This is a genomic window from Leptolyngbya sp. NK1-12, from assembly GCF_032598965.1.
GTDB lineage: Bacteria > Cyanobacteriota > Cyanobacteriia > Elainellales > Elainellaceae > Elainella.
Map to the genome: position 1 here is coordinate 288,358 of NZ_CP053586.1, position 57,671 is coordinate 346,028.

Below are 57,671 nucleotides of genomic sequence, written 5' to 3' on the forward strand. Positions count from 1 at the left end.
ATTGGCTAACCGCAAACTGGATCAGCGCCCCACAGCTTTGTTTTGAAGTGACATCTACAAAGGTTGCGGCTGCCGTTCCACCAGTTGATTGAATGCTTTGGGCAACCTGGTGTGCTGCTTCCAGATCGCGATCGCAAACCACGACCTGTGCCTGATGGGCTGCTAATCCCTGAGCCATTGCCGCTCCCAGCCCACGCCCAGAGCCGGTGACGATCGCAACCTTACCTGATAAATCGAATAGGTTGTATTCCATCTCACTCTGTCTTTGAAGCAACTTGTTCCGAACGAGAAAAGGGCATGGAAGTTAAACCAGTCTGCAAGCCATTGGTAATGGGGGGCTTTAACAGCGGCTCAGCCCGACCTTTAGCCGATCCGCCCTGCAAATACTCGACCAACTGCTCAGCGGCCTGCCCGATATGCTGCTGCAATATCTGAATCGCGGTTGGAATATCTCGCTGACGACAGGCCGCCAAGAGCTGGTGGTGTTCGGCTTGGCTGCGGTCGCGGTACTGCAATTCCTGCATTTGCAGCCGAATATAGCGATCGACATTGATATGCAAGGTTTTGATCATGCTGAGCAGACGCGGTCGATTTGCTGGCTGATATAAGGCGCTATGAAACTGCCAGTTCAGCTCAGCCCAGCGCATTGGCTCAGTGGTTTGCTCGGTCTCTTGCAAAAGTTGGGCTGCTCGGTCGAGGTCGGCATCGCTGAGGTGGGGAATGGCTAGCTGGAGGGCCATCGTTTCTAGCGCCATGCGGATCTCGCAGATTTCTTGGGCTTCGGAGGGAGACAGACTCGAAACCATCGCACCCCGATTGGGATGAAAGGTGACTAACCCTTCTGCCTCTAGCTGCCGCAGGGCTTCTCGCACCGGAATCCGGCTGACGCCAAACTGGGTGGCAATTTCGTCTTGCCGCAGGGACTGGCCTTCTTGAAATAACCCATGCTGGATCGCCTGCCGCAGGGCTTCTGCAATCAAATCTGGGGTACTGCGTTGATGTTGCAGCACATTGGCTGCCAGGTCGTTCAAGTTCATATCTGATCAAATTCATACTTTATATTGTATGCAAAAAGAGGGATCGTATACAATATCCAATAATCACGCTTTCTCTCGTTCCTTTCTAGGAGTCTGTTATGAGCATTCCACAGCCCGATCGGGTCATCATCTTCGATACCACCCTCCGCGATGGCGAGCAGTCCCCCGGAGCTACCCTCAACGCCGAAGAAAAGCTGGCGATTGCTCATCAACTGGCTCTCCTGGGCGTAGATGTGATTGAAGCAGGCTTTGCCGCCTCTAGCCCTGGTGATTTTGCTGCCGTGCGGACGATTGCTGAGCAGGTAGGCACACTCGATGGCCCGATTATCTGCAGTTTGGCGCGAGCCGTGCGTCAGGATATCCAAACCGCTGCCGAAGCACTGCAACCCGCTGCCCATTCCCGCATTCATGTGTTTATCTCGGCCTCGGATATTCACTTGCAGTATCAGTTGCGCAAATCCCGCGCTGAGGTGCTGGCCATTGTGGAGGAAATGGTGGCCTATGCCAAATCCTTTGTGGAAGATGTGGAGTTTTCGCCAATGGATGCCACCCGTGCCGAACCCGCTTACCTCTACCAAATGCTAGAAACAGCGATTCGGGCGGGCGCAACCACAATCAACATCCCCGATACCGTCGGCTATCGCACGCCCAAGGAAATGGAGCGGTTGATTCAAGGGATTCGCACCCGGGTGGCTGGGATCGATCAGGTGGTGCTGTCGGTTCACACCCAGAACGATTTGGGGTTGGCAACGGCCAATGCGTTAGCGGCCATCGAGCATGGGGTACGGCAGATTGAATGCACGATTAACGGCATTGGCGAACGGGCGGGCAATACGGCGTTAGAAGAAATCGTCATGGCGCTGGAGGTGCGCAAGTCCTACTTCAATCCGTTTTTGGGACGACCCAGCGAATCGGATGCACCCCTCACCCGCATCAAAACCACCGAAATCTACAAAACATCGCGCTTGGTATCACACCTAACCGGCATGTTAGTCCAGCCGAATAAGGCAATTGTGGGTGCCAATGCCTTTGCCCATGAGTCCGGAATTCACCAAGACGGCGTGCTCAAGCACCGCGAAACCTACGAAATTATGGAAGCGGCCTCGATTGGTCTAGCCGAAAATCAGATCGTTTTGGGTAAACATTCTGGCCGCAATGCCTTCCGGACGCGGCTCCAGGAATTGGGCTTTGAACTGAACGAAGCGGACCTCAACAAAGCCTTTCACCGGTTTAAGGAAATTGCCGACAAAAAGAAAGAAGTCTCGGATTGGGATCTAGAAGCGATTGTGCGCGACGAACTGCAAGTCCAGATCGAGTCAGGCTTTCAGCTGGAGCATGTGCAAGTCACCTGCGGTGACTGTACCTGCCCCACGGCCACCGTGACGATTCTCAAACCCGACGGTACGATTCTCACCGATGCCGCTGTGGGAACTGGGCCGGTCGATGCGGTCTATCGTGCTATTCACCGCCTGGTGCAAATTCCGAATCAGCTCGTGGAATTTTCGGTGCAGGCAGTTACCGAAGGCATTGACGCTCTGGGTACGGTGACGGTACGCCTGCGGCAAGACAGCCGGCTTTTCTCCGGTCAAGCCTCCGACACGGATATTGTGGTTGCAGCCGCCCATGCCTACATGACTGCCCTGAATCGAGTGCATCGCCATATCCAGAACCAGCCTGAGCGGCCAGCTCCGACCGGCATCCTGTTCTAGAGCAAATTCAGAAAATTAGGGGAGCAGAAACCAGATCAGTAACTACTCCCCTAATCAACCGAACGTTGGTGGTTTGGGCAAGGTGGCTCTTAGAGTAAACCACGCTTACACAGACCGCGTTGATCTACTCACTGGGTTGACTGCTGTTGCCCCTGACCGACGCTGAGTTGTAGCAACGAGGGAGATGGAGTTGGGTTGCGCCGATTCAAGGCGATGGTTGGCTTGAGGGCATTCACAGCCTGTAGGTATTGGGGATCATTGTCGGTCCCGATCAGCGCCTGATTGGTAAGCAATGTCCGCCGCTCGCCTTCTGATAGGCTAATTTCGACATTGGGCGTAATGCCGCGATGGCTAATGTCCAAACCGCCTGGCGTGTAGTAATGGGCAATGGTTACGGCTAAACCCGACCCATCCGAGAGGGCATGCACCGATTGCACCAACGCTTTACCAAAGGTTTGGCTACCTACCACCACGGCTCGGTTGTTGTCCATCAAAGCGCCCGTTAAAATTTCACTCGAACTAGCCGATCCGCCGTCAACCAAGACCGCTAGCGGTAGCTTTGTCATAGCAGTTTGATTGGCTTTGATCTCTTCGCTAGCGCCCCTCCGATCGACCGTGCGCACAATTGAACCAGAATCTAACCAGAGTCGGGCAATTTCAACGCTAGCTTGCAGTAGCCCGCCCGGATTGCCTCGCAAATCAAGCACAAAGCCTTCGACGTTTTGTTTGAGCAAGTTCTCCATCGCCTCGCGCATCTGTTCTGGCGCATGGCCACTAAATTCGGTCAGCCGAATGTAGCCAATCCGAGCACCGTTCTCTTGACGGAGAGCATGACTGACGTTAGATAACTCAATTCTGGCGCGAGTTAGGGGTAGCTCAAACGGTCTCTGTCCCTCTCGTTCGATCTTGAGGGTAATTTGCGTTCCAATTTCCCCTTGAATCAAACGGGAGGCCGCTTCTACCGTCATCCCGCGAGTTGACTTACCATCGATTGCCACAATCCGGTCGCCTGCTCGAATCCCGGCCTCACTGGCAGGTGAGTTGGCAATCGGTTCAACCACCGTCAGCATTTTTGAATTTGCATCCACCCGTAGCCGCACTCCTACGCCGGACAGTTCCCCAGAGGTTTGGTTAGTCAAGGCGCGATACTGCTCGGGATCAAGAAAGCGGGTGTAGGGATCTCCTAGGCGTTCCAGCTCCTGCCGTAATGCATTGTACGCTTCTTGAGTACTGGAGTAATTGCGGCTCAAGAGCTGCTGCCGAACAGCCATCCAGTCTACTTGATTGAATGCGGTATCAACATACTCCCGGTTTACGATCTGCCATGCTTCATCTAAGACAGCTTTGGGACTGTCTTGAAACAAGGCCTGAGCGGGATGGGAAACACTAAGAATCGAGGTTGCAGCAAAGGCTCCAGTAAACAGAGCACCAGGCAGGGTACGGGGAAAATCACGAAGTTGCTTCATGTGGGCTAACGGTAGGCAATAAGGAACGGAAAGAGCAGAAGGGTTAGTTGTCAAATGTGTGGCTCTAGTTCAAGTGAAGCGTGTGGCTCAGTAGCCAATTGAGTTGGAATAATCGCTGAGTCACCACGTCAACTAGAGCCAAATTTTAGCGGAGTTCCTGTTGAAACCTAGGTGACACCTAGCCTAAGCAAAATGTGCTTTAAATCAACAGCAGCGACTAATGGCTATGAGACAAGCCGATTGAGAGGGGCAAGATTTAGATAGAGCGTGATCGAACTGGGGCTGAATGTGCCATGAGTTACGCCATGAGTCTTTCACTGATTCGGTACTCCGTAGTTCTAATTCAGGGTGACGGGGATCGGTAGGGAATTTAAATAAAATAAACGTATGGATTGTGGCCGTTGCCACAAACTTGGCCTTATTAGCCCAGCACCTTTGAAAGGAGCTGAGCCTACCAGAAAGCCACCCCTAGGCCAATTGCTTGGTTCACCAATTAGCTTGGTTCACCACTTTAGGTTGACCAGTCTGAGCTGACTAGCTTTTAGTTCACCAGTTTTGGTTAACTGTTTCCGACCTAACAGATTTAAACAGATTTAAGTAGACAGAACCCATTTTCTAGCTTGCCACTCTGGAGCTGTGGACCATTAATCTAAACAATTAACTGCCGCCCTCAGAGTGCAATTTAGAACAAGCTGATGCGTATATGCTCAAATCTACACAATCGATCAAATTACAGAAGAAAGCCAATGCAATAAGAATATCAAGAGATGCTATTCAGTAAAAGTAGTGTCCGCTAGTGTAGCAAAAGATCGCAGCGTGTCATCACTTCGCAGCCAAACTTTAAAGTCTGTTTAGATCTATTTAGATTTAGTAAGTAGAACAACATAATTCATGAAACCCAAAGGGGGGTTGCGCTGCCCACTGGGCAGCCCAACACCCTGATCTTGGTTTTAATTAAGTTGAATGACTTAAAAACTTTTGTAGACTGCAGCGGCTGTTCTTAAAGGAACTACAAGCAGAACTTTTTCAGACGGCTAACTTTCTTTAGGCCCCACTACCATCTGAAGCGCAACTGTTTTGCCGCCCTTTTGATGGTGTCGATCGGCCCAAGCTCGGATGATCTCATCTAGTTCTTCCAAGGCGTCTTCCATCTGATCAGCCGGAATGTCAAGTTCCTCCAGGATGCGAATGGTTCCTGGTCGCCGTTCCGACCAATCCTTCATCATCCGGAAGAAACGAGCTGTGTCCTCAATCATCGTGTAAGCCCGCTCTTCCTCATCCGCTGGAGCATAGGAGGCTCGCATCAATGCATATAACGGGATACTCCAGGGAGAATCGATGCGGGTAATCGTCCCTGAGTAGATTAAACGGCGTTTAATGTGTTCGGCTAAAGCTTCACTGAGCGGTGCGCGACGGTCGGGCGGTAGGGTGGTCTGGGATTGCTCGTGCAAATACTCGATCAAATCCATCAGCTGAAAAGCATTGATCAGTTGAGCGTTGGGTAAATTGGGCGGCAGTTTTTCTTCGATTTGCCGCTTTTCTTCCAACGTCAAGCTGGTTCCCGGCACTCGTGAGCGGCCCGGCTGCCAGGGATACTGCTCCAACCAGATATAGGGAAACTCGATCAAATAGCTTGGCTCCTGCGAGCCAAGCATTTTCAGCAACTTACCCTCGGTTAGCGCCTGCCGCACCTCCTCTACAATCACCTTCACCCGCTTTGGTTCGATGTGGTGCAAATGACCCGTCATGCGCAGGTTTTGATCCTGCTCTAGATAAGTCATGTAAATCGCACATTTGGCAGCTGTAGCCGCTGCATCTAAAAAAGCACCATGCCGATGCCCACCCATTCGCATCGCGCTAAAGGCAAGATAAATCATGATCTGATCGATCGCACTGGGGCTTAGGCGTTTAATCAGATCGACATCATTCGTCATTGCGGCACTCAAGAAAAGGTTACGGGGGAACTTTACCGAGGACTATTGTAGGGAAGGGGAATTCACTGTCAAACAATGAATTCAGATATCCTCACTATATATTTGCAGCCACATAAAGGAATCGTGTAGATAACTGAATTAACAGGCCATTCACAGCATGTCGATGGATTGATCGCGGCTCATGCAGCATTGTTTCGCTTCCTAGTCTCGCTTCTTATTTTACTTCAGAGACCAAAAATCTAAGGGCAAAATCAAGCTCTAAATGAAAATAACTAGCGAAACCTGAAAGACGGGTGAAAGGAATGTGGGCAATTGAATCTTAGCAGTTTAATTTGGAGCAAAGCAGCGGATCATAGAAAACAGCGCAGACTGGCGAGACGTTTGATTTGACTTAGCTTGACCAATTCAGCTCCTGATTCAGGTTTTTGGGTGGGGTACACTGAAATGTACCCCGTCTTGCTGCTAGGTTGAAATAGGTTAAAAACTCAACTGTCACCTTGCTGCTAGAGAAGAACTCGCTTAAGAGAACAGGTTTGAAGCAATGGAGCGCAGGAAAGGGAGAAACTGCACTCTGCGTGCTTCTGAATTCAGCTGATCAGAAAAACAGCCGGGTCACTGAACAGATATGCTTTGAAAAGCTGTAGACTGGTGAGACATTCGGCTTTGGAGGTGGCAGAACAGGGAATTGGAACCATTGGAAAGCTAGTATTTGACTGTATCAACGCCCACTACCCCGGTTTAAGGCAGGACGTGTAGGCACGGCAAAAGCATCAATCGAGAGAGCGACGATTCGTGTAAGCATGATTGGTTTCCGTATCAACGTCATCTAAATTGGTGATACAGAAACTTTGCTGTTCAATCAGGAAAAAATTGGACCAAGTGCAAAATTGCGCAGAAAGGTGATACGGGTAAGCAGTAGCAACTGACTCACCAACCTTCCCCTTTCCGGCTAACCTGGACTATGGATTGTTGATTTACTGATTGTCGATATAATGTTGGACCAATTGTTGGCCCCCGTTTCAAGTTATGACTTCAACCTGGCAGAACTTAACCCTGATCAATCTATCGGCGCAGCAATGGATTCGCTCCAGTTACCTGCACTATTTGGTAGGCTCCCTAAGATCCTGGCGGCAAGGTAGTTGGTTGATGCAGTGGGCAGAACCAATTGGCGGACTATTGGTGATGCTCGTGTTTTCACTAGCACCGTTTGTATCCAATGCCCTGATCGGGGTGCTGCTCATGGCCTGTGCCGGCTATTGGTTATTGCTAACCCTTTCAGATGACGCTGAGCCAGGATCGGTAATTACACCGATTCATCTAATAGTGATACTTTACTGGGGAATTGCTGTTGTTGCAACTGCCGTCTCGCCGGTTCGCTCCGCCGCGTTGGAAGGACTTTTCAAACTAGCGCTGTACATCCTGCTGTTTTTTCTGATGGCACGAGTCATGCGTTCGCCGCGAATTCGTTCAGCCATAATTACGGTCTATCTGTTGGTGGCGCTTGTGGTAAGCGTGGTGGGCTTACGCCAGTGGTTTTTTGGGGCAAGTGCGCTGGCTACCTGGGTTGATCCAGAGTCTTCGTTGGCAGGTACCACACGGGTCTATAGCTTCCTGGGCAACCCGAATTTGCTAGCGGGCTATTTGCTGCCAGCCGTGGTGTTGAGTGCGGCGGCCTTTTTTGCCTGGAAGCGTTGGGTTCCGAAAGCCCTAGCAGTTGTAATGTGGCTGTGCAATTCGCTCTGTTTGGTGCTCACCTTTAGCCGAGGCGGTTGGATTGGCTTTGTAGTGGCCTGCTTTGGGCTACTGCTGCTGCTAGTGCATTGGTTCAGTATTTATTTACCGCGCTTTTGGCGTCGGTGGGCATTGCCGATTGTGTTGGGAGTTTCGGCGACGCTGGTGATCCTGGCAGTAGTTGCAGTGGATCCGCTGCGGGACCGGGTGATGAGTATGTTTAGCGGACGGGAAGATAGCAGCAATAACTTCCGCATCAATGTTTGGATGGCGGTGATCGAGATGATCAAAGACCGTCCAATTCTGGGGATTGGGCCAGGCAATGATGCATTTAACCGAGTCTATCCCCAATATCAGGCCACTGGCTACACAGCCCTCAGCGCCTATTCGATTTTTCTAGAAGTTGTGGTGGAAACAGGCTTAATTGGGTTAGCTTGCTTTCTGTGGCTTTTGCTGGTCGTGTTTAATCAAGGCTGGGTTCAGCTACAGCGGCTGCGCCAGATCGGCAATCGGGAAGGCTTTTGGCTAATGGCAGCCCTGGCTACTATGCTGGGGATGCTGGCGCACGGAGCAGTAGACACGGTCTGGTATCGGCCTCAGGTGAGCACTCTGTGGTGGCTGATGATGGCGCTGGTGACCAGTTTTTATCAGCCGTTGGGCCAAGCTTACTCAAGACCAGACGCCCTTTTGGCCGATGGTCAGGGTGTGGAGCCGCAGGCTTGAATGTTCTCTGACTTGGGATAGCTTTAGCGACTAAAGTCACGACTCCACAGACAAAACCTGCCTGCGTAGGTTGGAACTGTGCGTTATCTTCACCTTGTCCTCAGCTTTGGGCATTTGGGAGCCTCGGGCATTTGGGAAGGCGCTTTGGTTTTGGAGTGGTGGTTACTTTTGAAGCAGCCGCTTTCCGGCTGGGCCGTCTAGACCGGCTTCAACTATCTTCTGGCGGAACCATCTAGCCATGACAAAACCCCTGCCCGCTTCACTGGACGAGAGGTTTTGTGAAAGACCTAGCCTAGGCTGTAACTACTATCGACTAAAGCAATCTAGTAGAGATAAGCTGCCGCTTGAGCTGCTGCCGTGACAAATAGTCTAGAGGCGATGTTCAGCACAAAGATAGCTAGAATCGGCGAGAAGTCTATGCCGCCGAGCGGTGGAATAATCGAGCGGAAGAGGTTCAGATATGGGTCAGTAATCTGACTCAAAAACGACAAGGGCGGATTGTACAAATCGATATTGGGGAACCAGCTCAGAAGAATCCGCACAATCAGCAAAACCGAGTAAATCTGAAGAAACTGGCCTAGGGCGATTGCAATTAATGCGATAGAACTGCTCATGGGTATGCCGTCGTTTTTCTGTAGAGCGCTTGTCTGAGTAACAAGCTTAGTCTAACGAATACTCTACCATTCCTGACAAATTCTCAGCTTTTCTCAGGTTAATTTCGGTTTTTGCTCGGTAGCCGTATTGATGCTGTTTGGAGGTTAGGAGTCGGGAGTCGGGAGTTGGGAGTCGGGAACCAGATTACTCCATTCGATTGATCTAGTCTCAGCAAAAGCGGTTGGGTAGCAGTTGGGGTGGAATGGCTTTGCTGAGTCCGGTGGCGGCTTGGGCAAATCGACGCGCTAAGGGAGGCAATATCGAGAAGGGATTGCTGAATCCGGTGAACACATGTAGTCCGTCTCGGTTGGGAACAGCTCCTACCAGCGGTAAGCGATCGCCGCTAAAGGCAACCCGACAGGACCGCCATTCACCGGGCACTGACTCTAAGGCGGGAAGCAATTGGCCAATCGTTCGACGCAGGGCGGCTTCGCTAGCAGCGGCATCAATGGTTGCCTCTAAATCGGTGAGGGTGCGGCTTACCTGCCCAATCAACAGCCGCCCATCCCGAAACTGCACAACTCCGGCATCCAAAATAGCAGGTACCACTTCCTGACCGGGTTGGTCCCAGAGGACATCGGTTTCAGGTGCGCTGGCTTTGGCCTCCATTTCAAACCGCTGAAGTTTGGCGGGCATCACCAGAGCTTGGAGGCTGATGTCAACCGCAGTCGCCTCGATCAGTTCGGCATGGGTGAAATAAATCCGCGTCGAGAAACCGGCTGAGCGCAACAGTGGACGTGTGTAGGCCCCGGCACAGATAACGACATTGGCGGCGGCATGGGCAGCAGTTGGAGTTTTCACGCCTTGAATCCGCTGATTCTGCTCGATCCAACCTATTACGGGTGCAATCTCGATCAATCCACCCAGGCGCAAAAATGCCTGATTATAGGCTGCAACAGTTGCCGAGGGAGAGACATGGCCGTGGGGAAACCGCAGTGCTCCCGCAATTGCCGATTGGTTCAGCAGGGGTTCTCGTTCTGCAGCCGTTTGGGCATCCAGAATCACGGGAGGAATCGCCACCTTGGTGTAGGTGGTTGCAACCGCTGTTGGATCGTCCTCAGGCGCAACGGTCATCAGCAAATCTAGCTCTCGAAATTGGGTATCGCTCTCCAGTTCTGCCGAGAGCTGACGGTGCAGCGTGATTCCCTCCTGGCAGAGTTGCTGCATCAGCGCTGTGGTGCCCGACCAGTAGGCAATGCCGCCGTAGCTGTAGCGTGTGCCGTTCTCTGGATGGTTTGACTGGTCTAGCAGCAGAACCGAAAAACCGCTTTTCTGTAATTCGTAGCTGAGGGCCGCTCCCGCCAGCCCATTGCCTACCACAATCCAGTCTGTGGTCATCTTTACCCAATCCCTCCCAATTCCTGATTGCCCGCTCACCTTAGGATATAACTGGAAAGATTACCCGATTGGAACAAAGACTGCATGTCCTATCAACTCGAAACGCAAGTTGCGATCAAAGCTGTGACGCTGGCCGCCAAACTATGTCAGCAGGTCCGCCAAACCATTCAGGCCGAAGCAATTGAAAAGCGAGACCGCAGCCCAGTTACGATTGCCGATTTCGGCTCTCAGGCCATTATTTGCAAACTGATTGCAGATGCCTTTCCTAACGATCCGATTGTGGCTGAGGAAGATGCCGCCGCCCTGAGCCAGCCCGATATGGCTCCCTACTTAACCCAAGTGACCGAGCAGGTGCGGTCGATTTTGACCGAAGCGACGCCCGATGCAGTAATTGACTGGATTAACCGAGGCAACGGGCAGGTTGGCTCCCGCTACTGGACGCTCGATCCAATCGATGGTACCAAAGGCTTTTTGCGCGGCGACCAATACGCTGTAGCCCTAGCCCTCGTGGAAGACGGGGAAGTCAAAGTTGGGGTTCTGGGTTGTCCGGCGCTGACGCTGGCAGGTGATGCGGGTAGTCTGTTGGTAGCAGTGCGCCATCAGGGCGCAACAATAACTTCCCTTGCCGGAGGCGATCCGCAGCCGATTCAGGTTGTCCGTTCCGCAAATGCCGCAAATTTCCGCTTTGTTGAAAGTGTGGAATCGGGACATGGCGATCAGACCCAACAAAACGCCGTCGCTCAAGCGGTTGGGATCACGGCTGCCCCCCTGCGAATGGATAGTCAGGCCAAGTATGCAGTCGTAGCTTGCGGTGAGGCGGCTCTGTATTTGCGCTTGCCTTCACCCAAAACGCCGGATTACCGCGAAAAAATCTGGGACCATGCGGCTGGCGTGATTGTGGTGGAAGAAGCAGGCGGCAAAGTCACCGATATGCATGGCAAACCGCTCAACTTCGCGCTGGATTACAAGCTCACCGAAAATCAGGGCGTTGTGGTGAGCAACGGCAGTTGTCATGAGGCCGTGTTGGCTGCCTTAAAAGATGCCTAGACCCGCTAGCAGTGCAGCAGCGATTGCTCTGGCTCAAGATTTTTCGGCTTTGGCTTGCTGGATGAAAAGTTGAATACTTAAGGCTATTAAACCCAGCGTCGCGATTGTAAAAATGCCGGTTGCCAGCGTAGAGACCCCAATCACCAAAGTACGGACCGCAACGGCAATGTTGGCCGCAAAGGTGCTCTTGGTTGGCAGCGGCACACCGGCCAAAACCTGAATAATCGAGTGAGTCAGGGAGTACATTGCAAACGCCAGCCCGCCAGAAATAGCTGCACCCCGCAGGCAGCGCCCAGGTGTGGTGGGAACCCTGCTAGAGCTAGCGGTTGAACTGCCCAGGGAACGTTCAGCCGGAGTGACTGGGGTAGGATTTTGGTCCGTCATGATGGATTTCCTCAATGAACAAGCTGAATGCCATTGGCGCTCAGTCGAGTGGTCCAGACACCCAAATCCGGATCGGGTAGGGCGGTTTTAAGCTGCTGGCGGATTTGTTCTGCCTGTGCCTTTGATTCTACCAAGGCAAACACCGTCGAGCCGGACCCCGACATCATCACCCCAAGTGGGTTAAATTCGGCCAAGATGCGGCGCAACCCTTCTACCTGGGGATAAGCCGGCAGCACCACTTTTTCCAAATCATTGTGCAGCAATTGCCCGATTCGCTTGCCGTCCCGCTGCTGAATCGCCGCCACTATTTCGCCCGAATGGACTCGCTGGCGTCGTTGCAGCAAATTGTCTCCCGAAACATAGGACTGACTGAACTGCTGCCGATAGGTTTTGTAGGCCCAGGGCGTAGAGATACCCAAGCTGCGATATTTGGCCAGCACCGCATAGAGAAAATCCACACTCGGTAGGGGAGCTAACTGTTCGCCGCGTCCGGTGGCAATCGCAGTCCCACCACTGACACAAAAAGGAATATCCGAACCGAGCTGAGCTGCCATCTCTTGAATTTCGATTTGGGTCAACCCTAGTTTCCACATCAGGTCCATTCCGATCAAAACTGCGGCGGCATCTGTTGAGCCACCCGCCAACCCTGCGCCCATCGGAATCCGTTTGTGAATGGTGATATCTACCCCGCCAAATTTACTATATGTCTGCGGAAACTGCTTCGCCATCAGAGCGGCAGCCTTATAGGTCAAATTGCTGCTATCGGTGGGAATTTGCGGATCATCGCAGTGTACCCGAATCTGCTCGGTACCGTTGGCTCGCAGGTCAATTTGATCCGCCAGATCGATACTTTGCAGAATCATCGCCAGCTCATGGTAGCCGTCCGGGCGGTCGCCAATGATTTCCAGGTAAAGGTTGATTTTAGCGGGAGCGATGAGGGAGTAGGCTTGCATGGGAGGTGAGGGGAGATGGAGAAGGTGGAGAAGGTGGGGAAGGTGGAGAAGATGGGGAAGGTGGAGAAGATGGGGAAGGTGGAGAAGATGGGGAAGGTGGAGAAGATGGGGAAGGTGGGGGAGTGGGTTGGGGCAGGGGGCTATTATACTTCGCAAGCAGGACAAGGGGAATGAGGGGGAGGATTTTCAAGGAGCTAGAAGCCAGGAGTCAGGAGTCAGGCTTCCCAGAGCGTCAGCCGACGAGAGTCAGGAGTCAGGAGTCAAGAGTTGGAGTGAGAGCCAGTTTGGTCAGAGTCAAAAAGAGATGCTGGCTGCTTTAAACTTCCCTATCTTCCCTATCTTCCCTATCTTCCCTATCTTCCCTATCTTCCCTATCTTCCTTACCTTCCCTATCGCCTCCATCTCCCTCATCTCCCAGCCGATTACTCAACGCCACCCAATCCGCAACGCCCAGATCTTCTGCGCGGGCTTGGGGGTTGAGGCCAAGACTTTCTAGAAGGTGCGATAGCGTCTCCCGATCAATCAGGCTTTGCAGATTATTGCGCAGCATTTTGCGGCGAGTGGCGAAACCCAATTTAACGAGCGTATCTAACTGACGTGGATCGAGGGCGGGTGGATCAAATGGGCGAGGCTGTAGGTGCACCACCGCAGAGTCTACTTTGGGCGGCGGCTGAAAGGCTTTGGCGGGTACGTCGCAGATCCACTGGCAAGCGGCTAAATATTGCACTCGTACCGATAGGGCACCAAAGGCTTTGGAACTAGGCTGGGCGCACAACCGCTCGGCCACTTCTTTTTGCAGTAATAGCACTATCGCGTCGAATGGTTGAGGGTTGGGTTGAGCAATAGTACCGAGCAGCTTTTCTAGAATTGGTCCGGTGATATTATAGGGAATGTTAGCGACGACTTTATTAGGATAAATGAAGTTGGGAAAATCAGCCAATGCTTCAGCCAAATCTAATGACAGAAAGTCCCCTTCCAGTAACAGAAAATTGGATGTCGTCGCGAATGCTTTGCGCAGCAGCTCGCACAAATCGCGATCGATCTCTACAGCAACTACCGACTGCACCGAGGGCAACAGCTTCTGTGTCAATAGGCCCGTTCCTGGACCAATTTCCAACAGCCGATCGTCTGAGGAGAGCGTGGCTGCTGCCACAATTTGCGCCAGTGCGGTTTCACTGCGTAACCAATGTTGTCCAAATCGTTTGCGGGCTTGGGGCATGGAGGCTGGAGAGACGGTTGCTAAAACGGTAACTAAAGAATAGATGCCAAGACCAGGTGTCAGAGTAGATTTATAACACTTTTGTGAGGAGATGATTCAAGATGAAATTGGCTCGATCGCTACGCTCCCTAATGCTGGTAAGCTGTTTGGCATTTCCAGTAATGATCACAACTAGTCTGGCGGCTAGTCCCGTTTTGGCTCAGCAGGAGCAGATTATGCGCACATTAACCGTAACTGGACAGGGCAAGGAGTCAGTGGCAACCACCCTGACACAGGTGCAGCTTGGGGTCGAAGTCCAGGCCAAGACTGCAGAAGAGGCACAGCAGGAGGCAGCCCGCCGCTCCACTGCCGTAGTCGAGTTTCTGCGCTCCCGCAACGTTGATAAGCTGCAAACCACCGGCATTTCCCTAAATCCGCGATATGACTACGCCAATAACCGCCAGCAGATCATTGGCTACAGCGCCACCAACACTGTCAGCTTTCGGGTGCCAACCGACCGAGCTGGCAATCTCCTCGATGACGCTGTGGCAGCCGGTGCGACGCGAATTGATAGCGTTAGTTTTGTGGCCGATGATGCCGCTGTAGAAACCGCACGTCAGCAGGCAATTCAGGAAGCGATCCAAAATGCCCAGGTTCAGGCCAATACAGTGCTCAGCAGCCTGGGCTTAACGCAGCAGGAAATTGTCGGGATTCAGGTAAATGGAGCTGCCCCACCTCCCCCCATTCTGTACCGAGCCAATATGGACGCAATGGCCCAAGCAGAGAGTGCACCCGAAACGCCAATCGTTGGCGGTGAGCAGGAGGTGGAAGCCTCGGTGACGCTGCAAATTCGGTACTAGGGTGCAGGGATTCAGAGGTGATCGACGGAGAAAGCTCAGATCCTCTCGCCCTGCATGAATCCAGCGCCTTTCGCTATCGCCTCGCAGTGGGTGATGGGAACGAGTTAACATTTAACCTCTCTCAACTGAAGTTCAGACTAAGCAGAAATAAGCTCAGCCTGGATTTCAATGCTGAGCAAGGAATGAAGAATGACGTGTTGAACGCTCAAGCAAATGGTAAAACTCACCTAACAGGTCAATGCGCTCATCTGTGTTAGAGCGACCTTTCTTAGCGAGCATCCACTAAAATAGGGAGAATGCGACGGTGATTCTGGCACCATGCTAGCCGAATAGGGCTGCAAAGTCTTGGGATTAGAGTGATCTGATCTATGGGGGCCATAGTTTGACAGTGGTTATTCTCATGCCCCTTTTTCTGTTCTCTTGCAAGTTTTGTCGTGTCCTCAGAGCGATGGATATTATTTCTATGCTGACAACATCCACTTCAGCTACAAGGCTTGCGGAACTCCAAACCATGATCAAAACCGTTGCGCATCAGCGCTACACCTTTGAGTTTGAACCAACGGTGTACCATCAGCTTGTACAGGACTATCCCAGCTTTGCGCACTTCTTTGACAGTTTTCAGCAGTTGCACCAAGCGATTCTGCTTCACAAGGAAAATTACGACATCAATCCCTATCAGGACACGGCCCACAAAGGCGTCTACCTACTCGGCGTTCAGGATACTGATTTGGGCATTTTCCCCTATGCTGACCTGGTTTGGAAATGCTCCCAGGGCAAACCTCAAGGCGGCAACCTGCGGCACCAATTTTACCGCAGCCAAATGCTGAGCTATGAGTTGGCAGCTAAACTGTCGGCCAGAGAACAGGAGTTGCTTCAGATCTGTCCGGTTTATCTTTATATGCAGTCCCAGAGTGAGCAAGATTTCTGCAAGCAAATTCTGGTAATGCCGCGCGTCAAGGGCAAAACGTTAGGTGAAATTCCCACCGGATTTACAGCCGATTTTTGTCAGGTGTTTCAAATTCCCAGCTTGGAGGAAATTCAGCAGCGGTCTCGGTTTCGACTGCATCGCTGGCTCGATCCGGACAAACAGCGCCAATTGCTGAAAATTCAAACGGCTTATTTATTTCGGCGTCTTTGGCAGAAAGGAATCAAAATCCTTAGCTTGAATCAGAAGAATATTCTGCTTAATTCATCTTCGGCAAGCGAGGATGTTCACTATAATATTATCGATCCGGTTGCCGACTACTTTGCGCCAATTACTCCGTTGTATAACCTCAGTACTAGCTTACTGTGCGATTAATGCAGTTGATTTAGATAGTCCTATGCAGCTTCTGAGAGTGCTCAAAGCTATCCGGCAAATCGCCATGCGGTCAGACTGCATTGAATTCTCACGTTAATCTACTCCTTCGTTCACCGGGAAGCGATCAATCAGCTGAATTGCCCGCACTGCATTCACTTGCAAATCTTCGGTCAGGTAGGGCACATGGGGCACCTGGGAGAGAAAATCCACCGTGCGGCGCAGGATGCGCACCACATCGCCTTCGTCCAGGCTGGTATTGGCGCAGAGTTCAGTCCACTCCACACCAAGCGCCCACTGCTCGACTAGCCCCATCCACTCAGTTTCCAGCCACACGGGCAGGGCTACCTGATGGCGACGTTGCAGTTTGAAAAGCTCGCGGCGAATACTGCGCAGTTCACCCAGGGCTGTTTCCACCTCTAGAGAGGCATCGTAGCGAGTCCAGTTATCCGGACGAGACACTTCCGTCACCAGCGCGGCACAGGCCGCCGCCAGATGATGAGGATCGAGCGTGTCCAACTCACCCGAAGCCAAGGCCAGCCCCAGCCACAGTTCATTATCGCCCCGAATCGCGGCTGCCACCTGACCGAGTGGCGTCGGTTTCGCGTCTTCTAGGCAACCAAACGCCTGCAAGATTTCCATCAGGCTGAGGAATTCCTGCCAATAGCGCTGACTATGCTGACTTAACTTTTGGCGTCGGCTTGCTAGCTCATCCTGCATCCGTTCAATCCGCTTCTGCCGTTTCAGCAGATAGGTAGGATGCCCCACGCTATGAAGCGGGTGATCTTTGAGTTGAGCTTCCAGTGCGATGACTCGCCCCTGCTGATCTCGCACTTCTGGAGCTGTATCTGCTTGATCTGGAATCATCGGAATCAGTTGAACAATCGCAGCCGTTGCTTCATCGCCTTTGCGCACCGATCCCGGTTTTGGCGTCAATTCGGGCGGCGGTACTAGTCGATCCACTGGTTCTAGACGCGGAAATTCAGGATGTAGCCCTACCACATCGCCTACGGTGGCCACATACCAGCGGTTATCTTGCCCCAGACAAATCAGGTAGGGGAATTGACCCGATCCGTGGGCTTTCATCACCAGTGTGGCCGCCAGCGGTGCAGACACTGGCACATGCTTGCCCTTCAAACTCAAGATGGTTCCAGCTACCGCAAACGACAAAGCCGTTGCTAAATGTTGCGACTCCACCTCATGGGCCTGCTGCTGCAAAATTTTCAACAGGCGGCGCTCTTCCTTCAGCCGCTCGTTGAGCTTCTCGTAGCTGGCGATCAGCTCTGGGTCAATCGCTGCAAACTGACTCTGCTGATGGGCGATTTCGGCCTCCAGATCGTAAATCGCCTGCTGTTGCGGTCGTAGATACAACGTCGAGAGGTAATGGCCAAAGCTGCGCTCGATCAAGTTTTGCGCTTCTTCTAGGGTGTGGGTTTGCAGCAAATTCAGCACCATGCCATAGCTGGGCGTGAATTGGCTCACCAGCGGATCGGCTTTAGACGTTGCCAGATAGGCTGCTTCTGAGGCTCCCTCAAACGGAGTTTGTACCGTCACCACATGCCCCAATTCATCCATGCCCCGGCGTCCAGCGCGTCCGGCCATCTGCAGAAATTCCGATGCTGTCAGCAAGCGATGGCCGCGATCGGTGCGCTTGGAGAGGCTAGAAATCACCGTGGTACGAGCCGGCATATTGATTCCAGCCGCCAGGGTTTCCGTCGCAAACACGATTTTGATCAGCCCTTGCTGGAATAGCTCCTCGATTAACCCCTTCCAGGCAGGCAGCACCCCGGCATGGTGGGAAGCAATACCGCGATAGAGCGATTCAATATAGCCAGACCGCCCGGCCTCTGGATTGCGCTGCAAAAACTCGTCGATTTGCTGCTTTAGGGCCTTAGCTTCCTGCGCGTTTACCAGTGAGAAATTGGCTAGCTCACTCACAGCCTTATCGCACCCCCGACGGCTAAAAATAAAGTAGATGGCAGGCAGCATATCCCGCTGTTGCAGCTGGCTGACCACATAGCCCAAACTAGGAGGCTCTTGCCGTCCCCGCTGCCGTCCTCCTTTGGGCTTCAGACGGGGGTTAATCGATTTGCCATTGCTGTTGAGCAGGGGAAACAGCCCTTTGGGGTTGCAAAAGTGAAACTCCAGCGGCACTGGGCGAAAGTCGGAATAGATCAGCCGAGTGGCTCCGTGGACTTCGCTGATCCAGTCCGTGAGCTGGTCGCTGTTGGCAATTGTGGCGGAAAGGGCCACCAGCTGGATTCCTGGCGGGCAGTAGATAATCGACTCTTCCCAAACCGTGCCTCGCTGCCGGTCGTTCATATAATGGCATTCATCCAGCACTACTGCTTCCACATCTACTAGCGACGTGCCCACCTGCCCGATCGGCGTACCGTACAGCATGTTGCGAAAAATCTCAGTGGTCATCACCAGAATCGGCGCATCCCGGTGAATTGATACATCGCCCGTCAGTAAGCCTACCTGCTCCGCCCCAAACCGTTCGCGAAAGTCCCGCAGCTTCTGATTGGAAAGGGCCTTCAGCGGCGTGGTGTAGAAAACCCGCTTGCCATGGGTCAGAGCGCGATAGATGGCATATTCCCCAATCAGCGTTTTACCTGACCCAGTCGGTGCACACACCACCACCGACTCGCCCGCATCTAAGGCCGCAATGGCTTGCTTTTGAAACTCGTCTAGATCAAAGGGGAACAGTTGATTCAAGTCTAGGGTGGTTAAGGATGGCAGATTCACAGATTAAAACAGAATGGGACAGGTTTATTCCCAATCATACTGCGGGAAGTCAGAAGCGGGGCGTCAGGGGGCTAATACCAATTCTTAGTTTTAAGTTTTGGCTTCCGGTGAGTCAGCCGAACCGAGTTTTGAATTACGGAAGCTGCATACCGCAACCCATCGAATGCTGTAATCTGTAGCCCGATTAAAGGGAAATGGTATAAGCCGTTTTTTGTGCTAAACGCATCAAAATTGCCGAGGCCGAAGCTCAACGAGAACCCCTGATTGCTGAAGCAGAGGACCGCCGTCAGGCCATGCTTAAGGATGCGGCAGGACTGACGCAAGTGAGGCAGCAGATTGCCGCTACTCTGCCTGAAACCGTTGATCCGCGTCAGGTGTTGCGGTTTTGGATTAGGTACGAGTATGCCAAGCGGGGAACGCCATTTGCTGCAACTGGTGTACAGATGCCAGCCGCTTCACCTGCAACCCCAATGCAAATCATTCCCTAGCCCAACACTAGTGAACTACCTGCCAATTCAGAATCTGCACGTAGGATTTCTGCCTGTACCGTTTGTACTTGCGGAACAAACGTGAACCGACACCATTCCGGTAGCAGATCATACTCCTCATCTCCTTGCTCATAGCCAGGGTCACGCTCCAACTCTGCTTGGTTCTGAAACCGAATTTCAAAAATCAAAGCGTATTCTCCCTGGGCAAGCGGAATGGGATCGCCCAGGTCATCTCCTGCAACTCGAATTTCCCCTGAATCACTCACCGTAAATGGCACTAGAATTGCTCGAACTACATTTGGGCTGATCTGAATCTGATCCGCTTGCCAAACTTCTACCATCACCAACCCTGTTTGTCCAAGAGTATTAAATTCTACATGCCCCGGAAGCCATAAAAATCCTTGAGCGTAGTGTTGATCATTCCACTCAACATAAAAATCCTCAATCGCTGTATCGTAAACCGCGATTTGTAGAGACATCGTTGTTGCCAGTTTCAAGGCAGCAAGCATTACAGCATTCATGGAACAACTCTTATGACGACTTTACCTCCATTTGGAATATAGCCATATTTTTTGCCGTTATACTGCCCTTGCATGAAAGCTCCAGAACCTTGATTGTCGCTACTAGCAATTGGCCTAATGTTTGCCCTGCCACCGTTTTCAAGAAAAGCCGCTGGTGGATACTCATCATAGTCCTGCTTGCCAACAGTTCTCGGGTTGCTTGGGTCCTTTTTATAATTTCTGATAGATTGCCGACGACGGGGGTTATCTTTGCCCTTAAGAGCTCTATCTAATGTCAGAATGTCTGGCGCTACTCCTTGCCTATCTAATATATGAGCGGCTGATTCAGGATATCTGCTGATAGGAACGGTAATTTGGGGTAGACCTATTGTAAAAGAATCAGATTGTCCAATTTGCAGATCGGGAGCATAGGTTGGCGCTCCAGTCAGAACTTGCTTGAGTTGATTAACGCCTGGGTTGAGTTGAAGGCGCGGTGCTTTGATAGTAGGTTTAAACCAAACAAAGGGCGTTGCTTCAGTAATTGCACCCGTGTTGAGAGCAATGATTCTCAGGGTGTTTACTCCAGGGCGCAGAGGTTCTGAGAATGTTTTTCCCAGCGGAAAGGGTTGCAGCAGCAAATTCCCCGCAATCACGCGCCGATTGAATATGACAACGACTCGATCGCCATCAAAGATTTCATTTGGTTGCTCAGTGATTTTGAACCGAACCCGATCAGTTATAACCGTTGTATCAAAAGGTGAAGGATCAGAACTGGGTACAGAGCGCGATGAGGGATTAGCTACGTTCTGCCGGATTGTTGCTCTTGCAGAAGTTCTCCTTTGCTGCTTTTCTACAGCAGGAAATGATCTGGGCTTTGTCGATCGGTGATCCAGCAAGGAGTCGTTGCTGGTTGAGTTGAGCAAGGAAGTAGCCGTTTTATTACCTGTTAAGGCATCTACCCCTCCAGACTCCTCAGAACGAATCAGATTACGTCTAAACACAGGTTTGAGGCGCTTTGTAGAATCCGAACCGGAGTTCCGAGTTTCAGCCGTCGCATTGACGGATGTCGGAAAAGATAGTAGTTCCCCTTCAAATCGATGTGGGGAGGATAAGGAGGTATTAATTTCTCGCTTCTCTATCTTGACGTTGCTGTCCAATCTGGGGTTGAGAAAAACTCCATTCATCCAATCAGGCGGTTCTGAGGAAGCGAAAGATGTAGAGCCAAACGGTGGTACATCAGAATGGAACATAGCAGGACATGAAAAAGGAATTTTTAGTTAGAGTGACAATAGCGTGATAGCGCTCGTAATCGTTGCTCAACCAGTGATATTGACCAGTAGGCTGACCTGCTTGAACTACGAACATTCAATCAGGCTGCTATTCAGGCATATCTTCAACGCAGAATAGTTCTTGGCTCTGCTGAAATTTGCGCCATTCGGCGAGAAATGCATAATTGTTTTATTGATTCCAGATAGATGCATTGTGCTTGTTTAAGCAGATCAAAGTTAAACTAATTCATCTTTTATTCAGAGCATGATTTCAATTTATTGACTTTAGGAAACACTATAGTTGGTAGCATATTTCCCCGAGCATACATGACGCCACGATAGCGTAACATTCGCACGGATTGAGGAATCAACTCGGATCGGAACTGTTTTGAGCGCCAAGTCGCCCCCCGATAAACCCCTGAAAGGCTTCCGTCAACCAGAACAAGTTGAGGTGGGTCATATTCATATACACTACCGCGATAACAAAGTTGCATAGCCTTACCTCATCGAGTGAAAAAACTGTAATCTAAATGGTTTACATGCTCAGTCACGTCTCTAGCCGCAATCCTGACATTGCTCTATAATTCCTCAACTGCTGGTTTTAGATAGAAGGGCGAGATTAATATCGAGTACTACAGTGGCAATATATTGCTTCACTTCTATATGGAAGATTGAAAAGTAGAGGGGATTCTGCTGGTAAACATGTACTATCAAGTAACGCTTCTTTGCTTGAGATGCACTAAGGCGACCTCTTTTCTTCTATTCAGTTAATTCTTATTTATTCTGCTAAAGCCATCAATGTCTGATCATCTAAAATCATTGCTGAATCGTCTAAAACATCATCTACTGTTCTAGAGGCAACATTATGGATGTGGTGACTGAGGTTCTGCGGGGTGTGCGACTAGATAGCCAAATCTGGGGACGGTTGGAACTGAGCGCACCTTGGGGGTTGCAAATGGAAGGCTTAAAAGAATCTGCTTTTTATGTTGTGACTGAGGGGAGCTGTGTGCTTCAGATTGAAACTCAAGACCCACGTGTTAAACATTTGAGCGCACCCCGAGTTCTACAACCAGGTGACTTGGTGATTCTCCTGCAAGGTTATTCCTATCGCTTGAGTTCTCTAAACAGCACTGAGAAAGAGGCATTGCCAGCAATCTCCCTAATGGAAGTACTAGAGCAATCTGCCAGCAATCATCAAACAACGTCTTACAATCATTACCGTTATGGTGGTGGTGGCGATGAAACTCATTTGGTGAGTGGCTGTTTCTTTTTTTGCAATCGCCAGAGGTGCCCACTATTAAGTGCTCTGCCAACTGTTATTCACCTCACCCAGAAGCATATCCATGAAGCTACCGGATCTTCAGCTGAATGGTTTACCTCTACCATTGAGTTCCTAGCGTGTGAAGCAACCTCAACTCAACTCGGTGCACCAGTCATCAGTAGTCGTCTGGCAGAAATTATGTTCATTCAAGTGGTACGCACCTACTTAGCGAAATTGCCAGATCACGAGCAGGGTTGGCTGCGAGCAGTCGTAGATCCTCAAATCGGGCAAGCTTTGGCTCTGATTCACCAGCACCTCAATCATTCTTGGACGGTGGAGGAGTTGGCACAGCGAGTAGATATGTCACGGGCAGCCTTTGCAGCTAAGTTTCGCCAGCTTGTAGGGGAACCTCCTTTGCAATACATCACGCGATGGCGCATGCAAGAAGCCGCTACAGTATTGCAGCAGAATAATCTAAGCGTGGTAGATGTAGCACTCGCCATGGGGTACGAGTCAGAGTCTGCGTTTAATAAGGCATTTAAGCGCTGTATGGGCGAAACTCCAGGAACCTATCGCAAAAAAACAACGGAGTGAGCTTGTAGCCTACTCCGTTGCGTTGGTGAATCCTCTAACTGCTGAGAGCAGCCAAGGCTTTTAATTAAAACTGAGTTGGGCAAATCATGAGCAGAGCACTTGAGGGTGCCCTACCTTGCTCCTTTGGCTAGGCAACAACTACGGTCAAGAAGCGTTGTAGGGTTGCCGCAAGAGTAGTTCAGTCTCCTCTCGGATGCCGCTTAGATGCTGAGCCAAAAGCTCAAGGTCGTGTGTTTTGACACCCCTCTGAAGCATCTGAACAAAGGCTGCCCATGCCTCAGGGGTTTGAGTGGCAGCCAGAAGAGGAGTTTCGGCGTTAAGGAGACGCTTTGCCCACTCGATCAGGTAATGCTCCCGATTCGGTGGCATGTTGCGAATGGGATTCAAGCGATCGAGTAAGGCGGTACATGCAGCTTCATTGCGATCCCGAATCGCCGCAAATAGCTTCAGGCGCAGAGCATTGTCAGGGGCTGTAATACAGCCCTCGAAAAACATTTGATCCAGTCGCGCTAGCAGAGCCGCAGATTGTCCTAGCCAATCGTTAGCTGCCTCATCCCGAATTCGCAAAAGTTCTTGAATATTGCCAGGAAGAAACGGACCATGGCAGCCAGTGGAGTGATCCATTAACCGGAGAATTTGTGCTCCTCCTACGCCGACGCCATCGACGCCTGTGTAAACGGCTGTGGGCAAGTGATGCAATCGGAACCCGGCGGAGAAGTAGGTGAGTAAGCCCTGCTCATGTGCCAAGTGAACGAACTCAACGGCGTTTGGAAATGGGAGTTGCTCCAGCACGCAAGAGCTGGGATAGGAGTTACTGGCTCCATCACAAGTTACTTTGTCAAACCCTCCTGCTTTAACCAGCTCAACGGCGAGTAGAGCAATCTTAGAGGGATCTTTGATCCAAACGGGTTCCTGATGGTTCTGCTGGGTTTTCTCGCGGTCATCCAGAATTGGAGTGTTGAGATTGAAAGCAGCAGATAAGATTTGAGCTGAGCTATCTCGCCGCACCTCCCCTCGAACACACTGTATGAACTCTATAATTTGAGTCGCGGTCATATTCTCAATCGCGATTTTGCACTCTGCTACCCCTTGCATGAACAGGGCGCTACAGGCAATGGCAATGAGGCGAACTGCTTTGAGTAAACCCGCCTTGAAGTCGCCACTTTCAAAGAAAGGCCGCCCAATATAGACTGTACAGGATGCTTCTGACCCCACTCGTGCAAGCACCTTGGCAACAGAGTCAATTGCGGTTATGCGATAGGGTTCAATAATGCATCGATCCTGCTGTTCTCGCTCCAAGTGCTCCATATGCCAAATAATGCCACGCTGGTTTGGAGCAACACATGCTTCAATTAGCCCTGCTCCGGGATCGGTGATCGACAAATAGGTTTGATAATCGCCAAAGCCAGGCATACTGAGGGGACGAGAGGGATTTTCGATCGGCACTCTGGTTTGCAACAACGCATCATGAAACTGAATTGCAATGAAGTCATTTTTTGTCGGTTGACGCTTTTGAGTGCGGAGCGTTCTGCAGAGGATGCAGATCTTCTGTGCAAAACTGCGTGCGCCTGTCTCTTCTCGCGGCTCACCTTCATCAACAAAATTAATGAACAGGTAGTTATCATTGGCTGTAACAGCAACCTGGTCTAGGGTTGGGTCCTCGCTAAACTCTATCCAGGGAGGCAGCACATCGAGAAACGAACGGAATGCAGTGAGAAGATCCGCTGCGCTTGATTGCGGCTGGCGCAACGTAGGTCCAAGAAACTCTAGTTCCTGAGCGATTGGCTTGAGTGCGGGAAACTCGGCGGCTAACCTATTGGCAGTTTGCTCGACCCTCTGGAGCTGCTCCTTAAGCGATCGAGCCTTATTCAACGCCATCGGCACTGTTTTGACGAATTTATTCCCGGATTGTACTTTTGCTCGAATTGCTTGTGCCTCTACTAGCTTGAGAATGCTTTCTATTGCAGAAACAACTGCTTTACGAACTTGTCCTGTCTTGAGTTGCATCATACGACTGTTACTCCTTGAGAAATAATGGGTAAATCGCAACATGCCGCAGCGGGCAAGAAGCCTGTCTGAACCTGTAGTCGATGGCAGGCTTCTCAGCCGTTGAGGATAGTTGGTGTTGCTAATTCACTACTGGAACTGGGCGTCCTGGGCGTCCTTCAGGTATTGCCGAATCTGGGATTGAAGCCCCAAATCATCAAGCTGCTGAGCAAGTTTTAGAGCCTCTAAGTAGAATGCAATTGCTGCACTGGTTTGATTCAAAGCAACAGCAATCACACCCCTTGAAACCAAACAATGAACTTGTACACCGCGATCGCCAATTGCTCGGGTGATAGCTAAACCCGCTTCTGTAAGCTGGGATGCTAAGGAGTACTGATTCAACGCCAAGTAAGAGTAGGCTAGGTTGCACAACACAAATCCCTCTAGCGCTTGATCGTTGGTATCCTTAGCCAGTGTTAGTGCATTCCTGAGGAGCACTATTGCCTCTACGTGGTGCTGTCCATCGACATACATCAGTCCCAGGCGAGTCAGACAGTCCGCTAAACTGCTGACAGATGCAGACTCTGCAACCAGTTCCCCACAGACTTGCGACACCTGCTCTATCCGACTTTGCTGCTGAGCAATGAGCAGGAGGGATTTCCAGTAGAAACCAGATGCTAAACTGAGACAAAGGCTGAGAACAGGTAGTATTGGAATTTGCTTTAGGTTTCGCTGGTTGCCATCCTTAGGTTGTGCAGAGTTTGAGTGATCATCAGGCATATCTTTTCTCCGGTTTGTAATGGTTGTGAAGGGCTATGGCGAACCAGGGAAGAAAAGACGGTTTAGCAATGAAAGTTCACATCTAACTGCAAGGACCTCATTAATGATTTGTATTAAAAATACAAATTACTTGCTAGGTGATCGCTCCCTGATGAATGAAGTGCACAGCAGCAGCCTGTAAATTGATGTACTCGCTGACTATTCAATCATGTGTATAGATGAGTCGGACGAACAGTTGTTGCATCAGCTAATTCAGGAAGCTTGTGCGTATCCGCCTTGCACCCCAGAGCGACAGAAGTTGGTCAATCGGATTGTCAGCATCATATGGAAGTCGCCTTGCCTCTGGAGAGGAGCGGGAACAGCATCAGACATTTACCAACAGGCACTTCAAGACACCTGGTTATGGTTCTGTAAGCATCTATGTGAATACGATTCGAGTAGAAGTAAGGTTCTCACTTGGTTCAATAATCGGCTGAAGAATCGGATTCGGGAGTTAGAACAGAAAATAGCGGAGGAGAGAGCAAGGGAAATACCGTCTTTGACGAATCAGGACGGTGAAGAAACAGATCCAGTTGAGAAAATTCCTGCTTCGTTGGTTGATCCTTATACTCTGATTGAACTAGATCTGGTTATCGAAGAAGTCTTGACGTGGGTCAGCCGGTATGGTGCATCACTTCGCCGTAAATATGTGCCAGACAATCCACGGCTCAATTGTGCGGCTCTGATTCTATTGCGGCTTCCCCAAAAAGATGAAAAATCAGGGCGGTATATCGATCCTCTAACGTGGGAAGAGATCGCGGAACAGTTCAGGGTTCCACCCGAAGCAATTGCTGCAATGCGTCGTTGCTATGGAGAAAAGTGTCGTCCTTGTCTACAGACGTTTCTTCGATCACGGGGGTACATCGATCCGTAAAATGCTGCCTATGCCACGTCCTACAACTCAACCCTTTTCCACCTGCACTGTCCCTATTTCTACCCATCTGGATTTGCTATGATGAATGCTTCGACAGAGGACTTCGCTATCTCCATCCCCATTACGCCTGCCGATCGTCAGCAAGCTCGTAAATTAGCACAACACTTCGCTAAAACGCGAGCAGAGCGAATTTATCGAAATACGTTGGCAATTCTGGTCGTGCATTATTATCTGCAAATGCTGGGCGTATCAACTGACTTGCAAGCTAGCTATAGCTGGGATCCAACCAGTCATGTCATTGCTGACTTAGCCGATCTGTACGTTCCCGCAACGCGAAGACGTTTGGAATGTCGTTCAGTCAGAGCAGGCGAGCGAACTTGTTTCATTCCAGAAGAAGTTTGGGATGATCGAATTGGCTATGTTGTTGTTCAGCTTGACGATGCCGGTACTGAAGGAACGATTCTAGGGTTTGCCTCAGAAGTTTCTGTGGAGTATCTGCCGCTCAGTGAACTGCAATCGCTGGATGCATTGATCGACTGCATTGCAGAGTACTCAGGGGTTCCTGCTGAACCTGCTGCCAATGTTCTCCCTGAAGATCCCGTTACTGTCCTGAGTGACTGGTTTCAAGGAGCAGTAGAATCTATCTGGCAAACGCTGGAAGAATTGCCTCTCGCCGATGCGGCTCCGGTTGGGGCAGGAGCACGATTTCTCGATACACCACAAGCGGAAAAAAAAGAAGAGGAACAAACAAAAGAGCAATTGATTCAAATCCTACAAACTACAGAAGATGAGGAAGAGCGCTGGCTGGCAGCGGAACAGCTCCGTCAGCTTGAACCCAACCACTCAGCGAGCGGAGTCTGGAAAGCGCTAGATCTAAGTCTACAGCTACCCAAGCAATCAATTGCCCTCATGGTTGCAGTCTTGCCTAAACCCAACCAGAGTGTAGCTGTGCTTCTCCGAGTCTATCCAGTTGGTAACCAAGCCTATCTACCTGAAGGACTCAAGCTAGTTGGATTGGATGAGCATGAAGCAACTCTTTTTGAGGTTGAGGCGAAAAACAATCCTCAAACTGGAGAGAAACCAAGATGGATTCAGTTCAAGTTCTGTTCAGACCTAAACGATCGGTTTGATGTCAAGCTCATCTTTAATAACGCGAGGATTACTGAGAGCTTTATAATCTAAAAATACTTCTTAAGTGGCAATGATAGTCGAAAAAGTTGCTGTCGCAATTGACTGCTCAGTTCCGCGTATGGATTTCGTTTCAATCGCTCCTGCTGTTCCCTATGCTAGCTCTTATTGAAATTGGCGAAGGTAGCTTTGAGGAGGGTTTTCCTGTAACTCTGAGACTCGGCAGTCACGGAAGTCCATTACGGAGAATAGAGGGAAATTTTAATCTTCCGTCTGCACCTGATATTCCAAATCTTTATGAAAGATGGAGACGATACTACTATCTCTTGCCTCAAATACGCACTATTTCTATTCCTCCTAATCAAAGAACTCAAATTTATTCATCCGAGCAAGACGAAGAGAATAGGAGGAACTGTGAGGAAGCTGTTATTGAATTAGAAAACTTCTTACGAATAAACTGGTTCCCGCAAAGCAATTTTACGACTCTACGAACCGTTATTTCCCATGTGGCGCAGAATAGTAATGAGCCGCAGCAAGTTGTCTTTCAAACCAATAATACATACTTGCAAAAATTACCTTGGCATGTCTTTAACTTATTTGATGATCTGCCTGAATTGGGGTTTGCTTTGTCGGGAGGGATGACATGGGAAACTGCTTTAGACACTGAATTCATCTCATTTAATAGACCAGTTCGAATTCTTGCTGTACTGGGTAATAGTGAAGGAATTAATGTTGAGCAGGATCGGGAATATTTAGAGCAGCTACAGGGGGCAGATATACATTTTCTGGTGGAGCCTTCTCGACAAGAACTCAACAATCAATTGTGGCACCAGCAGTGGGACATGCTATATTTCGCTGGACATAGTTATAGCGATAGTGATGGAAGACGCGCAGAATTTCAAATCAACCCCCAGGACTCGTTGTCAGTTGGTCGATTACGTGCAGCACTACAACGAGCAGTCAGGCAAGGTTTAAATTTAGCAATCTTCAACTCTTGTAATGGATTGGGTTTAGCAACTCAATTAGCAGAGCTGAGGATTCCTCAGATGATCGTGATGCGGGAATCCGTGCCAGATCAAGTTGCTCAAGCGTTCTTGAGAGAATTTCTAAGATTAATTGCTGAAGGATCCCCACTTGATTTTGCGATTCGAGAAACATGTGGCTGGCTTCAAGGACATATAGGATATGATTTTCCAGGTGCGCATTGGTTTCCTGTAATTATTCAATCTCCTGCGGCACCCCCATTAGTTTGGCCTCAACCTACTCAAACCTCTCCTACTCCTGCGCCATCACCCGCTCCAACAGTTGCAGAAAATAATTCAATTACACAGAATCCTGAAGTAAGCAATAGTGCAATTGATCCCAATACATCACCTGCGCAGAATTCAGAAGATAGGAAAATTGCCTCCAATACGTCAACTGAACTAAATGACTCTACACAAAATCGGGAAAGCCAAGCAGGAGAACCCACTTTGCTAGATCGATTGCTAAATCACTCATTTTGGCAAGCAATTGGACGACAATTGCGCGAAGTTAAGTTCCTGTTTGTTGTAGGAGTTCTGATATTTTCTGTCCTAGGAATCTTCATAAACTTTGTTTTGGATGTTGCTTCAACTGACCCGGTAGATTCTTCCCCCACTTTAACTTCGCTTTCACTTCAGATTGGTGATGACCTTAGTCTAGGAGAAGAAACCTTAGTTAAGAGCAAGATTTCTGATGCTAAAACGGCAGGCAATCAGGCGTTTCTTGAAGCTGCTTTAACTGGAGATTATAGCAATGCCATCTATTGGTTTACTGAGTCTCTTAAGGAAGAATCCAACGACCCAGAAACATGGCTATACTTGCTAAACTCCATTGCTCAACAAAAAGTCAATGAATCTCAAAAAGAGAATATTGCCACTCCCTATATAATCCAGAAAGTTGCTGTTGCTGTTCCCGTTGGGGTTCCGTCCTATAGCCCTGAAGACGAAGTTTCTGACATTGCAGAAGAGCTACTACGGGGGGTGGTACTAGCTCAGAGTGAAATGAACTGCGGTAGTGTTTCGAATATCAAAGCAATTGTTGAGAGTAATGAATCTTTGAATAATTGTAAAGGAAGAGACGGCAGATTTCTGATCTTTCTTGTTGGAAACGATCAAGATAAACCATCCAAGGGGCGCGAGATTGCTAAAGCAATTGCTAAGCAGAGCAATATCCTAGCATTTATTGGCAATAACGCCAGCGAAGTTACGCAGCAGAGCTTAGAGGAGTTTCAATCAACAGAATTGGTCAGCATCTCGCCGAGCAACACTTCTATCTTTTTGACAAGCAGCAATTCCAAAAATGATCGACTATTCCTTGCGGCTACAAATGATGAGGTCGCAGCCAGATCTCTCGCTGAATTTATTAAAAACCGGTTTAGAAATAGAGGAGTAACGGCAACAGATATTGCAATTGCAACCGATTTAACTAATTACAATCCCTATGGGGAGTCATTTAAAAATGTGTTCTTAGAAGCACTCTCTCTTCAATACCAGAAACAGGCAGTTATTGGCTGTGATTTATCAAAGCAATCCGTTGTGAGTGACTGCCTTCAGCGTGGGCAAGCAGTGCAGTGGCTATTGTTGATTCCAACAGTTGAAGAAACAATGCAAAACGCCCTAAAGCTTATAGAGAACAACCCGCGTTGGAACCTGCTTGGTTCCGACTCGACCTTTGATCAAAGGATGCTGACTGAACAAGCCTATAAGAGTGAACTTGTAGTGGCTGTTCCGTGGGGTAGAGACGAATTTGAATCTGATTTTGAGATCAAAGCCAGTGAGCTTTTTGGTGTCAAACAAGGCTACAGTTGGCGAACCTTGACCGCCTACGATTCGACCAAAACGATCATCAAAAGCCTGGATGAACTAGCTCATAACCATAAGCCTGCTACCCGATCTGAAGTATATCAGCAATTAGCAAAGCCTAATGAATTTATAGCAGACGGTGCTTTAGGTCCAGGAACAATCAAGTTTGATAAAAACCGAAATCGTGTACCGATTGAAGGGCTAGGTGTATTGGTCAAGGTTGAGCAAGTTGTAACAAGAACAGGAGAAGTTGACTATGAGTTTCGACGACTGCCTTCTAAGTTATGATAGATTAGATAATTTGCAGTGAAGGGATAGGCACTGTGAACAGAATTAGAATAGTACAGAAAAAAGAAGTAATTGAGAGCCTCAGAGCTTAGTCCGACTCCATTGACTAGCTAATTAATCCACATGATTAAAAGTTGCAATACTGCTAGCTCTGTTACATTTGATGTTGGCCGTACTGGTTGGCACTCACGTTTGGACTAATTGACGATGTTGTAGCTCGTTTTCAATGCTGGGAGATAGATTGCTCTCATCGCATGCCAAGGCGGGGCTATACAAATTGCTCTGCCTAAGCAGTTAATTTGTCTCACCTGGATTAAAATCAAGCTGTCTATTGCTATTCAACCCAAATGAGCTACTGCCCATTTTTGCTCTGAATCTGGAACGAGGGAGGACTGTAATCATCTGGGAGATAATCACCGGGAAGAGTGGAGTGATTGCCATCGCGCAGTGACGAGTAGGTGGGAGACAAAATTTCAATCCCAGCTTGATTGCAATAGTCTTGAATGTTCTGGTGCAATTCAGAATAAATTCTTGGCATAATTTCCGGATGATTTGTATAGGCATTTAGTTCGTAGCTAACGTTAAAATCATTTAACGCCGTCTGCAATACGAAAGGACCCGGCTCAGGGACAATATTTGACGTTGAAAGAGCGGCTTGAATCAATACATCATGGACTTTGCGCCAGGGGAGATCATACCCCAGCGTAACGGTTGTGTGTAGCAGTAAGTACTGTTTGAATTCACGCGCACCAGCATGGAAATTGACCACATTACTACTGAGCACCGCAGAATTGGGAATGGTAATTACTTCTTTTCTAGGCGTCAGAATCCGGGTGACAAACAGGGTTTTCTCAGTCACTTCTCCTATAATGTCTCCAATCCGAATCACGTCTCCGCTCCGAAAGGCGCGAGTGTAGATTAAAATAACGCCTGCAATCACATTAGCGATAGCAGATGATGATCCTAAAGTAAGTAATGCACCTAAAAACAGCGAAATTCCTTGAAAGCCTGGTGAACCGAAACCAGGAAGATAGGGAGCTGCTACCACACAGGCCATAGCAATCAGCAACATCGCAGCTAGCCGATTCGTGGGCTGCACCCATTCTGGATAAAACCAGGGATAGGCATTGTCTCGCCCCAGTTCGATGATAATCAGCTTGGCGAATTGAATCAGGTAGTAGGTGACAAAACTAATGATTGTGATAATCGCTAGATTTGGTAAATATCCTGCCAACCCAGCAATCAGCAGTTCTAACCGAGCGGCAATGTCACTAAAGATGGAATTCCCGATCGCCCTTGTGCTCGGAAACTGGCTGAGAACAAACGGAATATATAGGTAGAGGCTGCCTAAAATCAACGCTAGCCGCAATGCTTTCACCAGACCTGAAAGAAGATAACTGGTTGCATCGGAACCAAGCAATTGCATACCTTGAATTCGGAAGTCTAGCGCATCAGCTTGTCGAGCCGCTCGAATCCGAATTAACAGGCGAGATATCCAGCGTTGCAGCAACAGCAGCAGGCCGATTAAGGCAACTGTGCTCAAAACGCTCAATATAATACCCCGGATAATTTTCTCAGCGCTCCGTGCTTGACGGTATTGAGTCACAGCAGACTGGATAATTTGTACTGTTTTCTCAGCAAGTACTTGACGTGATTGATTACCTTCTCGATCACCATCTGCCACAGTTAGCAGAATGGTATCTCCTGCTAAGACAACCGACAGGCCATTTTGTTCTTCAACTCGGACGGTTTCGGGTGCAATTGAGGTATCGCTAGCGAACCTAGTCAAGCGACTATTAATAATCGCTGCCCGTTCCTGCGCTGATGCAATGCCTGGAATATCCTGCTTGACACGAAACAACGTTTGCCCATCTAAGACCACTGGATAGCCATCAACTGGATTACCTGCCGGATTCTCTGCTGGGCTGCCAGGATCGCCAATCAAGTTGTTCTCTTGAGCATGGATTGGTGGAGCTACGATAGTTAAAAGGACTAGCACTATACTCAGAATCAACCAGATTCGCAAGCGGCGATGCATGGAGTGAGACCAAACAGCGATAAGAGTGGGCATGGTTAAGGTTGGCTGTAGAAGGAAGGAACGCGAGTGATTGCTTCAACATTCCTAATTTTAGGAATAAAATGCTCACGCTCCCATACCCGAATATTGCCGCAGACCGCGTTTCCAGAGCCAGCGATTCAACACCAAGAATAGAAGAATCCAACCGATCATAATTAGCAGACCTAAACCAATGTTCACAGGTAGGCCAACCAAAATACTGGCTGGGAAGCCAATCATGTAGGGGAACGGCGTGAACAGAACAATTTGACGCACTAAAGGCGGAAACACGTCGAGGGGAGCGACTAAGCCAGAGAGGAAAAGGTAGAACAAAAACCAGAACTGCTCAATCGCGTAGGCTCGCTCGATCCAAAAGGCAGCCATCGAGAAGGTATATTGACTGACGAATCGCAAAATGAACGCTAGAAATACAGCTACTGAAAATAACAGCAGCTCCGTCAGGCTAGGGAACCAGAGAGCCTGGGGATAGAGCCAAAAGAATAGCCCAATTAAAAGAATTGCGAACGGCAATCGAGCAAAGCGTTCCGCAAAATGAGACGCGAGGTGATGCCAGCCCGGATCCAATGGCTGTAACAAGCGAAAAGACAATTTACCTTCCACGATTTCGCGCTCAAACTCCCAGATTACCCAAACAACCGTAAACTGCCGGACCAGAAACACCGCCAGAAAATAGCGCACAAAATCCTCAGGCGATAGACCAAACTGCCCCCCCTGCGCTGCTTTCACCCAAACTCCCATCAAAATCAGCGGCAACGTACCTGAGAGCACCCAAAACAGCAGCTCGGCCCGATATTCAACCATGTAGGCGTAGTAGACGGTTAGTAGGGTACGGGTAATCCGAGCAATGCGGTGGAAGGCACGGTTCATAGTCTCTGGATATTCGGGCAGATGGTTTTTTGGATGCGATCGGCAGCGGGCTGTTCCTGCCAGCCGGAAAGGATGCCTTGCAGTTCCGTTTGCAGGGTTTGTAGGGCGTCAATTTGACGGGTGATATCAGCCAGTTTGGCTTCTAGATGCTGCTTGACCTCGCCGCAGGGTAACTCCCCATGATCGTGGACTGCTAGAATTTGCTGAATTTCTTTCAGGTTAAGGCCCAGCGCCTGCGAGCGTTTGATAAAGGCGAGTCGGTTTAAAACTGAGGGCCGGAATAGCCGATAGCGCGATTCCGAGCGCTCTACCGTCGGTGTAAGCAGGCCAATTTCGTCGTAATAGCGAATGGTTTTGATCGGTAGGCCAGTCCTTTCGGCTACCTCACCGATTTTAAGGAGCTTATTGGTCGCGGCAACACTAGTCATGCTTTTCTGATAAACCCAGTAGCGGCAAAGACGGACGAGACGAGCGGGCAGGCAGATAACGCTGGGGGATTGGCTGAGGCAGGGGCAACTCAGGCCGACGCATCAGTAACCGCCGCAGGGCTATGGCAACCCCAACTGTTGTTAAGCCTAACAACAGCAGTGAACCACGTCCGCCCATACCGCCGATCACCGCATCCACCAAACCAATCGTCAGCACGAAGCTAGAGATTGGCTCTTGACGATAGGCCGTTTTCCAAAAACGAGTCAACCTGTTCATACGCCATCAAGGAGAACAAATCCGCTATGCTCCTACTCTAGCGTGCCAGCAGCGGTCTGCATCGGTGCTGGGGTGTGGGCATTGAGCAGGATTAGCTGGGTAGGGGCAGGTGGGGCCGTTCGCCAAAATCGGGTAGAATCACGGGATTTTCAGCCAATTGGTTGGTGATAATTTGAATTGCGGTTTCGAGCTGAGTGTCTCGGCCTTGTGCCCAATCTTGCGGTGTAATCTCGACTTCAATATCGGGATCGGTGCCATAATTCTCGACTTGCCAGCCCACATCCACGAACCAAAACGAATATTCTGGCTGAGTAACTCTGCCGTGATCCACTAAGGCATGGCGTGGATGGATGCCAATTACGCCTCCCCAAGTGCGCTTGCCAATCAGGGTCCCGAGTTTCATCAGCTTAAAGCTGTGGCTAAAAATGTCTCCATCGGAAGCAGAATACTCATCGGTGATGGCAACAATCGGACCGGCCACCGAATGGGAAGGATAGGGATCGGGTTTCCCCCAGCGGTTAATGTCATACCCCAACCGTGGTCTGGCCAATTTTTCCAGAATGAACTGCGACACATTGCCACCCCGGTTATGGCGCACATCTACAATCAGTCCAGCTTTGTGGGTTTCGGCGAAATAGTAGCGGTGAAATTCGGCGTAGCCGATCACTCCCATGTCGGGAATATGGATATAGCCGATTTGGCCCTGGGTTGCTGCCTGCACCTGACGGTAGTTGCGTTCCACCCATTCCCGATAGCGGAGTGCGGTTTCACTGCGGAGGGTTTTGACAGTAACAGTACGGGGTGTGGCGGAACTATCAGAAGCATTGGCTGCGGCATTGGCTGCGACAAAAGTGAGCGCCACCTCACAGCCCGCCTGATTCACCAGCAGTTCTTGCGGGCTACAATGGCGGCTGACGCGCTGCCCACCTACGGCTAAGAGTAAATCCCCTGGCTGCACGTTGACGCCCAACTGGTTTAAGGGTGAGTTCTGCTCGGTCCAGGAATCCCCCTGCACAATATGGTCCACCCGATAGGCATCGGCCTCAGCATCGTAGCAAAAGTCAGCTCCCAGAAAGCCCATGCGGTAGTCTGGCTCTTCTCGGTAGTCGCCGCCACTTTCATAGGCATGGGACGTGCCCAACTCGCCCTGCATCTCCAGCACCAGATCGGCAAATTCTGAGCGGCAGCCGATCCGATCCAGCAGAGGGGCATAGCGCTGGTAGACCCGCTGCCAATCCACCCCCGACATATCGGCAGTCCAGAACTGTTCTTGCTGTAAGCGCCACGCTTCTCGGAACATCTGCGGCCATTCCTGCTCTGGGCTAACGGCCAGCCGCACCCGGTTCAGATCCAGCCAACCACTTTTGCGACCTGGCTCCGTTTCTTTCCGATCCCGGTCTTGAGGAGCAATCCCACAGACCCGCAGGCGGTTGCCGGAGCGATAGATTAGGGTCTTCTGATCGCGTCCGATCCGAAAGCTGCTGACATCTGCAGCAATGCGTTCCTGCTTGTGGGCTTCAAAGTCGTATAGCTCTAGCGATGGTTTTGCTTCTGATTTACCGTTGTTGTATCGCCAGTCCAAACTGCCCTGGACCGGAAAGGTGGTGAACAAAACTTTCCCTTCGATGCCGATGATTTGGCCGTAGATGCCTTCGGGGACCGGAAAACCCAGAATGCGCTGCTCGATGCCGTCCCAGTCGATCCGCAGGGGATCTGGCGTCTTGGCTTGGTTTTTTTCGGCTTCATCTGAGTTCTCCGTTGCTGGTGCATCCGTTGCTTCGCTGGCGGCTGGAGTCGCGGCTTTAGCCTTGGCACCATTGAGTGGGCGGGGAACCGGCACAAAGGGGGATGGTGTTTCGCGCTGCAGCGAAATCAGAAACGGACGCATTGTTTTGGGAAAGCTCCAATCGGAGTAAATCCGGTCGTGAACCGGGTTGAACTCCCGCATCGACAAAAAGTAGATGAACTTACCGCCGGGGTCAAAAGCCGGATTCACATCTCGAAACCGGGGCGGGGTTAACACATGCGTCTCACCATCACTGATGCGGCAGAGTTTGATCGAGAAAGTGTGCTGGGTTTCGGCACAGCTATAGGCGACCCACTGGCCATCCGGCGACCAGGCAAATCCTTGAATCGGCTGAAACTGGCTGCAATCGAGGATGCGGCTGGTTTGAGTGACCAGATCAACCCAGATCAGCTCTTGCCGATGGTTAGACAACACTACCTGATCGGCTACCGGGGAAACGTCTAGCCTGGTGACTCGGCCAATATCGATCTCGAGTGGCTGCGGCTCGGCGGCAAAATCGAGCGTCAGAATTTCTAGCCTTTCGGCTCCACTGCGGTCCGATATCCCCACGAGTCGCTGCTTATCGTTGAGCCAATGGGTCAGGCGATAGCGTCCTGCGTCTGGACGACCCAGCTGAAACACTGCGCCTTCCCAATTGCCAAAGCAAAAGCTCTTGCCGCGGCTGGTGATCACCACCGAATGGCCCTCTGGATGCAGATCGTAAGTTTCTAAAAACTCATCGGCTTCAACAAATTTGCGCTGCCGCTGGATGCGGGGACTGTGAAACTGCACCTCAATTTGGTGCTCAGCTCCGGTAGCAGGATCAAAACAGAACAGATCGGCTCCAGCGTGGTAAACAATGCGCTGCCCGTCCGATGTGGCGTTGCGGGCATAGTATTGGCGCTGCTGGCTGTGCTGTTGCAGATCCTCACCGGTGGGTGTACAGGAATAGAGATTGCCGATGCCGTCGTGATCCGACAAAAAGTAAATCCGCTCCCCGACCCACATCGGAGCTGTTAGATTGCCATTGAGGGAGATGAGCTTTTGAAAGCTGCCGTCACCGCTGGGATCCACCCAAAGCACACCCACTCTGCCGCCGCGATAGCGCTTCCAGTAGGCTGGCTCGCCCGTATTGCGCCCCAAGACCACACCGCCATGGGGAGCAAAGGCAACGCTGTGGGCCAATCCGTAGGGCAATGGTTCGGGTAAACCGCCGGCAGGACTAATTGTGTAGAGGTGTACCATCCGACCAAAGGGTTGACCAGCAGCGCTACTGAATACAATCGATTGACTGTCTCGGCTCCAGCCAACAACTTGGGCTGATCCCATGAAGGTAAGGCGTTTGGCAACTCCGCCCGCTGCCGACATACAGTACACTTCTGAGTGGCCTTCTTCTCGACCCACAAACGCTAGATGCTCGCCATCGGGTGACAGAAACGGGTGCTGCACTCTCGCTAAATTAGCCGTGAGGCGCATGGCAACGCCTCCTTGAACTGGGACACTCCAGAGATCATCTTCACAAACAAAAACGACGCGATCGCCACTAATGGTGGGATGGCGGTAATAACCAGCTTGACTCATGCCTATGCTTGAAAAGTGGGAGGTGACAAGACTTGCCGCTTCGGATCGATTCTCGTTCAGCGCAGTCTAATCCATTAAAGCTTGAACCAATTGAAAGGCAGCGATTCCAAAGCCTTTTTTCATCTCTTGGCTCTGGAGGGCTGTAAACACCGGATCTAGATTCAGCTAATCACCGTTGGTTTAACAGCAGGCTCAGTGACCGATGCGGCTTCTTTCGGTGGATCCTGACCGTTGGAGGATTCCGGCGTAGTGCTGAATATCGGCAACACAACCTTGACGGTGGTGCCATGCCCCAAACCGGCACTGTGCAAACTGATCTGACCGCCCATCATTTCTACCAAATTGCGCGAAATCGCCAATCCCAATCCCGTGCCTTCAAATTTGCGCGTCGTGGAGCCATCCACCATCACAAACGGCCGGAATAGCTTGTGCTGTTGAGCCGGGTCGATGCCAATCCCCGTATCCTGAATGGCGATGACGACCCACTCGGTATCATCTTCACCGTCGTGGTCTGCCCGATGTCCGTTTTGACCTACGGGCTGGTTGGCTGGACGAGTCACAACGTCTTCAGCCTGCTCTAAGCGAATCTGAAGGCTAATACTGCCCTGGTCAGTAAATTTGATCGCGTTGTAGATGATGTTGAGCAAAACCTGCTTGAGGCGAGCCGGATCGACGCGCACCATGATCGGCTCAACCAACTCCATCACATGCAGCTCTAGCCCCTTCTGCTGAATCTGCACCGCTTCTAGATCCACCACATCCTTGAGAATTTGGCGCAGATCGATCACCTCAAACGAGAGGGGCAGCTTTTTCTCTTCGATCCGCTGGATGTCGAGCAAATCGTTGATGATCTTCAGCAGGTGGATAGCGGCCTTATCAGCTTGCTGCAAAAACTCCACTTCCTCTTCTCGGCTGTCGCAACAGCCATCTTTCACCAACCGGATACAGCCGATGATCGCATTCAGAGGCGTTCGCAGCTCGTGGGAGGTGTTGGCCAAAAATTCGCTCTTGAGCTGATTGGCGGCTTCTGCTTCCTGCCAGGCTGATTCCAGTTCCTTCGCCCGCTCTTCCAGGCGTCCCACCATGTTGTCCAGCACTTCGGCCAAGTGGTTCAGTTCCCGAATCCGAAAGTTCTTAGGCGCTCGCTCGATCGGGTCGCGTTTGTGGATCCGCAGCGCATATTTACCCAACTGTTCGATTGGCAAAGCCAGATCCCGCGCCATATAGAGCATGGCCAGCAGATGGGCGGCCAGCAGGCCCACCGTGAGAATCAGCAGAATTTGAGTAATATCGTCCAGCCCTTGCAGGGCGCTGTCGGCTGGGGTAACGGCTAGCACGGCCCAGGTTTCTCGCTCTTTCGCCGTCACGGGAACGGTCAGGGGGCTGAAGCCAGCAATCCATTCGGTGACATTCCCCTCCAAGTTAAACAGGTGGCGCGAGTCGGTGTCTCCCCGCTGAATGTTGTTGAGGATATCCTGAAACCGATCACTGTCGCCCGCTTGCGCAATATTGAGGCCGACTTTTCCGACTAGGGGATGGGCTAAAAATGTGCCCTTTTCGTTGATCACAATCGTATTGCCTTGCAGCAGCCAGGGAGCCGGCGATTCAGTTTGTTTGATCACTGTCTGAGCCGTCAGGCTGTAGCGCAACTGGCCGGTAGTGTTATAGACCGGTGTGCTGAGCAGCAGAGTCAGCTGACTCGTATTGTCGGTTTGAGGTGGTCGATTGAGCTGATTGATCGTGAGGGTGTGGGTCTGCAGGTGGTTCAGATCGCCGGGTTGCCGCTGCTTAGGCCAGTCCTGAGTAGCAACCTGGTCCAACACCAAATTACCGCAGGTGCTGGCAATCATCTCAGCAGTTTCCAGATCTTTAAGCTGGAGGCAGCGCACGTCGGTTGGCAACTGAGGCTGCAACTGTTTGAGAAACAGGCTTGCTGTCACCGGGGAACCAAACTGTAAAGGAGCGGTTTCGCTAGCAATCGCCATGCTCGTTTGCAGTGCATTGATCGAGTCCTGGATCGTTTCAGCCTTGCGAACGGCACTTTGCTCTAAATTTTGTCGTGCAGTTTGCAGCAAACTACTGCGAGCCTTGCGAAATGTCACCGCCATTCCTAAAAACAAAATCGGAATACTGAGCAACAAAATTCGCAGCAGTAGAATGCGGCGAAACGATGACTGACCCACCATAGCCATAACTTTCCAATGTGAGGTATGGATTTCCCACCCGGATGCGCTCCCCTACTAAGATTAATACTCAACTCGTTAGGATGGATGGACATCCGTAACAGAAATCAGTTTCTTCAACGACTCTTTACTCAATATGAAGATGCAAATTGTATTGTTTTGTATTGTGAACAGGGAGAAGCTACTGCCTGTCCCGCGCTTGGAATCCTCCTCAATCTCTGCTTAAGATGATCCTCCCCCAGCCTGTTGAACGGCCCTATATTACGCTGGTTCTAGCCATGAGTGCCGACGGCAAAATTGCAGATGCAACGCGAGCACCAGCCCGGTTTGGTTCTAAGGTCGATAAACGTCATCTAGAAACTCAGATTGCTCAAGCCGATGGAGTTTTGTTTGGATCGGGAACGCTACAGGCTTATGGAACCACACTAAGAGTGACTAATCCCCTATTGTTGCAAAAACGACAGCAGCAAGGGAAGCCTCCCCAGCCTACCCATATTGTTTGTTCGCGGTCTGCCAGCCTCGATCCGCAACTTTTTTTCTTTCAGCAGCCGGTTCCGCGTTGGCTACTTACCACTAAGACAGGAGCAGCCTCCTGGCAAAACCGGCCTGAATTCGAGCGCGTGCTGATGTTGGCCCAGTCTGATCCGGCTAAGCCGGAAAACACTCAGGTGTCTTGCATTGACTGGTCAAAAACTCTACATCAGCTTACGGTCTATGGTATCGAGCAACTCGTGATTACCGGTGGCAGCGAAATTGTGGCTGCGCTGGTGGCTCAAGATCTGATCGACGAATTCTGGCTGACGGTGTGTCCCCTAATTTTAGGCGGCACAGATGCTCCTACGCCGGTCGGTGGAACTGGATTTACCGAAACCCTAGCGCCTCGCTTAGCCTTGCTCTCAGCTGAAGTAATTGACCAGGAAGTTTTTCTCCATTACCGTCGTCAACGGTGCATCTAGAGCGCAGGACCATGAATACCCCAGCCGCCTCCGTTCAGTTTCGACCTGCCTACCCAGCCGAAGATGATTTGATTGCTCAGCATTTCTATCAGCTTTGGCGCGACAACGACGTGACAGCAGGCGATATTCAGCCTAATTGGCACGCCATCATCCTGGACTTCATCCAGCAGGCCCGCCAGACCCTGTCCTATCAAGCCTTTGTCGTCGAGGTGGACCAGCAAGTCGTGGGATCTGCCGGTTGCCAACTCTTCGCCGGACTGTATCCCTTGGTGCTGGCTGACCACTATCGCCAATACGGTTATATCTGGGGCGTCTATGTCGAGCCGACCTATCGCGGTCAAGGATTCGCCACCACCCTCACCACCCTGGCAATCGAACACCTCCGCTCTCTAGGCTGCACCCGCGCTATTCTGCACGCCTCCCCCTCTGGTAAACCCGTCTACACCAAACTCGGCTTCAGCGAATCAAATGAAATGCGGCTTGACCTGTAAAGCCCACTCCCTGCTGCCCGCCTCAAGTCAGTTAAACTTTCTTTAGACTTCCTTCCCTATCTTTCCCACCCCCCACTCCCCACTCCCCACCCCCTACTCACGCACTCATCCACCCATCCACCCCCTATGGTCGAACAACTCAAGCCCCGCTACTCGGTTGCCTGGATCGACAAGATGGCGGACATTCCGCAAGCCGAATGGGATGCCCTAGCCCTGCCGCTGAAGATGCCGTTCCTGGAATGGGAGTGGCTCAACAACATGGAAACATCCGGTAGTGTCAGCGCCAAAGCAGGCTGGTTGCCCAATCACCTGACGGTCTGGCGAGATCGGACCTTGATTGCGGCGGCTCCTCTGTACCTCAAAGGGCATAGTTATGGCGAGTTTGTGTTTGATCACCAGTGGGCGGATCTGGCCCATCGGCTAGGGATTCAGTACTATCCCAAACTGCTGGGCATGTCGCCTTTCACGCCTGCCGAAGGCTATCGCTTTTTGATCGCGTCGGGCGAAGATGAAGATGAACTGACCGACCTGATGATTGGAGCCATCGATCACTTTTGCATGCGTCATCGGATTTCAGGCTGTAATTTTCTCTATGTGGATCCAGACTGGCGATTGTTGATGGAGCGGCACGGCTTTATAAGCTGGCTGCACCATAGCTATATCTGGTCAAATCAGGGCTTCCAAAGTTTTGATGATTACTTAGCGGCCTTTAATGCTAATCAGCGGCGTAACATTAAGCGAGAGCGCAAAGCGGTGACTCAAGCTGGGCTACGGCTCCAACCCTTAACTGGCGAAGCAATTTCCAAATCCCTGCTCTCTCGTATGTATGACTTCTATAGCGATACGTGCGACAAGTTTGGTTGGTGGGGCAGCAAGTACCTTACCCGCAGATTTTTTGAGCAGCTTTACCCCAACTATTGCGACCGAGTCGTCCTGTTTGCCGTTTATGCTGAGCAGAATCCCCATCCAATTGGCATGTCGTTTTGCCTCACCAAGGGTGATCAGCTCTATGGGCGCTATTGGGGCGCGACGCAAGATTTTGACAATCTACACTTTGATACTTGCTACTACACGCCTATCGAGTGGGCAATTCAGCACCAGATTCAAACGTTTGATCCGGGGGCAGGTGGGCGGCACAAGAAGCGGCGGGGGTTTCCGGCCGCTCCCAACTATTCGCTACACCGCTTCTACGATGCTCGGTTTGCTAAAATCTTGCGCTCCTATATTAGTGAAGTTAACGCTATGGAGCAGCAAGAGATCGAAGCAATCAACCAAGATTTGCCGTTTAAGCAGCAAGGTTGAGGCGAACCTATAGAGGCGAAATCACAGAGGCGAAATCACAGAGGCGAAATCACAGAGGCGAAATCATAGAGGCGAAATCATGGAGGCGAAAATCAGCCTAAATTAGCAATCAATTGGTAATCGATACAGAGCCAGGGATATCTCGCCGCCACTCTTGTCGATAATAAGAGGGCAATAAGAGGGCATTTGCGCTGGAGTAGCACCCCCGCTATGGTTCAGTCAATTCAATCTGCGTTTCGATCTAGGCTGATCTACATTCTCAAGCGTCTACCGCTGCGAGTCGTTCTCAGTATTCCGTTTATTGTGCAAATTGTCGTAATTGTGGGATTGGTGGGTTACCTTTCCCACATCAATGGACAGCAGGCCGTGAATAACCTGGCACAACAGCTAATGAGCGAAGTGCAGAACCGAGTCCAGCAGCATTTGCAAGCCTATACAGGACTGCCGCAACAAATCGTCAAACTGGTGGCCGATGATATTGAGTTGGGGCTAATCAATCTAGAGACCCAGAATTTGCAAGCGCTGGATGCCTATTTTCTGGACCGGATCCAGACCTTTGATACGGTCAGCTTTATCTATGTGGGAGACCAACAGGGTAAGTTTATTGGTGCGGGACCTGTCCACAAAAACGGTGAGGTCTCGTATCTGATTGAAGTCACCGATGGCACCACTGACCGGCACTACATTTCCTATGCGGTGAATAAATCCGGCCAACGCACTCGCCCCTTAAATGCAGTGCCCAACTACGATCCACGCCAACGTCCCTGGTACCAAGCAGCTGTGGCAGCCGGTAAAGCGACCTGGAGCGAGATCTATCCCTTTATCGGAGAAGCGAATGAAGGGTTAACAATCACTGCGGTTAAACCGTTTCGCAGTCCGAGTGGTCTCAGGGGCGTAGCAGCAGTCGATCTGTATTTGAACGATATTGAACGCTTTCTTAAACAGCTCAAAGTGGCTAAATCAGGCCAAATTTTTATTTTGGAGCCGACTGGCGTTTTGGTGGCAAGTTCTACCCCACAACCCACCTACAGCGTTGTTAATCAGCGGCTCCAGCGGGTGCCTGCTCTGGAGAGTGATAATCCGCTCATGCGCTCAACAGTCAGCCATGTGATCCAGCAGTTCGGGGGGTTAGACCAAATTGACCAACCACAACAGCTCAAGTTCAATCTTGAGGGTGCCCCCCATTTTGTGCAGATAACGCCTTGGCAAGACGGGTTCGGGTTGGATTGGGTGCTGATGGAAGTGGTACCCGAATCAGATTTCATGACCCAAATCTATGCCAACACGCGCACAACCTTTCTGCTCTGTGCTGTTGCCATGCTGGTTGCCATCACGGTTAGTGTCATGACTGCTCGCTGGGTGATTACTCCAATCCGCAAGTTGAATCGAGCTGCCAAGCAAATAGCCAAAGGGCAGTGGAAGCAGCCGATTGCGATTCACCGAGCCGATGAAGTCGGAGAGCTGGCCAATTCGTTTAACCAGATGGCAGCCCAGCTTCAGCTTTCGTTTGATGCGTTGCATCAGGAGCAACAGCAGCTTGCTAAATTTCTGGAGGCGATTCCGGTGGGTATTTGTGTGGTTGAACCGAGCGGCAGCATCAGCTACATGAATCAGACGGCTCAGCACCTGCTCGGGCAGACTTTTAAGCCGAATTTGGCGATGCACACGCTAAAGCACTTTTATCAAACTAACCTGGGAGCCAACCGCCCCTATCCGCCCGACCAACTACCCTCAACCCGCGCTCTGCATGGAGAAAACATTACCGTAGAAGATATCGAAATTCACCTAGCCGACCGCACGGTTCCTTTGGAGGTGCGAGCAACGCCCGTTTTTGATGCCAGCGGAACGGTTAACTATGCCATCCTTGCGTTTCAGGACATCAGCGAGCGCAAACAGGCCGAAAAGCTGCTGGCCGACTATAACCGGATTTTAGAAGCCCGGATTGCCGAACGCACTGTTGAACTGACTCGCACCAACCTGGAACTGGAACGGGCTAAACAGGCTGCTGAAGCTGCCAATCACGCCAAAAGCGCATTTTTAGCCAACATGAGCCACGAGTTGCGCACCCCACTCAATGCCATTCTGGGGTTTGCCCAAATCATGTGTGTAGACCCGCGCACTACGCCAGAACAGCAGCACAATCTGCGGATCATTAACCGCAGCGGCGAACATTTACTCAGTTTGATCAACAATGTGCTGGACTTGTCCAAAATCGAAGCGGGACGAGTGGATTTGGTAGAAATCAACTTCAACCTGAGCGAACTGCTAGAAACCATTGACAGTATCCTGCGGCAACGAGCTGAAGCGAAAGGACTCCAGTTACAAGTGATCAGCGCTCCCGATGTACCTCAGCAAGTTGTTGGAGATGCCAATAAACTGCGACAAGTGCTGATTAATTTGATGAGCAATGGCATTAAGTTCACCGAAAAAGGCAGCGTGACCCTTAGAGTATCGGTGATTCCCAACCATTCCCAATGGCTGAGTTTTGAAGTATCCGATACAGGCATTGGCATTCCAGTAGAGGAGGTGGACCGCATCTTTGATGCCTTTGAACAGTCCAGCAATGGCAAAATTGCTCCAGAGGGAACCGGCTTGGGGTTAACCATCAGCCACAAATTTATTGAACTGATGGGCGGAACTATCGCAGTTTACAGCCGCCCTGGCCAAGGCAGTACCTTCACGGTTAGTTTGCCCCTCTGCCCTATCGACACCAAGCCTTTACCCGATGAAGCAGTGCCTTGTTCGGAAAGTGAGAGCGTTCTGCATTGCCCGGAAAGTAATCGGTCTAGCCATCGTCAAATCACGGGTTTAGCTCCTGGACATCCCCTCTACCGAATTCTGATCGTGGATGACCAAGCCGAAAATCGAGAATTGCTGATGCGCATGTTGACCGTGCTGCGGTTGGAGCTACGCGAAGCGACCAACGGAGAAGAAGCAATCCGCTTGTGGCAACAGTGGCAGCCTGATTTAATTCTGCTCGATATCTACATGCCAACGATGAACGGCTTGATCGCGGCCCAAAAAATTCGCCAACTCGAAGCTGCGGCTCCCAAGACGACCCCCAACCCCCGGTTTTCTCGGATTATTGCCCTCTCGGCTAGCGTGTTGGAAAAAGACCGGCAAGAAGCACTGGCAGCAGGCTGTAATGGCTTCCTGGGTAAACCGTTCCAAACTAGCGAGCTGTATGAGGTGATCGCTCAGCAGTTGGAGTTACGCTATCATTACACCGAAGCAGCAGCACCTGAAGTGCTACCACCTGTCCCCTCAATGCCGCAGCGAATACCTGCTAGGGTACCGAGCCGGCACCGCTCAGCATCTCTCGACTTCATGCCGTCCCAGTGGCGGGACCAACTCTATCAAGCGGCGATCCGCTGTCGAGATGAACAGGTGATTGAGCTACTCGAACAAATTCCGACTAGCTACAGCGCCTTAGCCGATGAACTCTATACCCATGCTCAGAAATTCCAGTTTGAGATGATTCTGCAACTGCTTCACGGGTACTCTAATCAGGATAGGTTCTAATTATCGACTAGCATAATCACCTGAAATTACCTAGATAATTAGGAATCTGGCACAATTCGTTGGGACGGGGAGCCTACTGGATGGCTGATGATGTAGCCACAATTTTGATTGTGGACGACCGAGTCGATAACTTACTTGTTTTGACCAGCCTCCTTAAAAGCCATGGTTACGAGGTGCGCAAAGCGCGGGGCGGCCAGATTGCTCTTCAAACCGTGCAAATTGAACCGCCCGATTTGATTTTGCTAGACATCCGGATGCCGGAAGTTAGCGGTTATGAGGTTTGCGCTCAGCTCAAGGCCAACCCAGTCACTCAAGATATTCCGATCATTTTCCTCAGCGCCCTCAACGAAATTGACGATCGGATGGCCGCCTTTGCCGCGGGCGGGGCCGACTACATTACTAAACCGTTTCATACCGCAGAAGTGTTAGCCCGGATTCATGGCCAACTGACGATTCAACGCCAGCGGCAACAGCTAATCGAGCAAAACCAGCGGTTGCAGCAGGAAATTCAGGAGCGCCAGCGGATTGAGCAAGCGCTGCGGCAAGCCAACCTCGAGCTAGAACGTCTTGCTTCGTTAGACAGCCTCACCCAAATTTCCAACCGTCGCCGGTTCGATGAGTATCTGTCGGTCGAGTGGCGGCAGGCCCATCGCGATCAAACCTACCTCTCGTTGATCCTCTGCGATGTGGATTGCTTCAAAGCCTACAACGATCACTATGGCCATCATGCGGGAGATAGCTGTTTGCAGCAGGTCGCCCAGGCGATCCATCAAACTCTGCACGCTAGCGACTTAGTAGCCCGCTATGGCGGCGAAGAATTTGCAATTGTGTTGCCCCAAACTGATATTTATCAGGCCATCCTGATGGCTAAACGCATTCAATCCAGAATTTCTGAGCTGAAAATCCCCCACGACTGCTCGTTCATCAGCCCTTACCTAACCGTGAGCCTGGGAATCTGGAGCCAAATTCCAGACTTTGCCTACACTCCTGCTACGGCGATCATGGCTGCCGATACCGCTCTCTATGCCGCCAAAGCGGCTGGCCGCAACTGCTGGCGGTGTCATGATGAATCTCAACTTTTGCTGCCTAAGGCGTCGGACTCGGAGGAGGCAATTCCTGCAAAATCGTAAACCGAATGTGATTGAGCGCTAGATCGCCAATCGAAATCTCCTCCGGCAAGTCCGATGCAGCAATTTTTTCAAACGGGATGCCTTTAGCAATTTCAGCGTGGAACCAGGGCAGCCCCATAAAGAAGCGGGTGGGATAGGGACCGCCTTCCTGCACGTCATCCACATTCGATTCCATGGGCAACCAGCCAAAACCCGGCAGATAAAATTCTAGCCAGACATGATTAAAGTCGGGCTGCAACGGCACTTGGCGCTGGTCGGGATCGGGTGGGCACTTATAGCGGCCTACAGTACGGCAGGCAATGCCATTCAGGCGGGCTAGGGCTAGCAGAATGCCGACATATTCACCACAGGAACCCGTTCCCCGATCTAGGGCTACATCAGGTGTATCAATGTGGGGTTTAATGCTGTAGGACAACCGATCGTAGACGTAATTGCGAATTTTCAAGATTTTCCGCAGCAGATTGGTCTCCGTGCCGATTGCCTCCTGCGCCGCCCGTCGGATTGCCGGAGTATCCATGGCCAAATCGTCGTCATCGATGAGATAGCGCTGCTGAAATTCAGATGAAAGGGGCGGTAGGTTTTCCACATCTCGTGGCGTCAACTGGTACTTAATCCCCCGCACCTCCAGAAGCGCTTTCCAGCCAAATACCTGCCCTTCACACGCCTGCAGCCGATTAAACCGAAACACAGCCACCCGCTGCCCCTGCTGTTCTTCTTCGGTAAAGGGAATGCCGACGGGTTCTACCCGCAACACCGTTTGCCGATCGGTGGTAGCAGGCAGAGCAATCCGCCATTCTAGATCGGTCAGCGGCACCTCTTCTAGGGGCGAAATTTCTTCCACATAGGACATTTCCACCAGATAGCCATTGGAGAGGGCATAGCGCTTAGCAGCATCGTAGTGAACATGCAGCGGATGAATAAAGGTGCGGTCGCGCGTGGTTAGCTCTTTTGGGTTTTCCTCGTCGTTAGGGTTGTCGCGAATGTAGTATTCTTCCTCGGCATAGGCGACATAAAGAATATCCTCGCCGCCTTGGGGATTGGGATGAAAGGTGAGGTCAGAGGGGTTGGCATAGGGCGTCAGCACGCTGAAGTGCAGCTCCCCAGTGGCCCGGTCCATGCAGTAAACCGAGCGTTCGATATCATCACAAATCCATAGCTCTTCGTTGCGAATCGTCAACCGTTCAATCCCAACACCGGGTGCTGAGAAACGGGTAATTTCCCGACCGCTGTTGCGGTCAAACACCAAAATGTAGCCCAACTTTTGACAAGACACATAAACCGCCGACTGCCAGACTGCCACTCCATTCACTGGGTAGGGCAAGGAGACAAAATGATGAGGCGTAAAGTCACTCAGGCTGCACCAATACACGTCGTTGTCGCGAGCAAACCAGACCTGCTGCTGCCATACGGCTAGGCCCGAGCCATCCAAAAACTCTTCGACCTGAAGGGAATTCAAAATGGTTGTATCATCGTTGCGGCAGTTTACCCGCATCAAATAGCCGCGGACTGTATCGAGCGCTAGCAGATGTTCTCCATCAGAAGCCAGCCCTGAGAGGATATAAACTGCAAAGGGGCGAACCGTGCGGCGACGGTAGTCTACACCCGTATCAGGAGATGCTGGTTGGGCAGAAGGGGCGGATTCTAGCAGCATAATCAATTACGTTGGGATTCGTCCCCCAATCATAAACAAAACTGTCTAGGACTTACATGTACCAGGGGAACAGTTTTCTAACAGGCTATTAACACCATACTGGTTGGCGGCACGATGGATAGTCCAATTGTCTATTTGTCTTTTGTCTATGGACGAAAAGATGGCTGATAAAGATGGCTGATAAAGACGGCTGACAAAGACTGGAATGGTTGCTCAAATCGCCTCCTCTCAACCTATAGCCCTGCAGATACTCAGGAAGCGGAGTTATGGATTTTTAGTTTTGAATTTTCAAATTCCCTGAAAATACTTTTGTGATTTTTCTGCCATGAATCTAACCCAAAAGTTCAGTGCCTGGTTGCCCCGGATTGATCAACGGCTATGGATCCTCATCTTCGGGCGGTTGCTGTCGCAGGTCGGTACTGGGTTTGTCATGTTTTATGCGGCTGTTTTCTTCGTGAATCAGGTGGGACTTTCGCCGTCTGCGGTTGGATTTGGCATTGGCAGCGAATCCATTTCCGGTGTAGTGGGGCGGATCGTAGGCGGTACCTTGGCCGATTCTCCTCGCTGGGGTCGCCGCAAGATTCTGCTCATTTCAGCAGCCATTTCGGCCCTAGCAGATGTGGTTCTAACATTTAGCCACGACTTTCCCACCTTTCTACTCGGTAATTTACTCATGGGGCTGGGGGTAGGGCTATATTGGCCGGCTACCGAAGCGGTCGTTGCCGATTTAACCAATCTGCAAAATCGCAGTGAAGCCTTTGCCCTAAACCGACTGGCAGACAGTTTGGGCCTTGGTTTGGGTGTAGTGTTTGGCGGTTGGCTCATTGCAGCGACCGGGGCTTACCGAGCCATGTTTGTCATTGATGGCATCTCGTTCACGATCTTCCTGGCCGTTATCTACAAAGCCATTCCAGAAACCCTGAACCCTCATCAGGTGTCGCTCCCAGCGCTCAAGGGTTGGGCTATAGCATTGCGGGATCGACCGCTATTAATTTTCATCCCAGCTAACATTCTGTTCACGACCTATCTGGCCCTACTCAACACCGCTCTGCCGCTTTACCTGACTCAATTCGTTTCGACCACTCCGGCCCAAACCTTTAACCCGGCCATGCTGAGCCTCCTGTTTGCTTGGTACATCGGGCTATGTGTGCTTTGCCAACTGCCAGTCATCCGCTCCCTCCAGCGGTTCAGCTATCCCCATGCTCTGATGCTTTCAGCTTTGAGTTGGGCGCTTGGCTTCGTCCTAATCTGGAACACGGGCCGTGTTACGAACGGGCATCCGCTCTGGGCTGGGCTGGCATTAGCCGTGATGGCAATTGCAACCGTGGCTTACACGCCATCTGCTTCTTCACTGATCATTCATCTGGCACCTGAATCGCTACGAGGAGTGTATTTGTCGATCAATTCGCTCTGCTGGGCAGCAGGTTATTTTGTTGGTCCAACAATCGGAGGATGGGCAATGGGTGAGCCACGAGCCGTAGCCGATGGCTTCTGGATTGCCGCCCTGTTCAGCGTTGCTGGCGTCCTGTTAATTTTGCAAATTCTGGCTCAGCACATGCAGAGGCTACAGACCAGCGATTGAAGTGGGCGGAAGAATCGGGTTAGATTCCCCGGCCCTTGAGGCGTTCGTATTTGGTCATGTGAACCGGAATCCCCCACCGCAAGCAGCGGGGTGAGTTTATTTCAAGTTGACGAATTCATTCTGCCAACTCATTCTGCCAACTCATTCTGCCAGCTGGCGATGCCGCGAAACACAGGTGGAATTTCTCCCTGTTCCGTTGGAAACTCCAGCGTGGTTTCCGAGAGGCCAAGGTAGCCTGATTCTGCAAAAGCCAGCAACACCCGCCGCAACGCTAGCCATACTTCCGATTCATATTCCCAATCACCGCCGTAGGGAGTGTTGCCAGCGATGGCCTTCAAGGCCCAGAAATAGCTGTTGCGCACCACAGACCCCTGCTTTTTGTACTGGGGCAGGTCTTCACTGTGGATAAATACAACTTCGTTATCAATTTTGGCTCTCATTAGATCTGAATCAGGAACATTTCAACTAAAAATCCATTCAAATACCAATCCTGGCAGCAGCACTCCATACCTGAGGAGCAGGAACGGTCATCCAATGGCCAGGACTTAGTACATGCGTTCTAGTTCATTATAAACCCTTTGCTCAAGCTAGAGAGTTTATCCTGTCCATCCACTTGATAACCTTTTCTTAACATTTGGTCGATCCTCGCCTACTATTGTCTGTTAATTAATTGCCTGTTACAGCCTTTTTCAGGCTAGTGAAGTACGAAAAACGAGGTGCAGGGGCAGTGCTCCGCCCCCATACCTCACATGAGTGAAAAACGCTGTAATTAATTGCCTGTTAGCTACCTGTTAGCTAATTGTTATTCACTGTCTGTTACCTAGAGGGAATTTGGGCTAGAGGTTGGGACAGCAAATTTGATGGTGCACCGCTAAATGGGTGGGAGGAGAACACAATGAGCATGACAATGAAGAGTCGGATAGACCGCTGGAGCCGCTTAAATTGGTTGGCATGGTTGGCGGTGGTCATGATCGTGCTGGGAGTTGGTTTTCGCTTGATAGCGCTTGACCACAAAATCTTTTGGCACGATGAAGTGTACACCTCAATGCGGGCTGCAGGTTTCACCCGGCAGGAAATTGACAATCAGCTGTTTCAAAACCATTTCCTTGCCGCGCCGGAACTCCAGTTCTTTCAGCAGATCAAACCCGGCAGCACCACCGCCGATACGGTCCATTCCCTGATAGTCGAGGATCCGCAGCATCCACCCCTCTACTTTGTGATGGCCCGCTACTGGATGCAGCAATTCGGCAGTTCGATCGCAGCCTCACGGCTCCTACCAGCGTTGATGAGCTTGTTGAGCCTGCCGCTGATGTATGGGCTGGCGGTGGAGCTGTTTGCAAGTTCCTCTACCGCGCTGCTGGCAACGGCTTTTCTGGCTCTTTCCCCGTTCGATATTCTATTTGCACAAACGGCACGACAGTATAGTCTGCTGACAGTCGTGATTTTGGGCAGCAGTTGGCTGTTGCTGCGAGCGATGCGGCAGTCTACTGGCAGGCGCTGGGCTGGCTATGGGTTAAGCGTAGCCTTAGGGTTATACACCCATCCGTTTTTTGCCCTAACGCTGCTGGCCCATGCTGGCTATGTGATCGGCATGAGTGCGGTATCTGGTCGGGCTGCGGCTTTGAGCTGGAGCTGGCAGGTGGTCGCGAAGGGGGTGAAAGACAGACGGATCTGGGAATTTGGGCTAAGCGTTCTGGCCGCTCTGCTAGTCTATAGCCCCTGGATTTGGGTGTTACTGCATCAGCACCAGCGAGCCAATGCCACCACAGACTGGACCAGGGCCGAAGTCGGTTTGCCCTATTTGCTAAAGCTATGGACTTTGAGCTTCACCAGTTTGTTTATCGACCTCGACTTTGGGTTTGACAATCCACTCACCTTTCTGGCGCGCCTGCCGTTTGTGGTTTTAATTCTGCTGGCTCTGTATCGCGTCTATCGTCACACCCCAGTACGAACCTGGCTATTCATTTTCACGACCATTTTTGTACCATTTTTGCTGTTGGCCATTCCCGATCTGATCTTGGGTGGCAAACGTTCGGCAGTCAGCCGCTACCTGATTTCTTGCTTTCCAGGTATTCAGTTAGCTGTTGCCTATTTGCTCTCCCATAAAGTGTTAGCAAATAAAGGGGCCGTCAATAAACTGTGGCGCGCTGTTTTGGCACTGTGTTTAGCGAGCAGTGTGCTTTCTGCTAGCATCAGTGCCGCTGCTGAAAGTTGGTGGAACAAGGATCTCAGCTATAGCAACGCTGAAATTATTCACCTCGTCAATGCCACAGCAGATCAAAATCCGGTGATGCTCAGCGACATGGGAGACGACTACACCAACATGGGAGACTTAGTTTCCCTCAGCTATGGTCTGCAACCCAATGTGCGGCTGTTTTTAGCCAGCGCCACACCCGATCTGACTCCATTGGCTCAGGAGCCTAACATTTTTGTGTTCCGAGCCTCCCAGTCGCTAGAAGCGGCAATTAAACAGCAGGGCTGGCAGCTAACGCCCGTATCAGATCGAGCCAGGCTGTGGCGAATTTCTCAAGATCTGTGATTGGGATGAGAATGTCCAGAAAAATATCTAGAAAAAATATCTAGAGAAGATATCAATCGGGCTGGCGTTCAACAATTGCCTCCATCGTGCTGGTTAAATAATGACCCGCCATAATGCTGCTAGAAAGACAGTATTTGTCTACGCCAAACTGATGCAGGGTTTCAAAGCCAGAGCGGCGCTGCCGGTCGCCCAGTACCCAGTAGCGCTGCACAATTGATTCAGGCGCAATCCAGCCTTCTCCTTCGACCCGACCCAACAGGCTGTGTTGCAGCACAAAGGTATATTGCCGCTCTCCAGCGTTCAGGCGTCCGCGATATTGCAGCGAAATTTCTTCCCGACTTGAACCAGGAAAAATCAGCTTGGTCACCATCGTGAACCAATCATCGCGGCTCCAGGCCACCAGAATTTTGCCCTTCACCGGCACTGGTAGCGCATCCCGATCCAGCCAGTTGCCCTGTAACGTCCAACGTCCAGATTCTAGAAGAAAGTTGTGATTCACAGTGCGAGTCCTTGTCATTTTGCCCGCGTGATGCAAACGCCAAACCCGATAGCACCCCATGCTATCATGCAGTATTTTGGTCCCCCAGGTGAATTTCCCCTAGGAGAACGGATCGTCTTGCTCCAGTCACCTCCGGGAGATTACCGGGAATGTCCCAATACCGCCAGTAGGCTAGAACGGCGAAGGCAATCGCTTCTTTGAAGTCTGCACTCAGCCCAAAGTCATCTGTGGTGCCCACTTGGGTTGATTCTAGATTAGCCTGGAGGCGCTGTTTCAGATAGGCATTGCGGCTGCCACCACCACACAGCAGCACCTGATCGGGCAAGTGGGGCAAAAATCGCTGGTAACTATCAGCGATCGACGCGGCGGTCAGTTCCGTCAGGGTCGCCAGCAGATCGGCAGCACTCAACTGATAGGGTGCAGCATCCTGGCAGCACTGCTCTAAATAAGCCACCCCAAACAGCTCGCGTCCGGTGGACTTGGGGGGAGGCTGATGAAAGAAATCCTGCTGTAGCCATTGTTGCACCAGCGTTTGGCAAGGAGTTCCCTGGGCAGCCCAAGCGCCATCTCGATCAAATGTGAACTTACCGTTGGAGAGCCGCTGCACTGCCAGATCGAGCAAAGAATTGCCGGGGCCAGTATCCCAGCCGCGCAAGAGTGCTGATTTCGCTTTAGCAGGCAGGTAGGTGACATTGCCAATCCCGCCAATGTTCTGCACACAGCGATCAAGGGTGTCATGGCGCAACAGATAGGCATCTACCGGCGGCACCATCGGCGCACCCTGTCCGGCAGCAGCAATATCGGCAGCTCGAAAATTGCTCACCGTTGTAATGCCTGTGAGGTACGCAATCAAGGCACCACGTCCGAGCTGCATACTGTAGCCCAGTTCAGAGACGCGGTTTGGCGTGGCTTTCCCCTTTAAGTGGGCTGGCTGAGGTGGGCGATGGTAGACCGTTTGCCCGTGAGAGCCAATCAAATCGGCAGGCGGATAGCCAACTTGCACCTGCATAGCAGCCTCAGCAAAAACGGCGGCAATCGCGTCATCCAGAACTGCCAGTTCCGCCATCGACAGCGGTTCCCCAGCACAGACCGCCAGAATCTGCGAGCGCAGCGCCTCAGGATAGGGATAGGTTGCACCATTGAGCAGCGTAATCTGGAGGTCATCCGTTGTTCCCGTAATTTCGACCAACGCTGCATCAACCCCATCTACAGAGGTGCCGCTAATTAACCCAACAACGCGCCGCCCCTGGATAGCTTGCCCCATGCACTCAACTCAAAACTCAAAACTCAAAACTCAAAACTCACTCTCTAGACCGGCAACCGATCAATACACTTGTTAGACCCGATCACCACCATCAGCCAGCCCTTTTGCAGCCGTGTCACCGGACTGGGATTGATTTCAAACGTACCTTCCTTGCAAACAGCTAGCAAATTCAGACCATAGCGCTTGCGCAAATCCAGATCGGCAATGGTTTTACCATCAAATTCGGCCGGAACCACGACTTCAACGATACTGTTGTCGGGGTCCAGTTCAAACCGCTCCAATAGCCCAGGCCGAGTCAACGAGCGAGCCAACTCACAGCCCATCTCATGCTCTGGATAGACGATGTGATCGGCTCCGACCCGCTTCAGTAGCTTGCCGTGGATGTCTGACGAGGCTTTGGCAACTACATGGGGCACCCCCCCTTCCTTCAGGTTGAGCACCGTAATCACGCTCTCCTGCACAAAGTTGCCAATCGACACAATTACCGTATCAAACTCGTAGAGTCCCGCTTCTTTGAGAGCAGTGGGATCCGTGGAGTCTAGCGTCAGGGCATGAGAAACCAGCTCATCGTTGAGAATCCGATTGACTCGCCGTTCGTCCATATCGACGCCCAAGACTTCGTAGCCCAGATGATGGAGCGTCATACAAACCGCGCGGCCAAACCGGCCTAAACCGATCACCGCAAACTGGCGATTATTGGCCCGCAGACTTTTGAAAAAACTCAGAGATGAAAGAGAAGAGAGACCCACAATGGCAGCCCCAATAATGAAGATTTAAGGACTTTCGTTACGTTACTTCTAACCATGTAACCCTTTCAAGTTATCAAAAAACTTAACACAGTTGCTGCCGCAAAAGCTGAGGGGAAATCGGTTAACCGATCAGGAGATTTTCTTCCGGGTAATTAATCATACTGGGGGATGGATCGCCCAAAATCGCTGAAATCAAGAGTAATACCCCCACTCGCCCAATATACATTGTAGCGATCAGCACTAATTTAGCCGAAGTGGAAACCGCTGCCGTAATTCCTGTCGAAAGGCCAACCGTGGCAAATGCCGAAACCGCTTCAAACAGGATCCGGATAAACTCTACTTCCGGGTCAGCCAAGGCGATTAACGTCGTAGCTAGAATGACCGTCATGATCGAACCAAATACCACGCCAACGGCCTTGAGGATCAATGTCATCGGAATTTGGCGCTGATAGCTCACAACTTCTTCCTTCCCTTGTAAAACTGCTTTAGTACAGTCAAACAAAATTCGAAAGGTTGTGGTTTTGATACCGCCACCCGTCCCACCGGGGCTAGCGCCAATAAACATCAGGGCGATTGTAATAAACAGGCCAGCGTCGGTCATCTTGCCGTAGTCGATGCTGTTGAAGCCGGCGGTGCGAGGCACAACGCCCTGAAACCAGGCCAGCAGCAGCTTTTCGTTGAAGTTGTACTGGGAAAAGGTTTCGGGATTGTCATACTCAACTAGTAGAAAGGCAATCGTGCCTACCGCTAGCAGCAGCAGTGTGGTGCTCACCACAATCTTGAAATGAAGCGAAAAAATCAGCCGTCCTCGTCGCCTTTGTACCCGATCCCGTAACCAGAGATAGCCATCCATAATCACCTGATAACCAATCCCCCCAAAAATAATTAGCAGCGGAATAATAATGTTAATCGGAACCGAGGTGGCATAACTGATGAAATTGTCGGGAAACAGGCCAAATCCGGCATTGTTGAAGGCGCTGATGCTGTGAAACAACGAGAGCCACAAACCCCGGTCCCAACCATAGTCGGGTACAAACACGGGCAGCATGGCAAAGGTACCCGTCAGCTCAAAGATCAGCGTCACAGCAATAATTGACCGTAGCAATTTGTCCACACCTGACAGGCCCTGCTGATCCAATGACTGCTGAATTGCCAGCTTATCGCGCAGGCCGAATTTGCGTCCCAGCAGCAGCAGCAAAAACGTGGTGGCCGTCATGTAGCCCAGCCCGCCAACCTGAATCAGCAGCATGATAAAGAGCTGCCCCCAAAAGGAAAAGTAGGTGCCCGTATCGACAACCACCAACCCAGTGACACAAACCGCTGAAGTCGAGGTAAATAGCGCTGTTACCAGATCACCCCAAGCTCCGGTCGCGGTAGAAATAGGCAGGGTGAGCAGCAGCGTACCCACCAGAATTACGGCAATAAATCCTAAACAAACTGTACGAGCAACCGTCATGGGTGGGTTCCTTCCAGGCAGGTTTAGCGGTAGAACTAAAAGGGATTTTCGAGAGTATTGCCTAGCATGACCGACACGCTTCAGCAAAAAATTCAACGATTTTACGATGCCTCTTCGGGTCTATGGGAACGAACCTGGGGAGAGCACATGCATCACGGATATTATGGCGCAGACGGTACCCAGCGCAAGGAGCGACGCCAAGCCCAGATTGATCTGATCGA

The 57,671-nt window shown here is 51.0% G+C and carries 46 protein-coding genes (2 of these 46 only partly in view); 19 read left to right on the forward strand and 27 right to left on the reverse strand.

Translation table 11 applies throughout. The features are described 5' to 3' along the window. Nucleotides 1-253, reverse strand: partial view of an SDR family NAD(P)-dependent oxidoreductase gene (locus HJG54_RS00845; protein ID WP_316432806.1) — the 5' end (the start) only. Its footprint begins 521 nt before the window's first position; the window shows 253 of its 774 coding nt (coding positions 1-253); it begins with the start codon at nucleotides 251-253; its stop codon lies beyond the left edge, outside the window. 1 nt (nucleotide 254) lies between these two features. After that, nucleotides 255-1,037 carry a GntR family transcriptional regulator gene (locus tag HJG54_RS00850; RefSeq protein WP_316432807.1) on the reverse strand — a complete coding sequence of 261 codons (783 nt, stop codon included), beginning with the start codon at nucleotides 1,035-1,037 and terminating at the stop codon, nucleotides 255-257. Nucleotides 1,038-1,135: 98 nt separating this feature from the next. On the opposite strand from HJG54_RS00850, the gene HJG54_RS00855 reads away from it, so the two are divergent. After that, a complete protein-coding gene (locus HJG54_RS00855; RefSeq protein WP_316432808.1) occupies nucleotides 1,136-2,746 on the forward strand; it encodes a 2-isopropylmalate synthase in 1,611 nt (536 codons plus the stop codon). A gap of 128 nt (nucleotides 2,747-2,874) precedes the next feature. Here the strand turns inward: HJG54_RS00855 and ctpB are convergent, their stop codons facing one another. Together ctpB and hetR are read right to left on the reverse strand one after the other, a co-directional pair. Continuing rightward, nucleotides 2,875-4,212 (reverse strand): carboxyl-terminal processing protease CtpB, encoded by a 1,338-nt coding sequence (gene ctpB, locus HJG54_RS00860; protein WP_316432809.1) that lies wholly within the window; start codon nucleotides 4,210-4,212, stop codon nucleotides 2,875-2,877. 1,034 nt (nucleotides 4,213-5,246) lie between these two features. After that, on the reverse strand, nucleotides 5,247-6,146 hold the full coding sequence (hetR, locus tag HJG54_RS00865) for a heterocyst differentiation master regulator HetR (RefSeq protein WP_316432810.1): 900 nt from the start codon (nucleotides 6,144-6,146) through the stop codon (nucleotides 5,247-5,249). A 1,026-nt stretch (nucleotides 6,147-7,172) separates the two neighbouring features. On the opposite strand from hetR, the gene HJG54_RS00870 reads away from it, so the two are divergent. After that, a complete protein-coding gene (locus tag HJG54_RS00870) occupies nucleotides 7,173-8,600 on the forward strand; it encodes an IctB family putative bicarbonate transporter (protein ID WP_316432812.1) in 1,428 nt (475 codons plus the stop codon). Nucleotides 8,601-8,923: 323 nt separating this feature from the next. Here HJG54_RS00870 and HJG54_RS00875 read toward each other — a convergent pair whose 3' ends face one another. Both HJG54_RS00875 and HJG54_RS00880 read right to left on the reverse strand, forming a co-directional pair. Then, nucleotides 8,924-9,214: a YggT family protein gene (locus tag HJG54_RS00875; RefSeq protein WP_036000850.1), complete on the reverse strand. Its 291-nt coding sequence runs from the start codon at nucleotides 9,212-9,214 to the stop codon at nucleotides 8,924-8,926. 208 nt (nucleotides 9,215-9,422) lie between these two features. Next, the gene (locus tag HJG54_RS00880) at nucleotides 9,423-10,592 is read right to left on the reverse strand and encodes an NAD(P)/FAD-dependent oxidoreductase (RefSeq protein ID WP_316432813.1); all 1,170 of its coding nucleotides are present in this window, start codon (nucleotides 10,590-10,592) and stop codon (nucleotides 9,423-9,425) included. Between the two features lie 84 nt (nucleotides 10,593-10,676). On the opposite strand from HJG54_RS00880, the gene HJG54_RS00885 reads away from it, so the two are divergent. Then, nucleotides 10,677-11,639, forward strand: coding sequence for a 3'(2'),5'-bisphosphate nucleotidase (locus HJG54_RS00885; RefSeq protein WP_316432814.1), 963 nt, complete (start codon nucleotides 10,677-10,679; stop codon nucleotides 11,637-11,639). Between the two features lie 33 nt (nucleotides 11,640-11,672). On the opposite strand, the gene HJG54_RS00890 is transcribed toward HJG54_RS00885, so the two are convergent. Beyond that, a complete protein-coding gene (locus HJG54_RS00890; RefSeq protein ID WP_081914745.1) occupies nucleotides 11,673-12,023 on the reverse strand; it encodes a DUF3082 domain-containing protein in 351 nt (116 codons plus the stop codon). An 11-nt stretch (nucleotides 12,024-12,034) separates the two neighbouring features. Continuing rightward, nucleotides 12,035-12,976 carry a 4-(cytidine 5'-diphospho)-2-C-methyl-D-erythritol kinase gene (gene ispE, locus HJG54_RS00895; RefSeq protein WP_316432815.1) on the reverse strand — a complete coding sequence of 314 codons (942 nt, stop codon included), beginning with the start codon at nucleotides 12,974-12,976 and terminating at the stop codon, nucleotides 12,035-12,037. A gap of 15 nt (nucleotides 12,977-12,991) precedes the next feature. Here ispE and HJG54_RS00900 point away from each other — a divergent pair, with 15 nt between their 5' ends. Then, nucleotides 12,992-13,150, forward strand: coding sequence for a hypothetical protein (locus HJG54_RS00900; protein ID WP_316432816.1), 159 nt, complete (start codon nucleotides 12,992-12,994; stop codon nucleotides 13,148-13,150). 142 nt (nucleotides 13,151-13,292) lie between these two features. On the opposite strand, the gene rsmA is transcribed toward HJG54_RS00900, so the two are convergent. Then, nucleotides 13,293-14,195 (reverse strand): 16S rRNA (adenine(1518)-N(6)/adenine(1519)-N(6))-dimethyltransferase RsmA, encoded by a 903-nt coding sequence (gene rsmA, locus HJG54_RS00905; protein ID WP_316432818.1) that lies wholly within the window; start codon nucleotides 14,193-14,195, stop codon nucleotides 13,293-13,295. Between the two features lie 101 nt (nucleotides 14,196-14,296). Here rsmA and HJG54_RS00910 point away from each other — a divergent pair, with 101 nt between their 5' ends. Further along, complete coding sequence (locus HJG54_RS00910; protein ID WP_316432819.1) at nucleotides 14,297-15,034, forward strand: SIMPL domain-containing protein; 738 nt, start codon at nucleotides 14,297-14,299, stop codon at nucleotides 15,032-15,034. Nucleotides 15,035-15,482: 448 nt separating this feature from the next. Then, nucleotides 15,483-16,334: a hypothetical protein gene (locus HJG54_RS00915; RefSeq protein ID WP_316432821.1), complete on the forward strand. Its 852-nt coding sequence runs from the start codon at nucleotides 15,483-15,485 to the stop codon at nucleotides 16,332-16,334. A gap of 93 nt (nucleotides 16,335-16,427) precedes the next feature. On the opposite strand, the gene HJG54_RS00920 is transcribed toward HJG54_RS00915, so the two are convergent. Beyond that, nucleotides 16,428-19,079 (reverse strand): DEAD/DEAH box helicase, encoded by a 2,652-nt coding sequence (locus HJG54_RS00920; protein ID WP_316432822.1) that lies wholly within the window; start codon nucleotides 19,077-19,079, stop codon nucleotides 16,428-16,430. 293 nt (nucleotides 19,080-19,372) lie between these two features. Between HJG54_RS00920 and HJG54_RS00925 the strand changes: the two genes are divergently transcribed. Beyond that, nucleotides 19,373-19,567 (forward strand): hypothetical protein, encoded by a 195-nt coding sequence (locus HJG54_RS00925; RefSeq protein WP_316432824.1) that lies wholly within the window; start codon nucleotides 19,373-19,375, stop codon nucleotides 19,565-19,567. Here HJG54_RS00925 and comJ read toward each other — a convergent pair. From comJ to HJG54_RS35320, 3 genes are all read right to left on the reverse strand, one after another. Further along, on the reverse strand, nucleotides 19,564-20,088 hold the full coding sequence (gene comJ, locus HJG54_RS00930) for a competence protein ComJ (protein ID WP_316432825.1): 525 nt from the start codon (nucleotides 20,086-20,088) through the stop codon (nucleotides 19,564-19,566). The two genes, HJG54_RS00925 and comJ, sit on opposite strands and share 4 nt — an antisense overlap. Further along, complete coding sequence (locus HJG54_RS00935; protein WP_316432826.1) at nucleotides 20,085-21,317, reverse strand: NucA/NucB deoxyribonuclease domain-containing protein; 1,233 nt, start codon at nucleotides 21,315-21,317, stop codon at nucleotides 20,085-20,087. The genes comJ and HJG54_RS00935 overlap by 4 nt, the downstream gene beginning before the upstream one ends. Nucleotides 21,318-21,589: 272 nt before the next feature. Beyond that, nucleotides 21,590-21,829, reverse strand: coding sequence for a DUF4278 domain-containing protein (locus tag HJG54_RS35320; protein WP_420717306.1), 240 nt, complete (start codon nucleotides 21,827-21,829; stop codon nucleotides 21,590-21,592). A 371-nt stretch (nucleotides 21,830-22,200) separates the two neighbouring features. Between HJG54_RS35320 and HJG54_RS00940 the strand changes: the two genes are divergently transcribed. Then, nucleotides 22,201-23,190: an AraC family transcriptional regulator gene (locus HJG54_RS00940; protein WP_316432827.1), complete on the forward strand. Its 990-nt coding sequence runs from the start codon at nucleotides 22,201-22,203 to the stop codon at nucleotides 23,188-23,190. Between the two features lie 144 nt (nucleotides 23,191-23,334). Here the strand turns inward: HJG54_RS00940 and HJG54_RS00945 are convergent, their stop codons facing one another. Both HJG54_RS00945 and HJG54_RS00950 read right to left on the reverse strand, forming a co-directional pair. After that, a complete protein-coding gene (locus HJG54_RS00945) occupies nucleotides 23,335-25,200 on the reverse strand; it encodes a hypothetical protein (protein ID WP_316432828.1) in 1,866 nt (621 codons plus the stop codon). 126 nt (nucleotides 25,201-25,326) lie between these two features. Continuing rightward, on the reverse strand, nucleotides 25,327-25,956 hold the full coding sequence (locus HJG54_RS00950) for a hypothetical protein (protein ID WP_316432829.1): 630 nt from the start codon (nucleotides 25,954-25,956) through the stop codon (nucleotides 25,327-25,329). Between the two features lie 538 nt (nucleotides 25,957-26,494). Here HJG54_RS00950 and HJG54_RS00955 point away from each other — a divergent pair. The 3 genes from HJG54_RS00955 to HJG54_RS00965 all read left to right on the forward strand — a co-directional run bounded on the left by HJG54_RS00955 (nucleotide 26,495) and on the right by HJG54_RS00965 (nucleotide 31,110). Continuing rightward, nucleotides 26,495-26,869: a hypothetical protein gene (locus HJG54_RS00955; RefSeq protein WP_316432830.1), complete on the forward strand. Its 375-nt coding sequence runs from the start codon at nucleotides 26,495-26,497 to the stop codon at nucleotides 26,867-26,869. A 78-nt stretch (nucleotides 26,870-26,947) separates the two neighbouring features. Beyond that, nucleotides 26,948-28,051: a DUF1822 family protein gene (locus tag HJG54_RS00960; protein WP_316432831.1), complete on the forward strand. Its 1,104-nt coding sequence runs from the start codon at nucleotides 26,948-26,950 to the stop codon at nucleotides 28,049-28,051. 101 nt (nucleotides 28,052-28,152) lie between these two features. Further along, nucleotides 28,153-31,110, forward strand: coding sequence for an ABC transporter substrate-binding protein (locus tag HJG54_RS00965; RefSeq protein ID WP_316432832.1), 2,958 nt, complete (start codon nucleotides 28,153-28,155; stop codon nucleotides 31,108-31,110). A 352-nt stretch (nucleotides 31,111-31,462) separates the two neighbouring features. On the opposite strand, the gene HJG54_RS00970 is transcribed toward HJG54_RS00965, so the two are convergent. The 6 genes from HJG54_RS00970 to HJG54_RS00995 all read right to left on the reverse strand — a co-directional run bounded on the left by HJG54_RS00970 (nucleotide 31,463) and on the right by HJG54_RS00995 (nucleotide 40,312). Further along, on the reverse strand, nucleotides 31,463-33,181 hold the full coding sequence (locus HJG54_RS00970; protein ID WP_316432833.1) for a mechanosensitive ion channel family protein: 1,719 nt from the start codon (nucleotides 33,179-33,181) through the stop codon (nucleotides 31,463-31,465). A gap of 72 nt (nucleotides 33,182-33,253) precedes the next feature. Further along, nucleotides 33,254-34,054, reverse strand: coding sequence for an ABC transporter permease (locus HJG54_RS00975; protein ID WP_316432834.1), 801 nt, complete (start codon nucleotides 34,052-34,054; stop codon nucleotides 33,254-33,256). Continuing rightward, complete coding sequence (locus HJG54_RS00980; RefSeq protein WP_316432835.1) at nucleotides 34,051-34,482, reverse strand: heavy metal-responsive transcriptional regulator; 432 nt, start codon at nucleotides 34,480-34,482, stop codon at nucleotides 34,051-34,053. Before HJG54_RS00980 ends, HJG54_RS00975 begins: the two co-directional genes overlap by 4 nt. Beyond that, nucleotides 34,475-34,759 (reverse strand): hypothetical protein, encoded by a 285-nt coding sequence (locus HJG54_RS00985; protein ID WP_316432836.1) that lies wholly within the window; start codon nucleotides 34,757-34,759, stop codon nucleotides 34,475-34,477. The genes HJG54_RS00980 and HJG54_RS00985 overlap by 8 nt, the downstream gene beginning before the upstream one ends. Before the next feature lie 91 nt (nucleotides 34,760-34,850). After that, nucleotides 34,851-38,126 carry a S41 family peptidase gene (locus HJG54_RS00990; protein WP_316432837.1) on the reverse strand — a complete coding sequence of 1,092 codons (3,276 nt, stop codon included), beginning with the start codon at nucleotides 38,124-38,126 and terminating at the stop codon, nucleotides 34,851-34,853. A 161-nt stretch (nucleotides 38,127-38,287) separates the two neighbouring features. Then, the gene (locus HJG54_RS00995; protein ID WP_316432839.1) at nucleotides 38,288-40,312 is read right to left on the reverse strand and encodes a sensor histidine kinase; all 2,025 of its coding nucleotides are present in this window, start codon (nucleotides 40,310-40,312) and stop codon (nucleotides 38,288-38,290) included. A 224-nt stretch (nucleotides 40,313-40,536) separates the two neighbouring features. Between HJG54_RS00995 and HJG54_RS01000 the strand changes: the two genes are divergently transcribed. The 5 genes from HJG54_RS01000 (at nucleotide 40,537) to HJG54_RS01020 (ending at nucleotide 47,710) form a co-directional block, all read left to right on the forward strand. Then, nucleotides 40,537-41,265 carry a RibD family protein gene (locus tag HJG54_RS01000; protein ID WP_316432840.1) on the forward strand — a complete coding sequence of 243 codons (729 nt, stop codon included), beginning with the start codon at nucleotides 40,537-40,539 and terminating at the stop codon, nucleotides 41,263-41,265. Nucleotides 41,266-41,276: 11 nt separating this feature from the next. After that, nucleotides 41,277-41,756, forward strand: coding sequence for a GNAT family N-acetyltransferase (locus HJG54_RS01005; protein WP_316432842.1), 480 nt, complete (start codon nucleotides 41,277-41,279; stop codon nucleotides 41,754-41,756). 126 nt (nucleotides 41,757-41,882) lie between these two features. Beyond that, the gene (locus HJG54_RS01010; RefSeq protein WP_316432843.1) at nucleotides 41,883-43,058 is read left to right on the forward strand and encodes a GNAT family N-acetyltransferase; all 1,176 of its coding nucleotides are present in this window, start codon (nucleotides 41,883-41,885) and stop codon (nucleotides 43,056-43,058) included. A 210-nt stretch (nucleotides 43,059-43,268) separates the two neighbouring features. Beyond that, the gene (locus HJG54_RS01015; protein ID WP_316432844.1) at nucleotides 43,269-46,580 is read left to right on the forward strand and encodes an ATP-binding protein; all 3,312 of its coding nucleotides are present in this window, start codon (nucleotides 43,269-43,271) and stop codon (nucleotides 46,578-46,580) included. Between the two features lie 80 nt (nucleotides 46,581-46,660). After that, nucleotides 46,661-47,710: a diguanylate cyclase domain-containing protein gene (locus HJG54_RS01020; RefSeq protein WP_316432845.1), complete on the forward strand. Its 1,050-nt coding sequence runs from the start codon at nucleotides 46,661-46,663 to the stop codon at nucleotides 47,708-47,710. Here the strand turns inward: HJG54_RS01020 and HJG54_RS01025 are convergent. After that, the gene (locus HJG54_RS01025) at nucleotides 47,667-49,361 is read right to left on the reverse strand and encodes a transglutaminase family protein (RefSeq protein WP_316432846.1); all 1,695 of its coding nucleotides are present in this window, start codon (nucleotides 49,359-49,361) and stop codon (nucleotides 47,667-47,669) included. The genes HJG54_RS01020 and HJG54_RS01025 overlap by 44 nt on opposite strands. 325 nt (nucleotides 49,362-49,686) lie before the next feature. Between HJG54_RS01025 and HJG54_RS01030 the strand changes: the two genes are divergently transcribed. Further along, nucleotides 49,687-50,943: an MFS transporter gene (locus HJG54_RS01030; RefSeq protein ID WP_316432847.1), complete on the forward strand. Its 1,257-nt coding sequence runs from the start codon at nucleotides 49,687-49,689 to the stop codon at nucleotides 50,941-50,943. A 128-nt stretch (nucleotides 50,944-51,071) separates the two neighbouring features. Here the strand turns inward: HJG54_RS01030 and HJG54_RS01035 are convergent, their stop codons facing one another. After that, complete coding sequence (locus HJG54_RS01035) at nucleotides 51,072-51,383, reverse strand: hypothetical protein (protein WP_036000912.1); 312 nt, start codon at nucleotides 51,381-51,383, stop codon at nucleotides 51,072-51,074. Nucleotides 51,384-51,838: 455 nt separating this feature from the next. On the opposite strand from HJG54_RS01035, the gene HJG54_RS01040 reads away from it, so the two are divergent. Further along, nucleotides 51,839-53,482 carry a glycosyltransferase family 39 protein gene (locus HJG54_RS01040; RefSeq protein ID WP_316432848.1) on the forward strand — a complete coding sequence of 548 codons (1,644 nt, stop codon included), beginning with the start codon at nucleotides 51,839-51,841 and terminating at the stop codon, nucleotides 53,480-53,482. A gap of 52 nt (nucleotides 53,483-53,534) precedes the next feature. Here the strand turns inward: HJG54_RS01040 and HJG54_RS01045 are convergent, their stop codons facing one another. From HJG54_RS01045 to HJG54_RS01060, 4 genes are all read right to left on the reverse strand, one after another. After that, complete coding sequence (locus HJG54_RS01045) at nucleotides 53,535-53,999, reverse strand: hypothetical protein (RefSeq protein ID WP_420717307.1); 465 nt, start codon at nucleotides 53,997-53,999, stop codon at nucleotides 53,535-53,537. A gap of 46 nt (nucleotides 54,000-54,045) precedes the next feature. Further along, complete coding sequence (locus HJG54_RS01050; protein WP_316432850.1) at nucleotides 54,046-55,245, reverse strand: anhydro-N-acetylmuramic acid kinase; 1,200 nt, start codon at nucleotides 55,243-55,245, stop codon at nucleotides 54,046-54,048. A 44-nt stretch (nucleotides 55,246-55,289) separates the two neighbouring features. Further along, nucleotides 55,290-55,994, reverse strand: coding sequence for a potassium channel family protein (locus HJG54_RS01055; RefSeq protein ID WP_316432851.1), 705 nt, complete (start codon nucleotides 55,992-55,994; stop codon nucleotides 55,290-55,292). A 121-nt stretch (nucleotides 55,995-56,115) separates the two neighbouring features. Then, nucleotides 56,116-57,450, reverse strand: a complete 1,335-nt coding sequence (locus tag HJG54_RS01060) for a TrkH family potassium uptake protein (RefSeq protein ID WP_316432852.1) — start codon at nucleotides 57,448-57,450, stop codon at nucleotides 56,116-56,118. A gap of 66 nt (nucleotides 57,451-57,516) precedes the next feature. On the opposite strand from HJG54_RS01060, the gene HJG54_RS01065 reads away from it, so the two are divergent. Then, nucleotides 57,517-57,671 carry the 5' end (the start) of a methyltransferase domain-containing protein gene (locus tag HJG54_RS01065; protein WP_316432853.1) on the forward strand. 691 nt of this gene lie beyond the right edge of the window, so 155 of the gene's 846 nt are visible here — the first part of the coding sequence; it begins with the start codon at nucleotides 57,517-57,519; the stop codon falls past the right edge of the window.

Excerpts from the sequence above, each read along its gene's own strand:
- HJG54_RS00850 (WP_316432807.1), bottom strand. The coding sequence starts at position 1,037 with ATGAACTTGAACGACCTGGCAGCCAATGTGCTGCAACATCAACGCAGT.
- HJG54_RS00855 (WP_316432808.1), top strand. The coding sequence starts at position 1,136 with ATGAGCATTCCACAGCCCGATCGGGTCATCATCTTCGATACCACCCTC.
- ctpB (WP_316432809.1), bottom strand. The coding sequence starts at position 4,212 with ATGAAGCAACTTCGTGATTTTCCCCGTACCCTGCCTGGTGCTCTGTTT.
- hetR (WP_316432810.1), bottom strand. The coding sequence starts at position 6,146 with ATGACGAATGATGTCGATCTGATTAAACGCCTAAGCCCCAGTGCGATC.
- HJG54_RS00870 (WP_316432812.1), top strand. The coding sequence starts at position 7,173 with ATGACTTCAACCTGGCAGAACTTAACCCTGATCAATCTATCGGCGCAG.
- HJG54_RS00875 (WP_036000850.1), bottom strand. The coding sequence starts at position 9,214 with ATGAGCAGTTCTATCGCATTAATTGCAATCGCCCTAGGCCAGTTTCTT.
- HJG54_RS00880 (WP_316432813.1), bottom strand. The coding sequence starts at position 10,592 with ATGACCACAGACTGGATTGTGGTAGGCAATGGGCTGGCGGGAGCGGCC.
- HJG54_RS00885 (WP_316432814.1), top strand. The coding sequence starts at position 10,677 with ATGTCCTATCAACTCGAAACGCAAGTTGCGATCAAAGCTGTGACGCTG.
- HJG54_RS00890 (WP_081914745.1), bottom strand. The coding sequence starts at position 12,023 with ATGACGGACCAAAATCCTACCCCAGTCACTCCGGCTGAACGTTCCCTG.
- ispE (WP_316432815.1), bottom strand. The coding sequence starts at position 12,976 with ATGCAAGCCTACTCCCTCATCGCTCCCGCTAAAATCAACCTTTACCTG.
- HJG54_RS00900 (WP_316432816.1), top strand. The coding sequence starts at position 12,992 with ATGGAGAAGGTGGAGAAGGTGGGGAAGGTGGAGAAGATGGGGAAGGTG.
- rsmA (WP_316432818.1), bottom strand. The coding sequence starts at position 14,195 with ATGCCCCAAGCCCGCAAACGATTTGGACAACATTGGTTACGCAGTGAA.
- HJG54_RS00910 (WP_316432819.1), top strand. The coding sequence starts at position 14,297 with ATGAAATTGGCTCGATCGCTACGCTCCCTAATGCTGGTAAGCTGTTTG.
- HJG54_RS00915 (WP_316432821.1), top strand. The coding sequence starts at position 15,483 with ATGGATATTATTTCTATGCTGACAACATCCACTTCAGCTACAAGGCTT.
- HJG54_RS00925 (WP_316432824.1), top strand. The coding sequence starts at position 19,373 with ATGCTTAAGGATGCGGCAGGACTGACGCAAGTGAGGCAGCAGATTGCC.
- comJ (WP_316432825.1), bottom strand. The coding sequence starts at position 20,088 with ATGAATGCTGTAATGCTTGCTGCCTTGAAACTGGCAACAACGATGTCT.
- HJG54_RS00935 (WP_316432826.1), bottom strand. The coding sequence starts at position 21,317 with ATGTTCCATTCTGATGTACCACCGTTTGGCTCTACATCTTTCGCTTCC.
- HJG54_RS35320 (WP_420717306.1), bottom strand. The coding sequence starts at position 21,829 with ATGCAACTTTGTTATCGCGGTAGTGTATATGAATATGACCCACCTCAA.
- HJG54_RS00940 (WP_316432827.1), top strand. The coding sequence starts at position 22,201 with ATGGATGTGGTGACTGAGGTTCTGCGGGGTGTGCGACTAGATAGCCAA.
- HJG54_RS00945 (WP_316432828.1), bottom strand. The coding sequence starts at position 25,200 with ATGATGCAACTCAAGACAGGACAAGTTCGTAAAGCAGTTGTTTCTGCA.
- HJG54_RS00950 (WP_316432829.1), bottom strand. The coding sequence starts at position 25,956 with ATGCCTGATGATCACTCAAACTCTGCACAACCTAAGGATGGCAACCAG.
- HJG54_RS00960 (WP_316432831.1), top strand. The coding sequence starts at position 26,948 with ATGATGAATGCTTCGACAGAGGACTTCGCTATCTCCATCCCCATTACG.
- HJG54_RS00965 (WP_316432832.1), top strand. The coding sequence starts at position 28,153 with ATGCTAGCTCTTATTGAAATTGGCGAAGGTAGCTTTGAGGAGGGTTTT.
- HJG54_RS00970 (WP_316432833.1), bottom strand. The coding sequence starts at position 33,181 with ATGCCCACTCTTATCGCTGTTTGGTCTCACTCCATGCATCGCCGCTTG.
- HJG54_RS00975 (WP_316432834.1), bottom strand. The coding sequence starts at position 34,054 with ATGAACCGTGCCTTCCACCGCATTGCTCGGATTACCCGTACCCTACTA.
- HJG54_RS00980 (WP_316432835.1), bottom strand. The coding sequence starts at position 34,482 with ATGACTAGTGTTGCCGCGACCAATAAGCTCCTTAAAATCGGTGAGGTA.
- HJG54_RS00985 (WP_316432836.1), bottom strand. The coding sequence starts at position 34,759 with ATGAACAGGTTGACTCGTTTTTGGAAAACGGCCTATCGTCAAGAGCCA.
- HJG54_RS00990 (WP_316432837.1), bottom strand. The coding sequence starts at position 38,126 with ATGAGTCAAGCTGGTTATTACCGCCATCCCACCATTAGTGGCGATCGC.
- HJG54_RS00995 (WP_316432839.1), bottom strand. The coding sequence starts at position 40,312 with ATGGTGGGTCAGTCATCGTTTCGCCGCATTCTACTGCTGCGAATTTTG.
- HJG54_RS01000 (WP_316432840.1), top strand. The coding sequence starts at position 40,537 with ATGATCCTCCCCCAGCCTGTTGAACGGCCCTATATTACGCTGGTTCTA.
- HJG54_RS01005 (WP_316432842.1), top strand. The coding sequence starts at position 41,277 with ATGAATACCCCAGCCGCCTCCGTTCAGTTTCGACCTGCCTACCCAGCC.
- HJG54_RS01010 (WP_316432843.1), top strand. The coding sequence starts at position 41,883 with ATGGTCGAACAACTCAAGCCCCGCTACTCGGTTGCCTGGATCGACAAG.
- HJG54_RS01015 (WP_316432844.1), top strand. The coding sequence starts at position 43,269 with ATGGTTCAGTCAATTCAATCTGCGTTTCGATCTAGGCTGATCTACATT.
- HJG54_RS01020 (WP_316432845.1), top strand. The coding sequence starts at position 46,661 with ATGGCTGATGATGTAGCCACAATTTTGATTGTGGACGACCGAGTCGAT.
- HJG54_RS01025 (WP_316432846.1), bottom strand. The coding sequence starts at position 49,361 with ATGCTGCTAGAATCCGCCCCTTCTGCCCAACCAGCATCTCCTGATACG.
- HJG54_RS01030 (WP_316432847.1), top strand. The coding sequence starts at position 49,687 with ATGAATCTAACCCAAAAGTTCAGTGCCTGGTTGCCCCGGATTGATCAA.
- HJG54_RS01035 (WP_036000912.1), bottom strand. The coding sequence starts at position 51,383 with ATGAGAGCCAAAATTGATAACGAAGTTGTATTTATCCACAGTGAAGAC.
- HJG54_RS01040 (WP_316432848.1), top strand. The coding sequence starts at position 51,839 with ATGAGCATGACAATGAAGAGTCGGATAGACCGCTGGAGCCGCTTAAAT.
- HJG54_RS01045 (WP_420717307.1), bottom strand. The coding sequence starts at position 53,999 with ATGACAAGGACTCGCACTGTGAATCACAACTTTCTTCTAGAATCTGGA.
- HJG54_RS01050 (WP_316432850.1), bottom strand. The coding sequence starts at position 55,245 with ATGGGGCAAGCTATCCAGGGGCGGCGCGTTGTTGGGTTAATTAGCGGC.
- HJG54_RS01060 (WP_316432852.1), bottom strand. The coding sequence starts at position 57,450 with ATGACGGTTGCTCGTACAGTTTGTTTAGGATTTATTGCCGTAATTCTG.